We start from the raw sequence: 55461 nt of genomic DNA, 5'->3' as shown, positions 1-55461 counted from the left end.
GTAAGGACAACCCCGGCATCGACGTGAAGGACTCCACCCTCCAGTGGGGCAGCCCCTTCTACACCAAGCTCGCCATGGCCGCGGCGGGCAGCAGGGCGCCGGACCTCGGCGTCATGCACCTGGGCCGTGTCCCCGGCTTCTCGCCGGGCCGTCTCCTGGACCCCTGGGACGTCGGCCTGCTCGCCGAGTACGGCGTGAGGGAAGCGGACTTCAACCCCGAGCTGTGGAAGCGCGCCGTCGTCGACGGCAGGCTCTACGCCCTCCCCCTCGACATCCACGTCCAGCTCTGCTTCTACCGCAAGGACGTGCTGAAGAAGGCGGGCCTGCTCGACGCCGGCGGGCGGATGGTGACGCCGACGTCGACCGACGAGTGGTTCGCCGTGCTGAAGGAGGCCAAGCAGGCCACCGGGAAAGGGCTGCAGACCATCGGCCTGTGGCACAGCGACCAGAACTTCCAGTGGTGGTTCTTCGTCGCCTTCTACACCCAGCTCGGCGGCACCTGGTTCGACGACACCAACACCGAGGTCACCTTCGACACCGACAAGGCCACCCAGGTCCTGGAGTTCCTGCGCCGGCACATCCCCGCCCACACGCCGACCCTGTCCTCGGCCGCGTACCGGAAGCTGAACCCGCAGAGCGAGTACGTCTCGGCCATGGACCACCAGGCCACCGAGCCGAAGGTGTGGTTCGCCGGCTCCACCGGCATCCTCGCCCAGCGCGTCGGCCCCGTCGTGGTCTCCTCCACGACGGGCTCCGTCGAGCCGGACGCCGCGGCCCGCCGGATGAGGAGCACGCTCGCCCGACTCCTCGCCGCCAAGAACCCCATGGACGGCAGGACCGCCGCGCAGGGAGGTGCGGCCGCATGACGGCGACCAGCGCAGAGACCGTCCTCGGCCCGGCCCGCACGAGGGCCGCCGCCCGGAGAGCCACCGTCCGCCGCAAGCAGGGCTTCCAGCACGGCGCCTGGTTCATCGCCCCGTTCCTCGTGCTGTTCGCGCTGTTCGTGATCTGGCCGCTGCTGCGCGGCCTCCGGCTCAGCTTCACGGACGCCAACATCTCCGGCGACGGCGCGAACTTCGTCGGCCTCGACAACTACCGCGAGGCCCTGGACGACCCGCTGGTGTGGGAATCGCTCGGCCACAGCGCGTACTTCACGCTGCTGGTCGTGCCGTGCATCACGGTCCTCGCCTTCCTCCTCGCGATGCTCGCCCACCACATGGAGCGCGGCACCTGGCTGTGGCGGCTGTGCTTCTTCGCCCCGTTCCTGCTGCCGTCCACCGTCGCCGCCAACCTGTGGCAGTGGCTGTTCAACCCCGGCACCGGAATGGTCAACCACGTCTTCGGCATCGACACGGCGTGGCTGACCGACAAGTCCTACGCGATGCTCGCCGTCGTCATCTGCACGCTGTGGTGGACGGTCGGCTTCAGCTTCCTGCTCTACCTCGCCGCCCTCCAGGGCATCCCCGCGCACCTCTACGAGGCCGCCAGGCTGGACGGCGCGAACGCGTGGCACCGCACGGTCCACATCACCCTGCCGATGATGCGGCACATCACCGGCCTCGTCATCGCCCTCCAGATCCTCGCCTCGCTGCAGGTCTTCGACCAGGCCGTGGTGATGATGGACTTCCTGCCCGGCCCCGAGGGCTCCACCAGGACGTTCGTGCAGTACACCCTCGAAGAGGGCTTCACCGGCTACCGCGTCGGCTACGCCTCCGCCATCTCCATCATCTTCTTCGTGATGATCGCGGCCGTCGCCCTCGCGCGGATGTGGCTGCTGCGCAACCGTGAGGAGGGCGGCCGATGAGCACCGCCGCACAGATACGCGTCAGGCCCCGCAAGCCCTGGACGCCCGGCCAGATCGTGCTCACCCTCCTCGGCGCGGCCGTCTCGGCGGTGTTCCTCGCGCCGCTCGCCTGGGCGCTGTCCACCTCGCTCAAGTCGGAGACCGAGGCCGTCGAGGTGCCGCCGCACTGGCTGCCCGAGGAGTGGACCGGCCAGGCCTGGTCGGCGGTCTTCGAATCCGGCGACATCACCGACTGGCTCGTGAACTCGCTGGTGGTCTCGGTGTGCGTGACGGCCGTGGTGCTGAGCGTGAGCGCGCTCGCCGGATACGGCTTCGCCCGCACGGAGTTCCGCGGCAAGAACGCCCTGCTGGGCCTGGTCATGGCCGGTCTGATGGTCTCGCCCGCCGTCCTCGGCGTACCGCTGTTCACCACCGTCCAGCAGATGGGCATGGTCGACACGTACTGGGGCATGATCCTGCCGCAGTGCGCGCCCGCCGCGATGGTCTACATCCTCTACACGTTCTTCCGGGGCGTCCCGCGCGAACTGGAGGAGGCCGCCTTCATCGACGGGGCCGGCCGCTGGCGCGTCTTCTTCACGATCATCCTGCCGCTGTCGCGCCCCTCGCTCGCGGCGGTCGGCATCTTCACCTTCATCAGCTCGTGGAACAACTTCCTGTGGCCGTACACGGTGACCAACAACCCCGACCTGATGACCATGCCGAACGGCATCGCGACCGTCATGAACTCCTACGGCATCCAGTGGGCCCAGCTGATGGCCGGCGGCCTTCTGGCGGGCCTGCCGCTGATCGTCGTCTTCGTCTTCTTCCAGCGCCAGATCGTGGCGGGCATCGCCCACACGGGCCTGGCCGGCCAGTGACGCCCGCCGCCGCACCGGCACCCCTACCGGCCTCGTGGACACCCGCGAACCCCTGAAAGGACCACATGCGTACCGCCCGCTTCACCCTCGACCCCGCCTTCACCGTCGGCCCGGTCGACCCCCGTCTCTTCGGCTCCTTCGTCGAACACCTCGGCCGCTGTGTCTACACCGGCATCCACGAACCCGGCCACCCCACCGCCGACGCCGACGGCCTGCGCACCGACGTCCTGGACCTGGTCCGGGAACTCGGCGTCACCGCGATCCGCTATCCCGGCGGCAACTTCGTCTCCGGCTACAGGTGGGAGGACTCCGTCGGCCCCGCCGAGGACCGCCCGCGCCGCCTCGACCTGGCCTGGCACTCCACCGAGACCAACCGCTTCGGCCTGTCCGAGTACATCTCCTTCCTGCGGAAGATCGGCCCGCAGGCCGAGCCCATGATGGCCGTCAACCTCGGCACCCGCGGCGTCACCGAGGCGCTCGAACTCCAGGAGTACGCCAACCACCCCGCCGGCACCGCCCTGTCCGACCTGCGCGTCGCGCACGGCGACAAGGACCCCTTCGGCATCCGCCTGTGGTGCCTCGGCAACGAGATGGACGGCCCCTGGCAGACCGGCCACAAGACCGCCGAGGAGTACGGCCGTCTCGCCGCCGAGACCGCCCGCGCGATGCGCCAGCAGGACCCCGGCGTCGAACTGGTCGCCTGCGGCTCCTCGAGCCAGGCCATGCCCACCTTCGCCGCCTGGGAGTCGACGGTCCTCACCGAGACGTACGACCTGGTCGACCACATCTCCCTGCACGCCTACTACGAGCCGCACGACGGCGACCTCGACTCCTTCCTCGCCTCCGCCGTCGACATGGAGTCCTTCATCGAGAACGTCGTCGCCACCTGCGACCACGTCGGCGCGAAGCTCAAGTCCACGAAGAGGATCAACCTCTCCTTCGACGAGTGGAACGTCTGGTACATGTCCCGCTGGCAGGAGCAGGCGACGACCTTCGCGCAGGACGACTGGCCCGAGGCGCCGCGCCTCCTCGAGGACAACTACAGCGTCACCGACGCCGTCGTGTTCGGCTCGCTCCTCATCGCACTGCTCCGGCACGCCGACCGGGTCAAGGTCGCCTGCCTCGCCCAGCTCGTCAACGTCATCGCCCCGATCCTGACCGAGCCGGGCGGCCCCGCCTGGCGGCAGACGACCTTCTTCCCGTTCGCGCAGGCCTCCCGGCACGGGCGCGGCGAGGTCCTCGACGTCCGCGTGGACTCACCGACGTACGAGACCGCCAAGTACGGCACGACCGACCTGCTGCACGCCACCGCCGTACGCGCCGACGACGGCACGGTCACCGTCTTCGCCGTCAACCGGAGCCGCACCGAGGCGCTGCCGCTGGAGATCGCCCTCGGCGGCCTCGGCCTCACCTCGGTCGTCGGGCACACCGCCCTCGCGGACGCCGACCCCGACGCCCGCAACACCCTCGCCGAACCGGAGCGGGTCACCCCGCACCCGGTCGAGGGCACGACCCTGGCCGACGGCGGGCTCGGCGCCGTACTGGAACCGCTGTCGTGGAACGTGATCCGGCTGGCGTGAGCGGCCGGGCGCGGAAAGGGCCGGGGAGGCGGTGGAGTCAGGGTCCGGGTGACTCCACCGCCTCCACCGGCACCCCGCCGCGCGCCGCGCCCACCAGGGTCAGCCGCGCCTGGCCCGGCCCCGAGGGTGTGGTCCCGTCGGACAGTACGGCCAGGGCCAGTGTGTTGGCCCCCCGTGTGCGGAGAATCCCGTTCGGCAGCATGAAGGTGTGCTGCGGGCCCACGTCGTTGATGTACTGGCCCATGTTCCAGCCGTTGAGGAAGATCTGGACGCGGTAGGCGCGCTCCGGGTCGTCCTCGAGAACGAGCCCGACCGACGCGTCCACATCCGGGTCGACATCCAGCCGGAACTCCGTCCGGTACCAGGTGACCCCCTGCCGCCGCCGGTCCTCGCGCGGCCGGTCCACGGCCTCCCAGGCGTCCCGGTCCCCCTCCTCGCCGTACCCCGGCAGATGCCAGCCCTCGCGCTCCCCGTACAGCCCGCCGTTGTTCAGCGCCCCGCGCACCCGGTCCGGTGCCCCGGCCCCCTGGATCCGCCACCTCACCTTCGGGGAAGCTCCCCCGAAGCCGACCCCGGTCAGCCCGCGGGCCGGCCTGCGCGTGCCGCGCGAGCCCGGCCCCGGCGCCCCCGCGCCTGCCGTGCCGTCCCCCTCCTGCTGCATCCGCCGTACGAGCACGGACAGGACGTGCTCACCGCGCCCGCGCAGCTTCCCGGGCACGGGGAAGGCCGCGGTCGCGGTCCAGGTGCCCCGGCCCGCCGTGTCCTCGTCCGGCACCGGCATCCGGTGCGTACCCAGCGGCCGTCCGTCCAGCCAGGCCATCAACAGCCCCTGCGTACCGGTGCTGTAGGACAGGGACACCGACTCGGCGTCGCGCGCGTCCTCGAAGCGCCCCCGGTACCAGACGTCGCCGTAGTGGAAGCCGTAGTCGTCCGCGAACAGCACGGGCTGCCCCTCGGGCACGGGCGTGGTGCCGGCGGAGGCGGTGCGGTCGGCGGCGGTCCACCCCGCGTCGTCGAAGTCCGGCTCGGACTCCGGGTTCTCCGTCCGCCGCCGCCAGCCGGTGAGGGCGGGCAGGGACGGCGCGGGTGTGGCCGGCATCAGCCCTTCCATCGTCAGGGCCCCGGCCCTGCCGACCGTGGTGCGCACCGGCTGCCCGTTCCAGGTCACGGCGGTGATCCCGCGCGGCGCCCACACCTCCAGGCCGGTCTCGCCCGTGATGTCGCCGGTGAGATGGACGGTGGAGCCGCGCAGCGTGGCCGACCGCAGCAGCGGCGGACCGTAGACCAGCAGCGGGCCGGACGGGGTCTCGTAGGGCCACAGCCGCTGGGCGGTCGCGTCGTCGGCGAACAGCAGCAGCATCGGCGTCTCGGAGTCGCCGCCCTCGATCAGGACCCGGCTCAGTCCGCCCACGCCGAGCGGCGTGACCACGTTCAGCCTGCCCCGGTCGTAGGACCAGGCGGGCTCGACGTCCAGCCGGTTGGTGAGCGGCTGGACGTCGCAGTCGAGGGCGACGTGCGCCGTCTCACCGGTCCGGCCCACGAACGCGGCGATGTCCTGCCGCCCGACGGTCACACCGAACAGGGGCTGCGCGGTGGAGAACGCCAGCTTCCGCCGCCCCAGTCCGAGCCCGGTGGCGAGCAGCTTGGCGTCCCGCGCGCCGACCGTGACCGGCACGTCGACGTCGGTGCCCGGCAGCGCCGACCTGACCTCCTCGGCGGAGTCGTTGCGCAGGACGTACACCTGGGCGTCGGTGTCGGGGTTGGCCAGGTGGTAGACCTTCAGCCGGTCGTCCTGCGGCCGCACCGCGGACGCCGGTTCGAGGCGGGCGAGGTCCGGCACGGTCCGCAGCAGATGCCCGAGCTGGTGGAGCGGGCCCAGCTTGACGGTGGGCCGGCGGGCCTGGTCGATCGGGGCCCCGTAGTCGTACGAGGTGTAGACGTCCGGCGAGGCCAGCCACCCCCACGAGGTCCCGCCCACCGCCATGCGCGCGTTGTGCAGGGTGATCCCGTTGGCGAGACTGGTGAGGAGACTGCTCCGTTCGTGCGCCGGGCCCCATGCCGCGCGCACCTCTGTGTACCCCTTGCCGCCGGAGGTGACCCCGCCCCAGGGATCGGACGCGCCGACGACGGCCCCGGCGACGAACCCGGGCGTGCGCGCGCTCGCCCCGGCCCCCGCCCCGCGCCTGCCGAAGTACCCGAGATCGGCCGGCACCTCACCGGGCACGGGCGAGAACTCGAACCCGTACAGCCAGTTCGCCTCGCCCTTCTTCGTGCCGGTGGGGAAGGGCCCGGGCGCCCACGGCCCGTCCGCGCCGCCGTCGTTGTGGAACAGCGGTACGTCGATCCCGTCGGCGCGCACCTTCTTGTAGAGGTGGGACATGTAGGCGCCCGCGTCGTCGCGCTGTCCCTCGTACCGGTCCTCGAGCTGGTACAGGAGCACGGTGCCGCCGCCCCCGGTGAACAGATGCCGGACGGCGATGGCGTTCACGGCCCCCAGCCAGGCGTCCACATGCCGCAGACAGGCGGGGTCGGCGGCCCGGGCCGCGCCCTCGGCGACCGTCAGCCATCCGGGGAAGCCCCCGGCGTCGAGATCGGCGGTCCCGAGGTACGGCCCCGGGCGCAGGACGACGTACAGCCGCTCCTCGGCGGCCATGGTGAGGAACAGGTCGAGGTCGCGGACGCCGGTGAAGTCGTGCGTGCCGGGCGCGGGGGAGTGGAGGTTCCAGGGGACGGGGACACCGACCGCGTTGTGGCCGTGGGCGCGCAGCTTCTGCAGCACGTCCCGCCACAGGGACGGGCTCGGCAGCCGGAAGGGGTGCATCTCGCCCGACCAGAGCACCAGCCGCCGGCCGTCGACGAGGAGCGAGTACCGGTCGAAGCCGACCTCGTGCCGTTCGCCGTCCGCGCGCGGCGGGGCGGGCGGCGGCCCCGTCGGCACGGCACGCGTCCCGTTCGAGCCGGTTGCCGCTCTGCTGCCGGCCAGCGCGAGGCCGAGCGCCGCCGTGCCGGCCAGCGCGGTGAAGGTACGCCTGCTGAGCTCCAAGGGAGCCGCCTCCTGTTGTGCCGCTGGTGCGGCCGCATAGGGCCGCGGGTGGTGCCGTCGAGTGGTCCTGGCCCCCCGGGGGGACGGGTGGTCCTGGTGGGCCATTGTCTATGCCGGGGCACCACTGTGTTCACGCCAGGTTCCCGGTACGTCCGTTTCACCCGGTACGAGTGACGCGCGCGAGGGCTGTTCCCCTCGCCCGTTCCCTGTGAACGCCCGGGCGGCGCGGTGGGGCCGAATGGCCGGAGTTCCTCCTGTCCGCCCTCCGTCGCGCCGCCTACGATGCGAGCGCTCCCGGTCTTCACGTCATCTCCCCGCCTCCTTCACGGAGGCCGGGAGTCCACTCGCAATTTGTCAGGTGCATGACTTTCTCGTCATCGCGTCCCATTCACCCCCCACTGAACGAAGAGGGAGAACCATGGCTGGTGGCCTGCTTCTCAGCACCGCGGTGGCCGCGCTGCTCACCGCCGCGATCCCCGCGCACGACCCGTCGACCGGGTTCGTGGACCCGCCCCCGGACAAGATCGTCATCAAGGTCGCCACGGTGAACGGCTCCGGCTGTCCCCAGGGCACCACCGCGGTCGCCGTCTCCGAGGACAACACCGCGTTCACAGTGACGTACAGCGACTACCTCGCCCAGGCGGGCGGCACCTCCGACCCCACGGCCTTCCGCAAGAACTGCCAGCTCAGCCTCATCGTCCACGTCCCCCAGGGCTTCACCTACGCCGTCGCCGGCGCCGACTACCGCGGCTTCGCCGCCCTCCAGCCCGGCGCGAGCGGCACACAGCGAGCCTCGTACTACTTCCAGGGCTCCCCGAACACGGAGTACCGCAGCCACCCGTTCGCCGGCCCCTACGACGACAACTGGCAGGCCACGGACACCACCGACTGGGCCCAGCTCGTCTACGCCCCCTGCGGCGTCCAGCGCAACTTCAACATCAACACCGAGCTGCGCGTCAGCGCCGGCACCTCGTCCCCCGACAAGGTCAGCTTCATGACGATGGACTCCACCGACGGAGACATCAGCACGACCTACCACATGGCCTGGAAGGAGTGCCCCGGCTCCTGACGGGGTGACAGGCACGCGGCCCGTGCGTCCGGCCCCCGGCCGCACGGGCCGCACACCGGTCTGCGCCGTCGGCATTCCCCGGAGGAGACGTCCCGTCGCGCCACCGCACGGTGCGTGGGCGGGCCGGCCCGGGCCGCGGGGGAGAGGGCCGGCTGCGGGGAGTCACTCCTGGCTGTCGAGGCCGCGCAGGTGGAGGGCGCGCAGGGCCGCTTCGAGGGCGAAGCGGTGGTCGGGGTCGCTGAGGTTGTCACCCAGGTAGCCGTCCAGGCTCCGAAGACGGTAGCGGACGGTCTGGGCGTGGACGCCCAGTATCTCGCCCACCTGCTCGGCGGGTGCCCGGGTGGAGACGTGGACCCGGAGGGTCTCGACGAGCCGTTCGCGCCGGCTGGGGGACAGTCCGCCGAGGGGGGCCAGTTCGCGGGCCGCGAGGTGGTCGACGAGGGCGGGATCGGACAACAGCCACAGGGTCGTCAGATGGTCCGCGCAGTGGATCAGCGGAGTGTCGGGCACGACACCGTCGTCGACGAGCTGGAGCACACGGCGGGCCCAGCGGACGGAGTCGGCGCTCTGCGCGAGAGGTACGGTCAGGCCCACCGCGGCGCGGGCGCCGGCCAGGGCCGTGCCGAGCATGGTGAGGCGCCCCGGGGTAAGGCCTCCGGGGACGAGCAGGCACGGCTGCGGGATGTCGAGGTCGGCGAGGACGTCGTCGTCGAGACCCGCCTGGATGTGGTGGGGCACCGGAGGACGGAGGGCGACGAGGGTGCACTCCCGGGGCAGTTCCCAGGCGGCGGCCTCGCACAGTTCGGAGACGGTCGTCCGGGGCAGCGGCGGCGCGGCCAGCAGCAGGTGCAACAGCTGTCTTCGTAACGCCGACACCTCGGACGCGGTCCGCTCCCGCACCTCCACGTACCCCTCGCGGGTGATCGCCTCCAGCTCCTCGACGTACGCGAAGAGGGCGTCCGCGAAGGTGAGGACGAGAGCGGGGGAGAGGTTGTACTGGCGCCCCATCGTCTTGGCCCGGCGCAGCGCGATGCGGGCGCCGAGCCGGTAGGCGCTCTGCAGGGTCTCCAGGTCGCGGCCCTCGTAGGCCTCCACCCGGCCGAACCGGCGCAGCAGTTCGTCCCGTGGTCCCGAGCTCTGGCCGGGGTCGGCCACCCGGTCCACGAAGGCGGTCAGCGTATGCTCCACGCCCTGGCGGATCGCGTCCCCGTCGGGGCCGTTGAACAGCCGGCCGTACACCGGGTAGGCGCGGGCGACCTCCATCCGTATCTCGTTCAGCAGTCCCGGCAGTTCCGGCCGGATGAAGGCCGCGAACTGCCTGGGGAGGGGGCCGAGCGGTTCCCCGGCCTCCGGTGACCGTGTGATCGCGGGCATGAGTCACCCTTTGCTCTCAGAGGTGTCCGGCGGGGTGGCCGGCCGGACGCCGCTCCGCCGGAGGGCGGATGACGTCCGGCCGGGTCCTTGGGGTCACGCCGTTCTGGCACGCTGAAGCTAAATCAACTCGGTTGCCTTGTACACGCTTTGAGCAGAAGTGACGTACGGGTGCACCGGCCGGCCAGCGGGACGGCCGGGAACCACCGCTCCGTGGCTGTTACTTGACGGCGGAGTGCCAGTTCTCCGCGAGTACCCTGCCGGCGTCGGGGGCGACGGTGCCGGGCGCGTTGAGTCCGGTGAGGTGCGTCTGGGTGTTGTCGAGGGTGACGCTGTTGTTCCCGGCGGCGGAGGGCAGCCCGGTCTTCGCGTTGACCGCGGCGTTGATCAGGCCGATGTTCAGACCGCAGCCGGTGGCCGCGGGCACCGCGAAGGTGCTGTCGTTCTGGGTGGCACCGGTGAGGTTGATCCGGCTCATCTCACCGGCCTCGTCGGGGGCGCCGTCGCCCTTGAAGAAGCTCATCCCGAACTCGGGGTAGTCGAGGTTCCTAGGGCGCAGCACGATGGGGTTCGAGGCCGTTCCGATGTAGCACTTGCTGCCCAGGAGAGGGTTCTCCAGGTGGACGCGGACCGGGAGGGCGACGATCGGCATGTCCGTGAGGATGCCCGCGGTCTGGTCGAAGGCGTAGGGCGCGCCGACGGACTCCATGGTGGCGGTGATCCTGTTGAGGCTGGAGTCGTCGAGCGTCCTGCAGATGGCCGTGATCACCGGAACATCGCTCGGGCACATCAGGCCGAGCAGGCCGCCGGGGACGGTGGCGGGGTCGGCGACGAGCGCGCCGGAGGGCGGGGCGACGACGCTGCTCGTGCCGTCCGCGTTCTGCACGACGCCGATCTGGAGGTTGGTCCTCCCCGAGACCACGGTGGTCTTGCCCAGCTTGATGGAGCCGCCGGCGGAGGTGGAGACCACGCACTGCGGGGTCTTCTCGAGGCCGTCGGCGGCCAGCATCGCCCCCGCGTCGACGGGGCAGCGGGTGAAGGGCGCCCACTCGCCGTTCAGCGCGGGGTCGGCGGCGGTGGCGGTGCCCATGGAGGCGAAGGCGCCGAGCGCGGTCAGCGCGGAGACGGTCGCGAGCCTGGTGCGGGTGGAGAGCAGGGGCATGGTGATGACCTTCCGTGGGAGGGAGCGCGGACGGTACGGATCAGCGCTCGGGGACGGGGATCTTGAGGGGTTGCAGGTCCTCGGTGCACTCGAGGGGGTTGAACACCTGTACCGCGCACGTCTGGCCCTGGATCTGCTTGACGTAGTTGCCGGGGCCGGAGACGGAGGCGGTGAGGAGGCGGTCGAGGTTCTCGCCGCCGGTGCCGCAGCCGGTGAAGGCCGGGATGGTCACCTCGCCGGTCAGCGGGCCGCCGGAACTGAGCAGGTAGCCGGTGGGCTGGTCGGGAGGCTGGTGGGTGCTGCTCCCGGACAGCACCAGATGGTCGCCGGGATACGCCGAGGGGTCGGGCTCGGGGGAGCGGAGGGGCCTTTCCGTCCTGCAGTCGGGCCCGACCTCCAGGGGGGTCCCGTTGACCTCGAGAGCGGTCACCCGCAGGACCAGCGGGACCCGCACACGGGTTTCCAGGCTGGTGAACAGAGTGATGAACGAGGTCTCGCCGCTGGCGTCCATGGTCATGGGGCCCGTCTGTTCCAGCACCATGGTGGCCTTTGTCGGAGTGAAGCCGAAGGTCAGGAAGGTGGCCTGGAACGGTGGAGTCCGCGGGCGTCCCCGGTGGCGGAGCGTTCCCTCCGAGTGCTGGGTCAGGTGGCCCCCGCTGAAGTCCGGGAAGAACTCGATGTCCGTGGGGCCCTGCTCGATCAGCACGCAGGACAGGGGGATGAGCGAGGCCCCTCTCAGCTTTTCCACGTTCGTGTAGCCGGTGACATAGGCGTTCAGCGACGCCGACGTGGACGGGTGCCCGTCGTCGTAGAGGCACGGGGGTGCGCCGGGGCCCGCGGCGGTACCGCCGGGCGTGCCCTCTGCCACCTCCGGCGCGCGGTCCCCCTGCCGGTCCTGCCGGTCCTCCGGTGCGTCCTGCGGCCCGAAGGACGCACCGGAGGATCCGGGAGAGGGACCCGACGGGGTCGGCGTGCCGTCCGGATCCGCCGTCCGCGGTCCGACCGGCACGGTGGTCAGCAGCCCCTCTTCCGGCGCGTCCCCGGCGAGGGAGCAGTCGACGGTCAGCGAACCGGGTTCGGTGGCGGTGCCGTCCGCGGCACCGAGCGCCAGGTCGACGGCGAGGCCGCCGGCCCGGAACGTCAGGTCGCCGTCGCTCCGGCCGGTCACCGAGGGGACGTCGCCCGTCGTGGTCAGTGTCAGCGGCCCGGACTCGGGGAGGGGGACCGGCTCCGCCGTCCCGCGCCAGGTCGCCTCCGCCGCCGCTTCGCCCTGGGTGACGCCGACACCGAGGCGGGTCGCGGCCCGCGCGGTGGCGGCCTTGGACGCGGTGAGGTCCGCGACCGCCTCGGCGGGCAGTTCCACGGTGGTGGTGACGTCGGTGGGTGAGAACGCCTCGCCCGCCTTCGCCCGGCCCGGGAAGTGTGCCGAGATCCGTACCGTCGCGGGCCGCTCTCCCGAGGGGAGCGCGCAGACGTAGGGGAGTTCGACGCCGACCTCCTGGGTGCCCGCGGCGGTGGCCGCGGCCGGGACCAGGGCGGCGAGCACGACGAACGCGGCGATCGACGCACTCCTGGCGCGGACACGGTGCGGCCGTGGAACGGCGGCTCGGTGGCCTCTCATACAACTCCGCTCGGGTAGGGGGCCGGTGTCGGTGGAACGCGGCACGGAGCCCGCGAACGCCCGGCCGGGAACACCGGCCGGGCGGACGCGAGCGGGTGGCTCCTTACGGGTTGGAGCCGACGATCTTCGGGATGGAGCCGTTCGACGCCTTGATGACGTAGTTGCCCTTGAAGATGGGCCTGGTGGCGGTCGTGACCACGGAGCCGCAGTTGACGGGGGCGGGGCTGGAGCTGACGGCCAGGTCACCGGCGACGCTGCTGACGGCCAGGACACCGGTGGAGTTGGTGTAGGTGGCCGAGGCCTTGCCCGTCACCGTGAACTTGCAGGCACCGGCGGTCACGTTGGCCTTGACGTTGCCGACGTAGCCCTTGGTGACGCCGGTCGCGGCGGTGTAGTCCTGCGCGACGACGGTCCAGGGGGTGACCGCCACGGTGGTGACGTTGCCCAGGACGCTGGTGCACGGCGAGGCGGCGGTGCCGAAGTTGATGGCGTTGATGGTGGCGACCGTCGCCGGGTTGCCCGTCGCGCTCGCCATGCTGCCCGACGCACTCGAGGTCGTGCACGTCATCGGGATGGTGGCGGTCAGCACGATGTTGCCGCTGTTCGTCGCCGTGTAACTGCCCGCCGGGGTGACGGTCCACACCGTGGAGGGCACCGCCGAGGCGGGCGCGACGGTGAGGCCGAAGGCGGCCGCGGCCGCACCCGCCACGACTGCGAACCTTCTCGTGTTCTTCTTCATGACGTCAGGACTCCTTGTGGATTGGCCGGCAGAGATGGGCCGTGGCCGGGCGATCGAGGGAAGGCCGTGCGGCCCGCGGCTCGGTGTTCCCCGTCCGCGGGAAATGACGTTACTTGCGGGAAACTTAGCCGAACAGTGCCACTGTTCATGATTCTTTTGAAAGTAGAACTATCTGTTTCCGGGGTGAGTGGTCCACGGGTCGTCTTAGTCATCGAGTGTCAATGTCGACGTTTCGTCCGGTGGTGCGGGATCTCGCCGTCCACCGGTCGCCGCTGAGTCGATCTGCTCACCCGGTGACAATTTCCGAGACGTGTTTTATCTGCGCCCTGACAGGTTTCGGATGGCTGAAGCAGGCATCCCGGAAAACTCGGATCACGGTATTGCCCGCCGAGGTTACTCGACCGTAACGTGCCGGTGTGGTGCACGGCTCCAGGTCGGTGGCCCCCGTCGGCCGGGGCCACGACGGATGCTTTCCGGCCTCGCCCTCCCACCGGCCCGGACGTCCGTGGGCAGGGCCTCGCGGATTCGCGCCCCCGGAGCCGCGAGACCCTGCCCTTGTCTCCCCGGAGACAAGGGCGGCCGGCGGGTTGTCTGTGCGGTGACAAGTTCCGGAAAGGGAACGGGAGCCCGGCGCCGCGCCCGTTGTCAGTACGCTCCGCACCGACTTAATGTGCGCCCGCAGTGCACATCCGACCTGCGTCCGCTGGAGGTGATATGGGAATCGAAGTGGTGGTCGAGGGCCTGACCAAGTCCTTCGGTAAGCAGAGCATCTGGCGGGACGTGACACTCACCCTCCCTGCCGGGGAGGTGAGCGTGATGCTGGGGCCGTCCGGCACCGGGAAGACCGTTTTCCTGAAGTCGCTCATAGGGCTGCTCAAGCCCGAGGAGGGCCGTGTCCTCATCAACGGGGTGGACATGGTGAACAGTCCCGAAAGGGATATCTACGAGACCCGGAAACTTTTCGGTCTCATGTTTCAGGACGGAGCCCTCTTCGGGTCGATGTCCCTCTTCGACAACATTGCCTTTCCGCTGCGCGAGCACACCCGCAAGAAGGAGTCCGAGATCCGCCGCATCGTCATGGAGCGGATCGAGATCGTCGGGCTGCTGGGCGCGGAGGGCAAGCTTCCGGGAGAGATCAGCGGCGGCATGCGCAAGAGGGCCGGCCTGGCCCGCGCGCTCGTGCTGGACCCGCAGATCGTCCTCTGCGACGAACCGGACTCCGGGCTCGACCCGGTCCGCACCGCCTACCTCTCCCAACTGCTGATCGACCTGAACGCGCAGATCGACGCGACGATGCTGATCGTCACCCACAACCTCGACATCGCCGCCACCGTGCCCGACAACATGGGGATGCTCTTCAGACGCGAGCTGGTCACCTTCGGCCCGCGCGAGGTGCTGCTCACCAGCGAGGAGCCGGTCGTGGCCCAGTTCCTCGGCGGCCGGCGCGAGGGCCCCATCGGGATGTCCGAGGAGAAGGACGCGGCCACCCTCGCCGCCGAGGCGGGCACCGCCGTCGCCGACGCGGCCCGGCCCCGGCGGATCGTCCCGCAGCTGGAGCCGTCGCCCGGTCTCCCGCCGCGCCGGGCCGTCGCCCGGCGGCGCGAACGAGTCATGGGCATGCTCGACCGGTTGCCGCCCGCCGCACGGTCCGCCATCCGGGAGACCTACGCCCGAAGCGCCCAGGCACCCACCCTGCCGATGCCCGCCACCGGGAGCGGCGCATGATCACCGGCGCGCTGCGGCAGACCGGCCGGCTCTTCGCGCTCGCCGTCGAAGTGAGCCGTGCCATCTTCCGGAGACCCTTCCAGTTCCGCGAGTTCGTCGAGCAGTTCTGGTTCGTCGCGGGCGTCACCATCCTGCCCGCCGCTCTCGTCTCGATCCCCTTCGGCGCCGTCATCGCCCTCCAGGTCGGCTCCCTGACCCAGCAGCTGGGAGCCCAGTCGTTCACCGGAGGCGCCAGCGTCCTCGCCGTCGTCCAGCAGGCGAGCCCGCTCATCGTCGCCCTGCTCATCGCCGGCGCCGGCGGTTCCGCCATCTGCGCCGATCTCGGCTCCCGCAGGATCCGCGAGGAACTCGACGCCATGGAGGTCATGGGCGTCTCGCCCGTGCAACGCCTGGTCGTACCCCGGGTGCTGGCCACCATGGGCGTGGCGGTCCTGCTCAACGGCCTGGTCTCCGTCGTCGGCACCCTCGGCGGCTTCTTCTTCAACGTCGTCCTGCAAAGCGGTACCCCCGGCGCCTACCTGTCCAGCTTCTCCGCCCTCGCCCAGCTGTCCGACCTGTACATCAGCGAACTCAAGGCGCTGGTCTTCGGGTTCATCGCCGGCATCGTCGCCGCCTACCGGGGCCTCAACCCGCGCGGTGGCCCCAAGGGCGTCGGCGACGCCGTCAACCAGTCCGTCGTCATCACCTTCCTGCTGCTCTTCTTCGTCAACATGGTGATGACGGCCGTCTACCTCCAGATCGTCCCGCCGAAGGGAGGCTGAGCGCGATGGCCTCCCCGCTCGCCCTGCTCGACCGCACCGGCGACCAACTGCTCTTCTACACCCGGTCCCTGCTGTGGATCCCGCGGACCCTGCACCGCTACCTCAGGGAGGTGCAGCGCCTCCTCGCCGAGGTGGCCTTCGGCACCGGGGGCCTCGGCGTCATCGGCGGCACCGTCGGCGTGATGATCGCGATGACGCTCTTCACCGGAACCGTCGTCGGGCTCCAGGGCTACGCGGCCCTCGACCAGATCGGCACGGCCGCGTTCACCGGATTCGTCTCCGCCTACTTCAACACCCGCGAGATCGCCCCGCTCGTCGCCGGACTCGCCCTCTCCGCGACCGTCGGCGCCGGCTTCACCGCCCAGCTCGGCGCCATGCGCATCAACGAGGAGGTCGACGCGCTCGAGGGCATGGGCATCCGCTCCATGCCCTACCTGGTCACCACGCGCATCATCGCCGGCGTCGTCGCCATCGTCCCGCTCTACGCGATCGGACTGCTCTCCTCCTACGTGGCGTCCCGCTACGTGACGGTCCTGTTCAACGGCCAGTCCCGAGGCACCTACGACCACTACTTCAACCTCTTCCTCTCCCCGACGGACGTCCTGCTCTCCGTCCTGAAGGTGCTGATCTTCAGCGTGATGGTGATCCTCGCCCACTGCTACCACGGCTTCCACGCCTCGGGCGGCCCCGCCGGTGTCGGCGTCGCCGTCGGCCGGTCCGTGCGCAACGCCATCGTGCTGATCAGCGTCACCGACTTCTTCCTGTCGCTCGCCCTGTGGGGCGCGACCACGACCGTGAAGGTGGCGGGGTGACATGAGCCGGCCACGACGCCCACGAGGTGGAACACTGCGCCGCCGGAGCGCCGGGGTGGTGTTCCTGCTGGTGCCCGCCCTGCTGATCTGGCTGGCCGTCGCCGTCTACGACAAGCAGTTCACCGACTCCGACCCGGTCGTCGTCGAGACCGGCAGCGTCGGCAACGAGATGCACCCCGGCGCCGAGGTCAAACTGCGCGGGGTCGTCGTCGGCGAGGTCCGCGCCATCGACGCCACCGGCGACGGCGCCCGGCTCACCCTTGCGATGAAACCCGGCGCCCTGGACGACGTACCGGCCGACGTACGCGCGCAGATGCTGCCGACCACCCTGTTCGGGGAACGCTTCGTCGCCCTCGTACCGCCCGAGAACCCTTCGGACGGCCGGACGCTGGCCGCCGGAGCGGTCATCCCCCAGGACCGCTCCGCGAACGCCGTCGAACTCCAGCAGGTCCTCGACAACGTCCTGCCGATGCTCACCGCGGTCCGGCCGCAGAAGCTCTCCGCCACCCTGTCGGCCGTCTCGCAGGCCCTGGAGGGGCGCGGCGACCGGCTCGGCGACACCCTCGGTGTACTCGACGACCACCTGCGGGAGTTCAACCCCCACCTGCCCACGCTCAACCGCGACCTCAAGGAGCTCGTGAAGGTCAGCCATGTCTACGCGGACGCCGCGCCCGACATCATCACGGCGCTCACCGACTTCACCACCACCAGCGGCACCCTCGCCGAGCAGGAGGCCGAACTCGCCGGCACCCTCGGCGCCACCACCCGGACCGCCGAGGACATGACGGCCTTCCTGCGCAAGAACGAGAACAACATCATCCGGCTCGCCGCGAGCGGCAGACCCACCCTGGAACTGCTCGCCGAGTACTCCCCCTCCTTCCCGTGCACGCTGCGCACCCTCGCCGAGTTCGTGCCCGCCATGGACAAGGCGCTCGGCAAGGGCACCGACCGGCCCGGCATCCACGTCGACGTCACCACCGTCGCCTCGCGCGGCGCCTATGTCCCCGGCCGCGACACCCCGTCGTACGACTCCGGTGGCGGCCCCCGCTGTCACCAGGTGCCCTACCCCGGCGCGTCCGCCCGGCCGGCCGTACAGGCACCGGCGGGGACGGGCGCCGGGCCGGACGTGGGGACGCGAGCCGGGACGGGCGCCGGGGCGGACGGCGACCTGGGGCCCGCCAACTCCCCGCAGGAGAACGCCCTCGTCAACGAACTCCTCGCCCCCGCCGCGGGCAAGAGCCCCGCGGACCTGCCCGACTGGAGCAGCCTGCTCGTCGGTCCCGTCTACCGCGGCACGGAGGTGACCCTCGGATGACCACCCCGACGACCCCGGCCGGCCCGGACCACGCGCACACCCGGCGCCGTCCGCTGACCGGGCCGCTGCTCAAGTCCCTCGTCTTCGTCCTGGTCACCGTCCTCGCCACGGCCGTGCTCGGCCTGAGCGTCGCCAACACCGGCGTGGGCTCCGGCACCCGCACCTACAAGGCCCTGTTCACCGACGTCACCGGGCTCCTCGACGGCGACAGCGTGCGGATCTCCGGGGTGAAGGTCGGCGAGGTGACCGACGTCCGCGTCATCCAACGACGCACCGCGCAGGTCACGTTCACCGTGCGCGACGACCGCCGGCTGCCCCGGTCGGCCACCGCCGCCGTGAAGTACCTCAACATGGTCGGCCAGCGCTACGTCGCTCTCGACCGGGGCAGCGGCGACCTCACCGGCACCCTCGAACCGGGCTCCACCATCCCGCTCGACCGCACCACCCCCGCCCTCGACCTGACCCTGCTCTTCAACGGGTTCAAGCCGCTGTTCGAAGGACTGTCCCCGAAGGACGTCAACGAACTCGCCGGATCGATCGTGCAGGTCCTCCAGGGCGAGGGGGCCACCGTCGACAGCCTGATCCGGCACATCGGCTCGCTCAGCACCACCGTCGCCGCCAAGGACGAGGTGATCGGGCAGGTCGTCGGCAACCTCACCACCGTCCTGGACACCCTCAACGACCGGGAGGCCGACTTCGACGACCTCGTCGTCACCCTGCAGGAACTCGTCACCGGCTTCAACGAGGACCGTGAACCACTCGGCAAGGCCGTCGAGGCCATGGGCGACCTGACCACCGTCACCGCCGACCTCCTCGAGGACGGGCGCGAGCCCCTGAAGCGGGACATCCGCGAACTGGGCCGGCTCTCGACGGGCCTGGGCGAACACACCCCGCGGATCGAGGACTTCCTCGACCGGACCCCCGCCAAGATGACCGCCCTGGCCCGCCTGTCCTCCTACGGATCGTGGTTCAACCTCTACCTCTGCGAGGCGCGCGTGAGCGGAGTCACCACCTCCGACGGCTCCGAACCACCGACCGGGATCGCGATCACCGAATCGAGGTGCCGGGGATGAGGCCCTTCGCGCGAGGTGAGGGGAGGGGCGGGTCCGGTGGGCCAGGCGTGACCGGCCCGGCCGACAGGACCGGTCCGGCGGCCGTCAGGTCCCGGCGGCCACGCATCAAGCCGGTCAGGGAACGCGACCCCGTCGCCGTGGCCGTCGCCGGGCTGCTCGGACTCGCCCTGCTCGCGGCCCTCGTCCTCAACGTGGAGCGGCTGCCGCTCGGCGGCGGCACCTCCTACAGCGCCGACTTCTCCGAGGCGGCCGGCCTCGGCACGGGCGACGAGGTGCGCATCGCCGGCGTCAAGGCCGGCCGGGTCACCGGCGTCGGGCTCGACGGCGACCGGGTGAAGGTCACCTTCGAGGTCGAGGACGCCTGGATCGGTGACCGGACGACCGCCGCCATCGCCATCAAGACCCTCCTCGGCGACAAGTATCTGGCACTCGACCCGCTCGGCTCCGCCCGCCAGGACCCTGGCAGCCGCATCCCGCTGTCCCGCACCACCTCCCCCTACGACGTGACGCAGGCCTTCCAGGACCTCAGCGGCACCGTCGACGCCATCGACACGGAGAAGCTCGCGGAGAGCTTCGAGACCATCTCCGACACCTTCAAGGACTCCCCGCCGCATGTGCGCAACGCCGCCGGCGGCCTGTCCGCACTGTCGAAGTCCGTCTCCAAGCGCGACGCGGAACTCGCCGAACTCCTCAAGGGCAGTGCCACGTTCACCGAGACCCTGCAGGACAAGCAGTCCAGCTTCGAGACCCTCATCGAGGACGGCGGCTCCCTGCTCGGCGAACTCGAGGACCGCCGCGCCGCGATACGCGCCCTCCTCAAGGGCAGCAGGAAGCTCAGTACCGAACTCAGCGGCCTCGTCGACGACAACGGGAAGCAGCTCGGCCCCACCCTCAAGGCCCTGGGCCGGGTCACCGGCGTCCTGGAGAAGAACAACGACCAGCTCGGCAAGACCCTCGCGCTGGTCGGGCCGTACTACCGCCTCGTCGGCAACACCCTGGGCAACGGCCGCTGGTTCGACAGCTACCTGTGCGGTGTCGTCCCCCGCTCCTACCTGCCCGAGACGTCCCTGCCCGCGACCGGATGCCGGCCGCCGAAACAGCGGGCGGCGGCAGCCCGGGGGAACGGTGAGTGAACGATGAGCAGACGCAGAAAACTCCTCACCGGCGTGCTCGCCCTCGCGGTGCTCGTCGCCGGCGGCCTGGTCACCGCCCGCGTCCTCGACTCCGGCGGCACCCGCATCACCGCCTGCTTCGACCGCGCCGTCGGCATCTACCCCGGGTCCGACCTGCGCATCCTCGGCGTACGGGTCGGCGAGGTGGAGTCGGTGAGCCCGCAGGGCACCACGGTACGGGTCGGTCTCCGCATCGACGAGGGGGTGAAGGTCCCCGAGGGCGCGCGGGCCGTCGTCGTCGCACCGAGCGTGGTCGCCGACCGCTACGTGCAGCTCACCCCCGCCCACAGCACCGGTCCCGCCCTCGCCGACGGCGCCGTGCTGCCCGCCTCCCGCAACCTCACCCCCGTCGAGATCGACCAGCTCTACGACTCGATCACCGACCTGGCCGAGGCACTCGGCCCGGACGGCGCCAACTCCTCCGGCGCCCTGTCCGAGCTGCTGACGACCGGCGCCGCCAACCTCGACGGCAACGGCGAGGCCATCGGCACCGGCATCGAGGAGTTCGGCAAAGCGGCCAAGACCCTCGACGGCAGCAGCGGCGACCTGTTCCGCACGCTCAGCCGGCTCCAGACGTTCACCACCATGCTCAAGAACAAGGACACCGACGTGCGCACCGCGCAGGAACGCCTGGACGTCGTCGTCGGTTTCTTCGCCGACAACAAGGACGACCTCACCGGCGCGCTCGAGGAACTCGGTACCGCACTCGGCCAGGTCAAGACCTTCGTCGAGGACAACCGGGGCGAGCTGAGGAAGAACGTCGACCGGCTCGTCCCCCTCACCCGAACCCTCGTCGAGCAGCGGGCCTCGCTGGCCGAGGCACTGGACGTGGCACCTCTGGCCGCGGGCAACCTCGTGGGCGCCTACAACCCGGACACCCGCACCCTCGACGGCCGCGCCAACCTCAACGAGATCAGCATGGGCGGCCCGCTGCTGCCCCTGCCCGAGACGGGCGGCTCGTCCGCGAGCGGCGACGGGGCCGCGGGCTCCGGGAAGGGGGAGTGATGGGGGGAGCGATGAGACGCGGAGTGCGCACCGCGGGCGGCGCCGCCGGTCTGACCCTGGGCGCACTGATCGCCCTCGGCCTGGGCTTCGCCCTGGCCCTCGGCGCGGTCACCACCGGCATCCCGCGCTTCGACGGCATCGAGGACCTGCCGCTGCCCGGCGGCGCCGACCTCGGCGACCACCCGTACACCGTCACCGCGGAACTCCACGACGTACTCAGCCTGGTCCCGCAGTCCGCGGTGAAGGTCAACGACGTCGCCGTCGGCCGGGTCACCGCCGTCGACCTCGGCCACGACGACTGGTCGGCCCGCGTCACCCTGCGGATCAACGGCGATGTGCGGCTGCCCGCCGACTCCACCGCCCGGCTCGAACAGTCCAGCCTGCTGGGCGAGAAGTACGTCCAACTCGTCGCGCCCGCCCGGAGGTCCGGAGCCGGGACGGACAACGATCCCGCGACCGGGGCCGCCCCGGGAGCCGGTGCCGAGACCTCGGTCGGGGCCGGCGCCGAGCACCCGACCGCGACCGGGAACGGAAACGGAACGCTGGAGGACGGAGCCGTCATCCCGCTCTCCCGCACCAGCCGCGACACCGAGGTCGAGGAGGTGTTCGGCGCACTGTCCCTGCTCCTCAACGGCGGCGGCGTCAACCAGCTCAAGACCATCACCCGGGAACTCAACGCGGCGCTCGGCGGCCGCGAACCCGAGGTCCGCTCGGTACTGAAGCGGGTCGACACCCTGGTGACCGACCTCGACACCAACCGGGGCGACATCACCGACGCCCTCGACGCCGTCAACCGCCTCTCCACGACCCTCGCCACCCGCAAGGACGACGTCGGCACCGTCCTCACCGACCTCTCGCCGGGACTGAAGACGCTCGAGAAGCAACGCGGCTCCCTGCTGACCATGCTGCGCTCCCTCGACACCCTCTCCGGCGTCGCCGTCTCCACCGTCGACGCGAGCAAGGACGACATGATCGCCGACCTCAAGGCCCTCGCGCCGACCCTGAAGGCCCTCGCGGACGCGGGCACGGACCTGCCCGACTCGCTCGAGGTGCTGCTGACGTACCCGTTCACCGACGAGGTGATGCGAGGCGTGAAGGGCGACTACCTCAACGTGTACCTGGACATGGCCGCCGTGCCGGGCACCCGGGTGATCCCGCCCCTGGTGCCCCAGGACCCGGACTCCCCGGCAGCGGCGGGGGAGAGGCGCTCCTCCGGGGGGACCGCCGACAAACAGGACCCCGGCGAGGGCCGGAAGTCCGCCCCGCCGGAAGGCGGTCCGGCGGGCAGTCCACCGGGAACCGGGTCGAAAACGTCGTCGGGAACCCCGTCGGACAGGCCCGCCCCGGAGAACTCGTCCCCCCTGCCCCTGCCCTCCGTCCCCGGCACGGCTTCCCCCTCCGCCTCCGGGACGACGGCGGACCCGGCGGCCACACCGGGAGGTGACCTCGGTTGATCACCCTCGCCGTACGGCTGAAGAACCTCGCCTTCCTCGTCGTCGCCGTCCTCGCCCTCTCCTACCTCGGCATCCGCTACGCCGACCTCGGCCGGTACGCGGGCGTCGCCGACCACTACACCGTCGACGTGCGACTCCCGCACACCGGCGGCCTGTTCACCCACTCCGATGTCACCTACCGAGGTGTGTCCGTGGGACGCGTCGGCCCGATCGGACTCACCGCCGACGGTGTCGTCGCCGAGCTCCGCATCAAGAAGTCCGCCCCGAGGATCCCCGCCGACACCCGGGCCGTGGTCGCCGGACTCTCCGCCGTGGGTGAGCAGTACATCGACCTGCGCCCCGAGAGCGACGGCGGCCCCTACCTCACCGAGGGCACCCGCATCGAACAGACCGACACCCAGGTGCCCGCCCCCGTCACCGACGTCCTCAGCAGTGTGAACGACCTCGCCGGGTCCGTACCGATCGAGGAACTGCGCACGGTCGTGGACGAGTTCGGCAAGGCCTTCGAGGGACACGGCGACGACCTCGAGGTCCTGCTGGACAGCGGCAGCGACTTCGTGGCGGCCGCCGACCGCAACCTGCCGGCCACCACCCGGCTCATCACCGACGGCGAGACGGTCCTGCGCACCCAGGCCGAGGAGGGACAGGCCATCCGCGACTTCGCCACCGGGGCGACGGAACTGGCCCGCGCCCTCAAGGGCTCCGACGCCGACCTGCGCCGCCTCCTCGCCGTCACCCCCGAGGCCGCCACCCAGATCAGCGGCGTCCTGCGGGACCTCGACCCGAGCCTCGGCGTCGTCCTCGCCAACCTGCTCACCACCTCCGAGATCGCCGTCACCCGGCAGCGCGGCACGGAGGAGTTCCTGGTGAAGGTCCCGGCGGCCGTCGCCGCCGGCGCCACCGCAGTCGAGGGAGGAAAGCTGAACCTCGGCCTGGCCGTCACCTTCTTCGACCCCCTGCCCTGCACCGACGGATACGGCGCCACCCGCTACCGCAACGGCCTCGACCTCGGCACCACGCCCGCCCTCAACACCGGGGCGGCTTGCACGGCCTCCGCGGCGGACGGGGTCAACGTACGAGGCTCGGCGAACGCCCCGAAGGGCGGCCCGGTGCCCGACCCGGCCAAGCCCGGCACCCTGCCCTCCGGCAGCGGCGGTGAGGGTACTGACGGGGCGAAGGCGGGCGGACCGGCCGCGCTCCCCGGCGCCCTCGCCCTGCCCGGCCAGGACGGAGAGGCGCCGAAGGGCCTGACGGGCCTGACAGGCCTCCTCACTCCGGCCACCGGGAGCACCCGATGAAGACGACCAGGTCCCGCGTCCTCACCGGCGCGGGGCTTGCCCTGGCGCTCGGCTTCTGCGGCACAGGCGCGTGGACGTACACGCAGGCCCGCACCGACGACGCGCTCGCCCACAGCGAGGAACGCGACCGGGTGCTCGCCGACGGACGCAAGGGCATCGCCGTCCTCACCACGCTCGACGCCTCCACCCGGCAGCGGGCCGAACAGGGCATCCGGGCCTGGATCGCCGCCTCCACCGGGCCCCTGCGCGACGAGCTGGGCCGCACCGGGGCCAAGACGGGAGCCTCGGCGCGCGGCACGGTCACCGAGGCCGCCCTCACCACGCTGGACACCCGCACCGGCACGGCCAAGCTCATCACCACGGTCCGCGTCGAGGTCACCCCCGCCGGCGCGAAGCAGCCGACCGTCGACCGCAAACGCCTGGAGGCGGTCCTGGCCCGCACGGACGAGGGGGAGTGGAAGGTGCGGGCCCTGAGCGCGGTCCCGGTCACGGCGGAGAAGGCGGCGACGGCGGAGAAGAAGGAGGAAGGCGGCCGATGACACCGACACCGACACCGACACCGGCACCGACACCGACACCGGCACCGACACCGGCAGCGACACCGGCAGCGACGCCGGCGCGGCTGCTGCGCAGGACCAGACCCGGCCCCCCGGAGCCCGACCCGGGTACGGGCGAGGAGACCACGGAACCGGAAACCGCGACGGAGCCGGACGACGCCCCGGACCCGGACGCCGCGCCCCCGGACGACGCCCGCCCTCTCCCCACCGAACACCGCCGACGAACCGTCCTCGCCGTGTCCGTCACCCTGCTCCTCCTTACCGGCGGGGGCTTCTTCCACGGCGCCCACCAGCTGCGTTCGGCCCCGCACGCCCAGAACCAGGCGCTCACCGACACCGAGGCCACCGACCGCGTGGCCGGCGAGGTCGGCAATGCCCTGGCCCGCGCCTTCTCCTACACACCGGACGGCACCGAGGCCGTCGAACGCTCCGCCCGCACCGTTCTCAGCGGCCGCGCCGCCCGTCAGTACCAGGCGCTCCTCGACCAGGTCCGCGACGACCTCACCGAACAGCGCGTCACCCTGAGCACCCGGGTCGCCCGCACCGGAGTGATCGAACTCGACGGAGACACGGCCCGCCTGCTGGTCTTCCTCGACCAGACCTCCCACCGCGGCAGGGACACGGCGGACGCGGACACGGTCACCACCGCGGCGGCCCAACTCACCGTCACGGCGCGGCTCGAGAACGACCAGTGGCGGATCACCGACATCAAGGCCCGCTGACCATGCGCGGGAGACTGGAGCACCCCATGAAACGCGCGGTCCGCGCCGCCCTCGCCGGAACCCGTACCCGGCCGCTGCCGGCCGTGCTCCTCGCCCTCGCCCTCCTGGCCGGCGGCTTCGCGGCACGGGCGGGCCAGGACTGGTACGACGCGGCCCACGACGACCGGGCCGCGTACGCCGTGCAGCGGGACGAGGCACTCGCCGCCGGGGAGCAGGCCGTGCAGAACCTCAACACGCTCGACCACCGGAACGTGGACCGGGGCCTCGCCCTGTGGGAGTCGTCGACCACCGGAGAACTGCACGAACAACTGGCCTCCGGCCGAACGGAATTCGCCGAGCAGGTGAAGGCGGCGGAGACGGTCACCACGGCCCGGGTGCTGTCGGGCGCCGTCACCGAACTCGACGACCGGGCCGGCCGCGCCCGCGTACTGGTCGCCCTGCGCGTCTCCGTCAAGGCGGCCGACGGCGCGAAGACCGACAAGGACAGCCGCATGCTCGGCGAACTCACCCGGACCGAGGGCCGCTGGAAGCTGAGCGCGCTGGGCCAGGCACCCGTGGGCGGCGCGGCGGCCGGCTGACCCGGCCCCGTACCGCGCAAGCCACCGAGCCACCGAGCCGCAGCGCCGCCGCACCGCCGCACCGAGGAGGACAACCGCACGATGTCGACGACCCGTCACCACATCAACCGCCAGCGCCGCCGCCAGGCCCGCGAAACCCGCACCGGGCCGCGCACGGGCGGCACGGCCCTCCTCCCGCCGCCGGCCGCCGACCCCACCACGGACGGGCCGACACCCCGTCAGGAGGCCGGAACCGCAACCGACGAGAGCACCAGGAGCACCAGGAGCACTTCCCGATCCCCCGTCCCCGGCTCCCGCCCCCGTGCCCGCCGCCGCCCCACCCTCCCCCTCGCGCTGCTCTGCGCCCTGACCCTCCTCCTCGGCGGCTTCGCCGGCTGGGCCCACGCGAGGGCCGAGGCACTCCGGGACGACCCCGCGCGCGGCAACACGGCCCTGACCGACCTCACCCGCACCAGTGAGATCAAGGGACAGACGTCCAAAGCCGTCGAGGCGCTCTTCTCCTACGACCACACGGATTCCGGCGCCCTGGAGAAGGCCGCGAAGGACCTCCTCACGGAGAAGGCCGTCGACCAGCACAACACGCTGCTCACCGACGTCCGCAAGCGGGCCGACGAGCAGAAGGCGGTGATCACCACGACGGTCACCGAGAGCGCGGTCGAACGCATCGACGGCGACCGCGCCCGGGTCCTCGTCTACGCAGATCAGAGCAGCGTGGCCACCGCGGGAACCAAGCCGGCCACGGACGAGGACGGACAGGCCACAAAGAGGGAGCAGGACGAGGGCGTGTACGCCGGCGCCATGCTCGCCGTCGACATGGTCCACCGCGACGGCCGCTGGCGCGTCTCGGCCCTGGACACCTTCGGCCGCTGAGACCACACCCCGTACGCCCGCACCCGAGCCCCGCACCCGAACCCCGTACCCCGTACCCGACAGGAGTGACCGCCATGTCCGTACGCCGTGCACGCACACGCCACCGGCGTTCCGGCGGGGCCCGCAGGAGACTGCGGACGACCGCCCTCGCCGTGGCGGCCGTGGCGGCCCTCACCGCCTCCCAGGCGCCCGGCCTCACCCCGGACGTGAAGGACGCCCGCGCCACCCCCTCCACCGACGACGACCGCGCATCGACGGCGGGGAGCGGGCCGTACGCCGAACCGGCCCCTCCGGGCGACGGCTCCTACCACACCGAACTCCCGCCCCTGAAGGACCCGGACATCGCGTCGGCCGCCCCGGTGATCTCCCGGGACCTGCGTTCCCAGTCCGGCATCCCGGCCACCGTGCTGCGCGCCTACCGCGCCGCCGGGACCTCCGTCGGCAGGACGGACCCCGGCTGCCGGCTGCCCTGGGAACTGCTCGCGGCCATCGGCAAGGTCGAGTCGGGCCAGGCGCGCGGCGGAGCGGTCGACCGGAACGGCACCACACTGGGCCGTATCACCGGGCCGCCGCTCGACGGCCGGGGCTTCGCCCTGATCCGGGACTCGGACAGGGGCGCCCACGACGGTGACACGGTCTACGACCGCGCGGTGGGCCCGATGCAGTTCCTGCCGTCCACCTGGGCCCGCTGGGGCGTGGACGGCAACGGCGACGGCCGCGCCGACCCGAACAACATCTTCGACGCGGCCCTGGCCGCCGGCCACTACCTGTGCGCGGGTGGCCGGAACCTGGCACGGGCCGCGGACCTGGACCGGGCGATCCTCAGCTACAACCACTCACGCGCCTACCTGAACCTGGTCAGGCACTGGCTGGAGTTCTACAGCAGGGGAGTCCACACCGTCCCCGACGGCAAGGGCGTCATCCCGAAGAGCCCCGGAGCCGGCGGCGAGACCCCGGCCACGGAACCCGCCGACCGGGAGAACGCAACCGGCGGCGACGGCGGCGAGGACGACGGCATCATCATCGGTCCGGACCCGACCACCCCGTCCACCCCCACCCGGCCCCCGTCCACATCCCCCACCACGTCCCCGTCACCGGACCCCTCCACCCCGACGGACCCCCCGACGAGCGAGACCCCCGATCCCCCCGACGAGTCCCCGACGGACACTCCGACCCCGGACCCCACCGACCCGGGTCCTTCCCCCACCGACCCGGGTCCTTCCCCCACCGACCCGGACGACTGCACCCCGGCCCCTGAATCCCCGTCCCCCGACCCCGCTTCTCCCACTACCACCCCCTGCCCCACAGCCCCGACCACCCCCACCACCACCCCCACCACCGACGCGACGGGCGCGGAGTATCGAACGGCTGAGCCGGGCGTGTGAGTCCTTTCCGTACCGCGGGTGCCGGAGGGCTTCAAGCTCCGTCCACGGAGAGGTCCTCCGGGGGTACTGCGGAGCCTGCCGCACGTCACGAAGGCTGCCGTGTCATTGGACGCGGGACGACGAGGAAGAGCCCCCCGTGTCCTCGTCCTCCTCGTCGGATCCCGGGACATGGACGTCGAGCACCCTGATGTTGATCTCGACGACCTCCAGTCCGGTCATCGTCTCGACCGCGTCCGTGACATGGGCACGGAGGTCCTTCGCGGTGTCCAGGATCCGGGCTCCGTACTCCACCACGACGTCGACGTCGATGGCGGTCTGCTTCTCGCCCACCTCCACCTTCACACCGCGCCCCGGATCACTGGAGCGGGACACCTTTTCCCTGACCGCTCCCAGGGCTCGCGAGGCGCCACCGCCGACGGAATGGATTCCGTCGGTCTCGCGCACGGCGATGCCCGCGATCGTCGAGACCACGGTGTCCGCGATGGTGGTTGTTCCACGGGTCCCGCCCGCGGCATCGTTCGTGCCCAGTGCGCTACCGCTCCGACTGCCGGTCGTCGTCGTCATGAGTTACCTCGCACAGCGTCGTTCGGTGAGAGGGCGGTCCGGAGCCTGCGGATGTCTTCCGCCGCTTTGCGCCCTCGATTCCACTGTGCTCCGGAAGCCGTTCGTCCGCCATTCGGGTGGGTGACCGGCGGAGTCGTCGGCTCCGTCCGCATCGCCGCCCCGTCAGGCCCGGGGCAGCAGGGTGCCGAGCGGCCCCAGGTCGAGGTTGAGATCCTCCGGACGGACGCCGTGCTGCTCGCAGAGCTCCGTCATGCGCTGGTCGAGCAGCATGAGTGTGGTGCCGATCTCGTCGGTCTGGTCGTCGGTGAGGTCGCCCTGGTCGATGCGCCGCAGGGCCTGCCGTTCCATCAGCTGGCGGAGGAGCTCGACCACGGTGAGGACCAGGGTGACGAGATCGCGTCCCACCTGCTCGGAGTCCAGGTCCACCCGCGAGGCCGTCACAGCGGCCCACTGTCGGCCCACGGGGCCGGCACGCGTTCGCTGACCGACGACAGCAGGGCGTGCAACGAGACCCGTACGAGCGGGACATCGGCGATCGCGATGACCAGGTCCCCGCTGACGACGACCCCGGTCGCCAGGACCCGGTCCAGGAGATCGACCAGCGGCACCCCGATGGGACCGCTCAAGGGACCCGGAGTGTCCCAGGGAACCGCTTCGTGCGTCATCCCTCACACCTCGCCCACGAAGGAGTAGGGCACCCACGGGCCCGAGAGCTCGATCCGCGCGCCGGTACGTTCCCGCAAGTCCCTTGCCAGCACGTCCAGTTCGGCCGACCTGTGCTCGGCGACCAGGTAGGTGGCGTTGAGGACCTGGACCCCGTGGTCGCCGCCCGCCGTTCCGGGACCGTGCGGCCGGAGCCGACGGGACGCTGTGGCGATGCGGGACACCTGCGCGTCCACCGTCTCGGCGACACGCAGGGAGTCCTCCCTGTGCTGCTCGCGCCGCGCCCGCAGGTTCCGTCTGCGCTCCAGATACGCCCGCCCCGCTCCCGGAGCCGGACGGCTGCCCCGATCGCCCGGCGGGCCCGGCCGCTGCGCCGCCCTCTCGCCGTCGTCGTCCGACGCGTCCTCGCCCGAAGTGACGGCCGCGTAGACCTTCACGCCCCATTCGGCATGGTGCGCGATGCGTTTCAGGGCGGTGTGGAAGCGCGCCGACTCGTTGCCCAGCACGCGTCTGGCCCTGTCCTCGCCGTTGTACAGCGTCGCCAGCGGCAAGGGGACCGTGGGAGCCTGGGCGGCGACCGCCGACACGACCTCGTGGTGGGCGCGCGCGTACCGTTCGAGCTCGGGCTCGTCCGCCAGACGCTCCTGCCAGGCCTCGTCCGTGAACTCGGCCGCCCGGACGGTCTGCACGATCGCGGTGAGGGAACCGAAGGACAGCGAACGCAGCGGTTCGTCCCGGGCGACCCCGGACACCCCGTCGAGGACCGGACCTCCGTCGGCGCGGCAGACCGCGTACACGTAGAGGGCACTCGTTTCCGATGTTTCCGAAGCCTTGGGACCGCGCTCCGTCATGCCTCTGTTTCTCCCCGGCTCAATGATGCGGATGCGGATGCGGATGCGGATGCGGATGCGGAGGTGGATTCGAGTGTCTCCAGGCGGGCGCGCAGTTCGCGGTTCTCGGCCTGCAGAGCGCTTCGTGCCGCCCGGGAGCTGAGCGCCGGGTCGGTCTCCCACCAGTCGATGCCGGCCTTCTTCGCGGTGTCCACGGACGCCACGAAGAGACGCAGCCGGATGGTCAGCAACTCGATGTCGAGAAGGTCGATCTTGATGTCGCCGGCGATCACGATGCCCTTGTCGAGGACGCGCTCGAGGAGGTCGGCGAGGTTGGTGTTCTGCGGCCCGGGGACGGGGCAGGCAGGGTCGTGCCTGAAATCGAGGTCGGTCACCGGGCCCTCCGGGAGCTCCGCTTGGCGGGGGCCGCACGCTTCCTGGGCGGTTTCTCCTCCTCTTCCTCTTCTTCCTCTTCTTCCTCGCCCTCTTCCGGTTCCTCCTCTTCTTCCTCCTCGTCCTCTTCGTCCTCGCCCGTCAGTTGCTCGTCCTCGGCCTCGCCGTCCTCCTCCTCTTCCTCTCCTCCTTCTCCCTCTTCCTCGTCCTCCCAGCCGTCCTCGTCTGCTTCCTCGCCCTCGGAAGCCTCCGCCTCCTCGCCCTCCTCGCCTTCCTCGCCTTCCTCGCCCTCTTGTTCTTCCTCCTCCATGGCCTCCTCGTGGGACTTGACGACTTCTCCGTCACGGATCTCGCCGCGCCAGCTCTCGGGCTCCTCGCTGGTGAGCGTGACGTACCGCTGGAAGTTCTTGAAGTCCAGGCGCACGCGGCGCCCTTGGACACGCCAGAGGTTGCCCGTCTTCTCGAAGAACCCGGCCGGGTAGTACTCGAGGACCAGGACGATACGGGTGAGGGACGGGGCGAGTTCGTGGAAGCTCACGGCACCACGCGTGGTGCCCTTGGCGCCTTCCGACGTCCACACGATGCGCTCGTCGGGCACCTGCTCCTGGACCGTCGCCTTGAAGCTGCGCGAGGACGGTCCGATCTTGACCTTCCAGTTGCTGCCCGTCTCGTCTTCCATCGAGACGTCCTGAACGCCCTTGGCGAAACCGCTGAATTTGTCGTACTGGGTCCAGTGGTCGTAAGCGGTCCGCAGAGGCAAGCCCACATCGAGTACCTCGATGATGTTCATGAGCTTGCCGCCGCCCGACTTGCGCTTGCCCTTCCCCCCGCCGCCGAAGGTCTCCTTGACCTTGCCCACGACACTGTCCTTGACCCCCTTGACCTTTTCCGAGGCGAACGCCTTCACCGGCGATTCACCCTTGAGGACGCGTGAGCCGATCGCGGGCAGGGACCCGCCGTTCTCCGCGACGTCGGTCAGCCGGCCTGTGACGTCGGTCAGCTTGTCCTTCGCCTTCCCGGCAAGTTTCTCCGTCTGTGCACCGAAGAAGCCGGACACCTCCTGCCGGAGCCTGCCCAGTCCGGACTCCTCCGCCTCGGGCTCTTCGTTCTTCGTCTTGGCCATGACTCGCTACCTCCGACGCTTCGTGCGCTTGGATGCGGTCCCCTTCGCCGCCGACGATGTGCTTGCCGCCGTCTTCTTCGCAGGAGAGGTCTTCTTGGCCGCGGTCTTCTTGGACGCCGACTTCTTGGCCGGGGCGGACTTCTTGGCGGTCGCCTTCTTCGCGGGAGCCGTCTTCTTGGCCGCGGTCTTCCTGGCCGGAGCGGACTTCTTTGCCGGAGGCTTCCCGGGGGCACGCTTCCCCGACGGTCGTTCCTCCGGCTTCCGCTCAGGGCTCTCCTCTTCCCCCTCGCCTCCTTCTTCTCCTTCTTCCTCTTCCTCCTCCTCGTCCTCCGCGCTGGGCTCCTCCTCGTCCTCCGCGCTGGGCTCCTCTTCTTCCTCCTCCTCCGCGCTGGGTTCTTCCTCCTCGTCCTCCTCGTCCTCCTCGTACTCTTCGTCCTCGTACTCCGCGCCTTCGTCCTCCGGCGCCTCTTCGCCCTCGTACTCGTCCTCGCGTTCCTCGTCGACGTCCTTGTCCTTGTCCTTGTCCTGCGGAGTTTCGATGAGACGGGCCGTGCGGGCGCTGACCGCGTCGGCCAGCGAGCTCATGCGGCGGTTGGCGGCGGCGGTCGCGGCCTTGCGGCTCGCGTCGAGGACCTCGCCCTTGAACTGGTTCTGGAGTTCGGTGAACTGGGGAACCTCACCGAGCCGGCGCATCCCCTCCGCGGCGAGTTGGCGGGGTTCCAGGCCGAATCGCCTGCCGGCCAGGTACGTGGCGACGCTGAGGGCCACCCGTCCCTTCTTGGTCCGGCCCAGCACGTAGCCGCCGAGCAGCGCGGCCCCCACGACAACCTTGGACTGGTCTTCCATCAGCACGTCACCTTCGATCGCGATCGCTCTTCGCCGGGCCGACCCGCACGGCGTGCAGCCGGTCGAGCAGCCGTTCCTCTTCCCGTTCGAACTCCTCCAGAGTGATGTCGCCCGCCTCGAGCTCCTGGTTGAGCACCGCCAGCTGCGTACGCAGCACGGCGGGGTCGTGCAACTCGCGCTCGGCGGCGTCGTGGAGCTTCTCGGCCACCCAGATCACGCCGCGGACCGGTGCGATGGGCAGCGTGAGCAGGCCGGTGACCAGTCCCATGTCACGCCCCGCCCACGGGTACGGGGCGGGCCTCCGACGAGACGAAGCTGTAGCAGGGGAGCGGGCCGGCGAGCCGGACCTCCATGTGCTCCCGATGGGCGTCCGCGACGTTCCGGGCCCTGGTGAGGAAGGTGTCGCTGTCGCCGCGATCCACGAGGAAGGACACGTTGAGGGCACAGCCCGGGACGGCGGGACCTGCTGCCACGGCGTGGGCCATGGGCGTGAGGTCACGCAGCAGGCGCTGCCCCGCCGCCGCCGCTCTGCGGGTGAGCGCGGTGGTGACGGCCTCGCCCAGTCTGATGCTGGCCTCGTAGCCGGGGCGCCGCCGTGCGGCATCGCGAAGCCGCCGTACGTCCTTCTCCTCGGCGACGAGGGCCGCCAGCGCGTTCTGTGCCGGAAGCGCCTTGACGTTGATCTCGAAGCGGCCGGACAGCTGTTCCAGGGTGGCCGCATGGCGGGACTCGGAGGCGGCCAACTGCTGGAGGACCGTTTCCTCGTCCGGTGCGACCATGCCGAACCGCATGGGCAGCACCGGCCCTTCGTCCGCCAGGCGCATCAGGAGTTCCTGGTGTGCCAGCAGGTCGCGACGTCGCGCGCGCAGCTCGGGCGGCGCGTCGCTGATGACCGCGTCGAGCGGGCCCTGCCTGATCGTCCGGACCCGGGCGGGAGGGGAGCCCACACCGCCGAGCCCTTTCGGGAGCGCCGTTCCCGCCCGCAGGATCGCGTAGACGTACACACCGTCGGTCATCGCGGTCATGCCTCCACGCGGCGTCGGCTGCTCTTGCGCGCGGGGGCACGCTTCTTCGGGCGTTCCTGCTGCTCGTCCTCGTCCTCGTCCTCGTCGTCGGACGAGCCGCCGCCGACCGCCTTGCGCATGGTGTCGCCCACGGTGTCGGCCGCCTTGCGTACCTTGCGCTTGCCGACGGCCTTGGCCGCACCGCCGCCGAACAGTTCGGGGACCGTGGTGCTGCCGGAATCGCGCTCGAGGTCCAGCCGGTTGCACGCTTCGGCGAACCGCAGATAGGTGTCCACACTCGCGACGACGATGCGCGCGTCGATCTTGAGGATTTCGATCCCGACCAGCGAGACCCGTATGAACACATCGATGACCATGCCGCGGTCGAGAATCAGTTCCAGCACGTCGTACAACGTGCCGGAGCGAGGCGGGCAGGCCACTACTTCGTCGGAGTAGGTGGTCACGGGCATGGAAGATCCTTCCAGCAGAGGAAGCGAACACGGATCACTCGTCGGCCGCACCCCGGCGGTAGCGGCGGACCCTGCGGTACTCGAGGAGTTCGCCGGCCTGGTCGAGTTGCACCTCGTAGGAGGCCAGGAGGCTCGTGGTGTCGGGAATCCGCGGAACTTCCAGAACGTCCACCACCACACACCAGCCGTCGTCGGAACGCCGGACAGCGGACACGCCTTCCGCCGGGTGGTCGATCAGCCCTTCCAGGGTCTGGAGGGCGGTACGGGCCGCGTGATCGGGCCCTCGCGCGGATCCGGTACGGCGAGCGGACGCCGTTTTGGTACTCCCGGCGGGTGTGCGACGTGGTTCTGCCATATGGCCAGTTTCGCCATTCCCGTCGGCCTCGCATCTTGAGCGAAGCCATCGGTGCGAACGCGGGTCACGCCGCCGTACACGTGCGGGCGCGCTCCTTCCCCCTGCGGGGTGAAAGAAACATGAGGTTACGTGCGTGGTGCGAGAACTCCGGGGCATTCGCTCCATCGGAGGTTGATAATCATGGTTCCCCTGCTTCTTGTTCTTCTGCTGGCCCTCGTCCTTTTCGGTGCCGGATTCGCTCTGAAGGCTCTGTGGATCGTGGCGGTGATCGTGCTCGCCGTATGGCTGCTCGGTTTCGTCATGCGCTCCACAAGCGCAGGCGGCAACAAGGGCCGGTGGTACCGCTGGTAGACCAGCCGTACCGACATGCGTGCGGGGTGGTACCGGGTTCGTTCTCCGGTACCACCCCGCACGCATGCTCCGCCGGCTCCGCCACCCTGACGCCACTGCGTCCGCATCAGGAGATCGCTCTGACCGCCTGCCGTCCACCGGTGCCCACCACGACCGACGGACCGACCCGCCCGTCCCTGCGCACCCGCACCTGCACGTACGGCAAGCGGGGCGTCGGCGGCCCCAACGTGCTTGCGGAGAATACAAGTCCGTGGGACCGCAGGGAGAGCGGCTGAACACCTTCACCCACGACAAGGCCGGCAACACCACCGAGCGCCGGCACGCTGGCACCCCCCAGTGGTTACCGCCACGGACCCGGGGACGGGGAAGACCTCCGTCCAGACGGCCACGGCGACGATCCTCGGCAAGGGCACCAAGCAGTTGGTGAAGGTGACCCTCAAGATCCACGATGGTTCCAGACCGCATCCGGCACCTTGCCGAACCGGTCGAGACGACCTCCAAGTGAGTTTCAGGTGTTGTCCGGCCACGTCAGACGCCGGGCGAAGTGGGCCCACACAGCCACCACCATGAAGGTGGCGGTGATGCCGCCGAGTGTCATGACCGCGGACGGCGAGGTGCGGTCCAGGGCGAGACCGCCGGCCAGCGCACCCAGTGAGATTGTGGCCTGGAAGGAGGCGGTGAACAGGACCGAAGCTGCCTCGGGTGCGTGGGGGGTTGCCTTGGAGAACCATGTCTGGGAGGAGATGGGTACAGCACCGTATGCCACTCCCCAGACGATCAGCAGGGCTACGGCGCCGATCTGCCAGCGCCCCAGAACCGGGAGCAGCAGGGTGGCGGCCGCGATCATGCCGGCGATGACGCCGAAGGTGGCGCGCGGGTGGCGGGTGACCATCGCGCCGCCCAGGAAGTTCCCGATGATGCCTGCGGTGCCGTAGATCAGCAGGAAGACGGTGATGAGCTGGGAGCCGACGTCGGTGACCTGCTCAAGGAACGGGGTGACGTAGGTGTAGGTCCCGAAGTGCGCCAACACGATCAGGAAGGTCAGCAGCAGTGCGAACCGGGTATTGACGCTGCCGAGCATCCCGCGCAGCACACTCAGGCGGGTCGTCTGAACCGGCGGCAGAGGCGGCACGACCATCAGCAGCATGATGAGCACGCCGACCGTCAGGATGCCCATGGCGACGAAGGCGGTGCGCCAGCCGGCCAGATCCCCGATGAACGTGCCGACCGGCACGCCGAGCACGGAGCCCAGGGGTACCGCGGAGAAGATCACTGCTGTGGCGCGGCCCACCGACCGTGCCGGCACCAGGCGTTCGGCCAATCCGGCACCGATCGACCAGAAGCCGCCGATCACGATGCCGACCACCACCCGAGACACCAGGACCAGCCAGTAGTCCGGTGCCGCGGCGGCCAGGAAGTTCGCCCCGGCCAGCAGAACCATGAACACGCACAGCATCGGACGGCGGTCGATGCGCGCAGTCGCCACGGTGATCACCGGTGCGGAGAGCGCCGCGAGGAAGCCAGGCATGGTCATCATCAGCCCGGCCACCCCGTCGGAGATGGTGAAACTGGCACCGACCTTGGTGAGGAGACCGATCGGCAGGATCTCCGTCGTGACGATCGAGAAGATACCCAGCATCATCGAGACCACGGCCAGCCAACCGATCAGGGGAGATCGGGTCGGCGAACCGGCTCCACCGGGGTGGAGCGTGGTGGGGGTGGGTGTTGAAGCCATGAATTCCGTCCTGTGAGAGGCCTGTTGTTGCGTGATCAGTTCAACAGGAGTGCCACGGCGGAGGCTGGCAGATCTGCGACATCACCTTCACGGTGTCCGGGTGATGTCGCAGATCCGCCATATCGCTGCACTTTCATGAAGAGGGCTGTCCGGCAAGTGGTCAGCTCAGCAGAAAGCGCCTCTGGACAGAAAGGATGATGATTGTCGAGGTCCAAGTTCTATCTGTGCGGCGGTGGGGTGGACCGGCCGGTTTGGTACGCAAGTAGCGAAGGTGAAGCAGGGGTTATTGCCGAAGACGTCCCGGGAGCGCTGGGTCTTGTGGTCGGCCTGCCGTACCGGCGGGATTGTCTGAGGTGTTCAGGAAACGGCAACCTGGATTCCATGCAAGCAGCTGCTTCTTTCCTGCAGCGCGATATGATCGCAGCTGATTCAGGAAAAGTTCCCATGCAGGCGCGGGTGGCCAGTTCGCTCGGTCTGGCATTGGAGACCGTGCCCACCCTGGTGGGTCACCTCCATGCGGCCGTGCGGAGCGCAGATCCTGGTGATTCGTTTTTCGATGGGACCGGTGAGTACGACGGTTTGTTCGGCCCTTTTCCGCCGAGTCGTAACCTGCGTTGGCAATGAGCGGAACGTCTGCTGCGAGTCTTTCCTGCGAGGTACGAGTGCGTTCGTCGCTTCGGCCTGTCGACAGCATCCCAGAAGCAATCCCCGCCCGCTGGTGGACCAAGCACTTCCCTCCTCATGGGAGGCCCTTACAACTTCAGGAGGGAAAGGGCTCATTGGCTGCTCCGTGGGCCGGAGGGCTGGAGGAGCTGGTCGACGGGTGCGTAGTCGTCGGTGAGCGGTCGGGCGTCGCCGATCCAGGAGGTGAGGTCCTCGCCGGTGACGATCTTCCAGCCGGTCTGCCGGGCGTCCAGCGCTTCCTGGGCCGCGCGGAGGTCGACCGGCCGGTCGGAGGCGAGCACCACCAGATTGCCGCCCGCGGAGGTGGCGGTCGGGTCGAGGCCGATATCGGCGGGTTCACCGGCGAGGGCGACGTGCGCGAAGGTCTCGCCGAGGGTGGCTGCTTCGGCACGTGCGAAGGCCTGGCCACCGTGATCGATGAGGTTGGCGACGTACAGGCCGTCCTCGTCGAGCACCCGCCGTACGTCGCTCATCGCCTCCACCGTAGTGAGGTGCCACGGCACGCTGACGCCCCCGAAGGCGTCGCCGACGACGAGGTCACGGCTGCCGGCGGCCAGTCGCCGCAGGCCGAGCCTGCCGTCCTCGACGCGTACGTCGATACCGGCTTCCGGTCCCAGACCGAGTTCGTCGCGGTCGATGCGCACGACCCCGCCGTCGATCTCGGACACGAGGCTGCGCGTGCCGGGCCGGGTGGCCGCGAGGTAACGGGGGAAGGTGAGCCCGCCGCCGCCCAGGTGGTGGGCGGCGAGTGGCTCGTCCTCGGGGAAGGCGGCGTCGACCACCGACGCGATGGCGCGCACGTACGTGAACTCCAGGAAGGTCGGGTCGTCGAGATCGACGTAGGAGTGCCGCAGTCCGTCCAGGACGAGTGTGCGGCCGCTGTCCCGGTCGGGGTCCGCGACGACCCGTGCGCAGTGGTACCTGGTCTCCGCGTCGCAGGCGCCGGGCGCGACCGTGGTGGCGAGGCCGCCGGCCACGACCACGAGTGCGAGGGCGGGGGTGCCGCTCCACCGGCGCGTTCGCCACTCGACCAGCGCCGAGCCGACCACCAGCAGCGCTCCGAGGCCGATCAGGATGCCGCTGACCGGCAGCCGCGACACGAGGACGAAACCGGTCAGGACGGTGCCGACGATGGCGCCGACGGTGCCGACGCCGGACAGCCGGCCGACGACCGTTCCGGTCTCGGCGAGGCTGGTGAGACGCAGCTTGGTCACGATCGGCGTCACCGCGGAGAGCAGCGCGCCCGGCACGAGGATGGTCAGCGACGCGATCAGCAGGAGCAACGCCGGTGCCCACTCCGCGGTGGTGCGCAGCACGGCGGGGATGAGCGCCACGACCACTCCCGACACTCCGAGCGAGGGGCCGATGAGCCGGCGTGGATCGACCTGGTCGGCGACGCGCCCACCCAGCCACGAGCCGAGGGCGATCGCGGTGAGGGCGATGCCGATCACCGTGGTGCTGGTCTCGAGGGTGAGGCCGAGGTAGGGAGCCAGCAGCCGCAGAGCGACGATCTCGACCACCAGGACCGCGGCCGAGGACCCGAACACGAGCACGGCGGCGGCACGGGGACCCAGTCCGGAGTCGCGAGGCGTGCCCTCGGCGGCGGGCGAGGAAGACAATTCGGTCACGGGTGACATCCTCGCATGCGGCTCATCCGCAGACCGGAGTTGAGGGAAGCCGCCGGTCAGTTCGCGAGGTGCGTGAGGAAGCCGGTCCAAGCGGTGAGGGAGAGGGCCAGCTGCGGGCCCTGGTGGTTCTTGGAGTCGCGGACATGGATGCCGGCGGGGCAGGTAGCAACCTCTACGCAGTCGCCGTCGCCGCTACTGCTGTAGCTGGATGTGCGCCAGGGGAGGGCGACTTCTGCGCAGTCTCCGGAACCACTGCTGCTACAGGTCGACTTGGACCAGGTCGGCTCACCGGTACTCATGGGTCTCCTCGCATCCGCTGCAACAGGCTCACGGATTCTGTGAGGGACAGAGCCTGTGCACGCATCCTGGCATACCTCCTCTGGAGCACGCCGACCACCTTGCGGTCGTTGATCAACTGACCGCTTTGCTGTCCCTCGATGCAGGCGAACCATTGGTTCCCCGCGCTCTCGAGCAACTGCATGGGGCCGTGGGTCCTCGTGGAGGTGACCGGCACGCGTACCGGGCCGCCGTGTCCGCCTGATCCCGGTGGTGTGGGCGCCTCGCTGCCCCTCGACGAGCACGGTCGCGGGCTCCTGCTGGTCGAGGCGCTCGCCGAGCGGTGGGAGGCGGCGGACCGTGAGCCGCCGGCGAAGACCGTCCGCGCCGAGGTCCGCGTCGATGGGGACCGCGAGGGCCATTGACGCGCAAGAGGTTCGATTCTACGGTCCGGTCGTTCGAACTTGCGATCGTTGTTCGGGATTACGGACGCTCTCCGACCTCCACCCACATCAAGGAAGGTAGGACCCGCATGCGCCGCAGCTCCCCCCGTACCCGCACCGTCCTCCTCGCTCTCCCCGCCGCCGCCCTGCTCGCGCTCATGCCGACCACCGCGTCGGCGTACCCCCACCCCGGCCGGGTCACCGGCTCCGTCGTCACGCACGATCCGTCGATGATGCGGACGTCGTCGGGGCAGTACCTGCTGTACGCGACCGGCGGCGGCCTCAGCAACAAGACGTCGAACGACCGCACCGCCTTCAACGCCGGGGCGGACGCCTTCACCTCCCGGCCGGGCTGGTGGCGGAACTACTCCTCCGTGCCGGAGGCGTGGGCGCCCGACATCTCGTACCACGGCGGCAGGTACCTGATGTACTACTCCGTCTCGTCGTTCGGCTCCAACACCTCCGCCATCGGGCTCGCCACCTCCGGCACCGGGCAGCCGGGGAGCTGGACCGACCAGGGCACCGTCCACACGTCCGGCTCCTCCAGCGACCACAACGCCATCGACCCCAACCTCTTCGTCGACGACGACGGCAAGTGGTGGCTCTCCTTCGGCAGTTGGTGGACCGGGATCAAGATGATCCAGCTCAACCCGTCCAGCGGGAAGCCGCTCTCGGGCAACACCACCCGCTACTCCCTCGCGTCCCGGCCCACCGGGACCAAGGCCGTCGAGGCGCCCTTCGTCGTCAAACGGGGCGGGTACTACTACCTCTTCGCGTCCTACGACACCTGCTGCGCCGGCACCGGCTCCACCTACAAGGTCAAGGTCGGCCGCGCCACGAGTATCACCGGGCCGTACCGCGACAGGAACGGCGTCCCGATGATGAACAACGGCGGGACGCCCGTACTGGAGTCGCACGGGAACATCGTCGGGCCCGGCGGGCAGTCGATCATGAACGACGTCGACGGGGACCTGATCGTCTACCACTACTACGACGCAGGCGACAACGGCACCCCCAAACTCGGCATCAACCTCCTGAACTGGAGCAGCGGATGGCCCGTCGCCTACTGACCCTGCCGGCCGCGCTGCTGCTCGTCCTCTCGCTCGGGCAGTCCTCCGCGCAGGCGGCCTCGTTCGGCAATCCCGTCAAGGCCCAGAAGGGCGCCGACCCCTGGATCGTCCGCCACGACGGCAACTACCACCTCATCAGCACGTCCTGGACCGACGTCATCACCATCCGCAGGTCCGCCACCCTCGCCGGGCTCGCCACCGCCCCCAGCGTGCAGGTGTGGCAGGGCGACGCGGCCTCCCGGTGCTGCAACATCTGGGCGCCGGAACTGCACTTCATCAACGGGCGCTGGTACCTGTACTACGTCGCCGGGCAGAACGTCTCCGACTACAACCCGACCCAGCGCAGTCACGTCCTGGAGAGCGCCGGGTCCGATCCGCTGGGGCCGTACACCTACCGGGGGCAGCTCAACCCCTCCTGGATGCTGGACCCGACCGTCGCCACCATCAACGGGCAGCTCCACCTCTTCGGCAGCACGCACAACGGCACGCAGAACGTGGTCGCCGCCCGGATGTCCAACCCCTACACGGTGAGTTCCTCCTTCTCGACCGTGTCCACGCCCACCTACGACTGGGAGCGGCAGGGCGCGGCCGTCAACGAGGGGCCGGAGATCCTGCAACGGGGCGGGCGGACCTTCCTCATCTACTCCGCCAGCGGCTGCTGGACCCCCGACTACAAGCTCGGCCGGCTCTCCCTCACCGGCTCCGACCCCACCTCCGCGTCGTCCTGGACCAAGGAGTCCACGCCCGTCTTCCAGCGCAGCGACGGCAACGGCGTGTACGGGCCGGGACACAACGGGTTCTTCACCTCCCCGGACGGGAGCGAGAGCTGGATCGTCTACCACGCCAACGACTCCACCTCCGACGGCTGCGACAACGGGCGCACCGCGCGGGCGCAGAAGTTCACCTGGAACTCCGACGGTTCACCGAACCTCGGTACACCCGTGCGGCTCGGGGCGAGCCGGACCGGGCCCTCGGGAGAACCGTCGGCCGTCTCCACCACCTACACCCTCACCAATCGCAACAGCGACAAGTGCCTTGACGTCGCCGGTAGTTCATCCGCAGACGGAGCCGACGTGCAGCAGTACACCTGCAACGGCGGCGCCAACCAGCGCTGGCGGCTGGAGGATCTCGGCGACGACACGCACCGGCTGGTCAACGTCTCCACCGGCAAGGTGCTGGACACCGAGAACTGCTCCGCCGCCGACGGGGCCGGCCTGCGCCAGTGGTCGTGGCTGGACAACACCTGCCAGCGGTTCCGGTTCGTCGCCACCGACGGCGGCCACGTCCGGATCGTCAACCAGGCCACCGGCAAGGTCGCCGACGTCGCCGACTGCTCCACCGCCGACTCGGCCGACGTACGGCAGTGGACCTGGCTGAACAACCACTGCCAGCAGTGGCGGCTCGACCCGGCCTGATCGGCGGACCCCGGGCGTCAGACCACCTGGCCCACGCCCGCCGCCTCCGGCCAGCTCTGCGCCCCGGCCGGCCAGCCGGACGCCGGGGCCGGGGAGAGGCCGTCGGTGCCCCTGACCTGCGCCGCCGTCAGGCCCCCGCGGGCGGGGACACCGGGCGGGGTGGGTCCGGTGGGCATCGGCGACGGGGCGAAGGACGCCGCGGCGGGCACCGGGGCCGGCGCGGGTGCCGGGACCGGAGCCGCCATGGGCTGCTGCGGCATCTGCTGCGGCATCTGCTGGGGGACCGGCGGCTGAGGAATGTGCTGCGGCACCTGCTGCGGTACGGGCTGAGGCACCGGTTGCTGCGCGGGCTGCGACTGCACGGGCTGCGGCTGCGGGGGTGGTGACACCTGCCGGGAGACCTGCTGCGGCATCTGCTGCGGCCCCGACGAGGCTGCCGCCGGCATCGGCATCCCGCCGCCCCCGCCCCACCCGAACGGGGCAGGGGCGGCGGAGAGCGGCATGCCGATGCCGGCGGCCGGAGCGGCGGGGAGGCCCGGGACGCCCGCACCGGCCCCGAGGGCCTGCGCGGCGAGGCCCTGGGTGCCGGCGCCGTTGGTCTCGCCGACCAGACGGTCCACGGCCGCCGTGCCCGAGCTGTAGCCGGTCCCCGTGGCCTGCTCGGGCACGGCGGCTCCCCTCCTGGAGGTCCCGTAGAGCACCTGTTCCAGGCCGGACACCAGGCGGCGCACGTCCACCTGCGGACGTACCACGAGACGCAGGAAGCGGCTGGACGAGCCGATCTTGTTGCCGCACTCGCGCACCAGGAGCCGGTGCTCGGTGAGCATGCGGTCCCGGACCACGGTGCCTTCGGCGCCCACGGGGAGGCGCACGAAGAGGAAGTTGCCCTGGGACGGGTAGACCGTCAGGCCGGGCAGGGAGGAGAGCTGGCCGGACATGTCCATCCGGTCGCGGCGGACCTGGTGCAGGCTCTGCCGGTATTCGGTGCCGTGCTCCTTCAGCATGAACACCACGTGCTCGGCGAAGGAGTTGAGGTTCCACTTCGGCAGCATCGAGCGGACGCGGCCCGCGAGCGCGGGGTTGGCGACGAGGTAGCCGAAACGGATTCCGTGCAGCCCGAAGTTCTTGCCGAGGCTGCGCAGGACGATGACGTTGGGGCGCAGCATCGCCTCCTGCACCACCGACGGTTCCACCTCGGCGTCGGCGAACTCCAGGAACGACTCGTCGATCACCACCAGGTCGAGGTCGGCCATCGCGTCCATGAACTGCACGACCGCGTGCTTGTGCAGGAACCCGCCGTCGGGGTTGTTGGGGTTGCAGATCACCGCGACCCTGGTGCCCCGGGCCCGGATGAACTCGCCGTACTGGGCGAGGTCGAGGGCGAAGCCGCTGGACTCCTGGAGCGGGAACATGTCGACCCGCTTGCCGGTCTCCATGGGCTGGTCGGTCCAGCGGCCGAAGGTGGGGACGGGGACGGCGAGGGACTCGCGGACCAGCAGGTGGTCGATCCAGGTGATGAGTTCCGTCGAGCCGTTGCCCATCGCCACGCACTGCGGCGGGAGCCGGAGCAGGCTGCACAGCTCGGCCGTGATGGTGTCGGCGCTGCTCGGGTAGTACGTGATGATCTCGCGCAGCCGCGCCGCCATGTCCTCGAACATGGCCGGGGTGGGGAAGTACGGGTTGCACGGAATGCAGAAGTCCACCGGGCCGGCCCCGTCGCTCTCCCGTGCCAGCGCAGCCATCGAGGGGCTGTGTGCCGCGGTGCTGCGGAACAACGAGGTGACGTTGTCGGCCATGGAACCTCCGTGTACGGCGGGCCCGCCGGGGACGTACCGGGCCCGTCATGCGTGGGTGGCCCGCGCGGGGGAGCACGGGCCACCCGTACATACGGAGGGGGGTGTGGCGCTGTTCAACCGGTGTGAAAAAAGTGTGACGACGTGAACCCCCGGCGCGGTTTACGCGTCACGCGCCCCCGCGCGGGGCCCCACGGACGGCGTCCGTGGCTCAGGCGTCGAACGAGTGCACCGTCGTCGTCCGGTACGTCTCGCCCGGCCGCAGCACGGTAGACGGGAACGACGGCTGGTTCGGCGCGTCCGGGAAGTGCTGGGTCTCCAGGCACAGCCCGTCGCCCTGGCGGTAGACCCGCCCGCCGGTGCCGACGAGGGTGCCGTCGAGGAAGTTCCCGGAGTAGAACTGCAGTCCGGGTTCGTTGGTGGAGATCCGCAGGGTGCGGCCGGAGGACGGGTCACGCAGGGTCGCGGCGTGCCCGGGGCGCGCGGTGATGCCCTTGTCGAGCACCCAGTTGTGGTCGAACCCCTGCCCGTACAACACCTGTTGGTGTGCGACACGGAGGTCCCGGCCGATCGGCTTGGCGCTGCGGAAGTCGAACGGGGTGCCGCCGACCCGGGCCAGTTCGCCGGTGGGGATCAGCCCGGCGTCGACCGGTGTGTAGCGGTTGGCGGCGATGGCCAGCTCGTGGTCGTCGATCGAACCGCTGCTCTCGCCGGCGAGGTTCCAGTAGACGTGGCTGGTGAGGTTGACGACGGTGGCCCGGTCGGTGGTGGCCGCGTAGTCGACGCGCCAGTCGCCGTGCCGGGTGAGGGTGTACGTCACCTTCGTCCGCAGGGTGCCCGGGTAGCCCATCTCGCCGTCGGCGCTGACGTGGGACAGGCGCAGTCCGACGTCGGAGCCCTCGGCGAACGGCTCGACGTCCCAGACCCGCTTGTCGAAGCCCTGGGTGCCCCCGTGCAGGCTGTTGGCGCCGTCGTTGACGGAGAGCTGGTGGGCCGTGCCGTCGAGGGTGAAGCGGCCCTCGGCGATCCGGTTGCCGTAGCGGCCGATCAGAGCACCGAAGTACGGGCTGGACGCGACGTACTCCTCGATGGTGTCGAAGCCGAGCGAGACGTTGGCGTAGCGGCCCCGGCGGTCGGGGATCTCCAGGGACTGGACGATGCCGCCGTAGGACAGGACCTTCAGCCGTGTCCCGCCGTTGGCCAGTGACCAGCTGTGCACCTTCGTGCCGTCCGCGAGCGTGCCGAAGAGCGTCCGTACGGGCTTCCCGCCGCCCGCGCCCGAGCCCCGGCCGCCGCCCGAGGCGTGTGCCGTCCCACCGGCCGTGGTGGCGGTGGCGACTCCGGCGGCCGCGGCCGCCGCTCCTGCGATGACCGTGCGTCTGTTCAGTTCCACTATCAGGCTCCCTCAAGGAAAGGGCCCCGCCTTCCGGCGGGGCCCAGGCTGACTTACGAACCGACCTTGCGCTTGTTCCACACGTCGAAGCCGACCGCCGCCAGAAGCACCAGGCCCTTGATGACCTGCTGCCAGTCGGTGCCGACGCCGACGAGGTTCATACCGTTGTTCAGCACACCCAGGACCAGGCCGCCGATGATCGCGCCGAGCACGGTGCCGACACCGCCGCTCATCGACGCGCCGCCGATGAACGCGGCCGCGATCGCCTCGAGCTCGAAGTTGAGGCCGGCCTTGGGCGAGGCCGCGTTGAAGCGGGCGGCGAAGACCAGACCCGCCAGGGCCGCGAGCATGCCCATGTTCAGGAAGACCAGGAAGGTGACCTTCTTGTCCCGCACACCCGACAGCTTGGCCGCGGGCAGGTTGCCGCCGATGGCGTAGATGTGGCGGCCGATGACGGCGTTGCGCATCACGTAGCCGAAGCCGACGAGCAGCGCGCCGAGGATCAGCAGCACGATCGGGGCGCCCTTGTAGCTGGCCAGCAGCAGCGTGACGGTGAGGATGGCGGCGGTGAGCGCCACCAGCTTCAGCAGGAACAGCTTGGCCGGCAGGACGTCGAGGGCGAACTCCTGCTGGCGGCGCCGGTCGCGGATCTCCTGGAGCACCACGAGGGCTATCAGTCCGAGGCCGAGCAACAGGGTGAGGTTGTGGTAGTTCGTGTTCGGGCCGACCTCCGGCAGGAAGCCGTTGGCCGTGGTCTGCAGCCCCTTCGGGAACGGGCCGAGGGTCTGGCCGTCGAGGAAGATCTCGGTCAGACCGCGGAAGGTGAGCATGCCCGCCAGGGTCACGATGAACGACGGCAGCCCGCCGTACGCGATGAACCACCCCTGCACCGCGCCCGCGATCGCGCCCACGGCCAGGCACAGCAGCACCGCGACGGGCCAGGGCAGGTCGTTGCGGACCATGAACACGGCGGCCATCGAGCCGACGAACGCCGTCAGTGAGCCGACCGACAGGTCGATGTGGCCGGCGATGATGACCAGCATCATGCCGATCGCCAGAATCAGGATGTAGCTGTTCTGCAGCACCAGGTTGGACACGTTGCGCGGCAGCAGCAGGTCGCCGTTGGTCCACACCGCGAACAGCACCACGATCAGGCCCAGGGCGATCAGCATGCCGTACTGGCGCATGTTGCGGCGCATGCCGTCCAGCATCAGCTGGAGCAGGCCGTCACCGGTGCCCGCCCCGTTCTTGCCCGGCGGCGCGGCGGCCGGGGTCTTGTCGGTGACATCCGTGCTCATCGGGTTACCTCTTTGTCCTTCGTCATCTGACGCATCAGCGATTCCTGGGATGCCTCGGCCCGCGAGAACTCCCCGGTCAGCCGCCCGGCGGCCATCGTGTAGATGCGGTCGCACATGCCGAGCAGTTCGGGCAGCTCGGAGGAGATGAAGACGACCGCCTTGCCCTGGGCGGCCAGTTGGTCGATGACCGTGTAGATCTCGTACTTGGCGCCGACGTCGATACCGCGCGTCGGTTCGTCCAGGATCAGCACCTCGGGACCGGCGAAGATCCACTTGCTGAGGACGACCTTCTGCTGGTTGCCGCCGGACAGCTTGCCCACCGGCTCGAAGACCGTGGGCGCCTTGATGTTCATGGACTTCCTGAAGCCCTCGGCGACCTGGCGCTCCTCGTGCTCGTCGACGATGCCCCGCTTGGCGACCTTGCCCAGCGCGCTGAGCGAGATGTTGCGGTTGATGGTGTCGATGAGGTTCAGGCCGTAGTGCTTGCGGTCCTCGGTGACGTAGGCGATGCCGTGTCCCACCGCCTCGGGGACGGTCTTGGTACGGATCTCCCTGCCGTCCCGCAGGACGGTGCCGCCCGCGTACCGGCCGTAGGTGCGGCCGAACAGGCTCATCGCCAGCTCGGTGCGGCCGGCGCCCATCAGACCGGCGATGCCGACGATCTCGCCGCGCCGGGCCTCCAGCGACACGTCGTCGACGACCTTGCGCTGCTGGTCGATCGGGTGGTGCACGGTCCAGTTGCGGACCTCGAGGGCCGGGGCCGTGCCCTCCTCCGGGTGGTGCGGGGTCCGCGCCGGGAAACGGTGTTCGAGGTCGCGGCCGACCATGCCGCTGATGATCCGGTCCTCGGTGGTCTCCGCGGCCTTCACGTCGAGCGTCTCGATGGTCCGCCCGTCCCGCAGGATCGTCACCGAGTCGGCGACCCTGCGGATCTCGTTCAGCTTGTGGGAGATGATGATCGAGGTGATGCCCTGTTCCTTCAGCTGGAGGATCAGGTCGAGCAGCTTGCCGCTGTCCTCGTCGTTCAGCGCCGCGGTCGGCTCGTCGAGGATGAGCAGCTTCACCTTCTTCGACAGCGCCTTCGCGATCTCCACCAGCTGCTGCTTGCCCACGCCGATGTCGGCGACCCGGGTCTCCGGGTGGTCGTCGAGCCCCACCCGGCGCAGCAGTTCGGTGGCGTGCCGCAGCGTCTCGTGCCAGTCGATGAAACCGCCGCTGGTGTGCTCGTTGCCGAGGAAGATGTTCTCCGCGAGGGAGAGGTACGGCACCAGGGCGAGTTCCTGGTGGATGATGACGATGCCCTGCTGCTCGCTGGCCCTGATGTCCTTGAACCGGCAGAGGCCCTCCTCGAAGAGGACCTCCCCCTCGTAGGTGCCGTGCGGGTGGACGCCGGAGAGGACCTTCATGAGGGTCGACTTGCCGGCGCCGTTCTCGCCGCAGATGGCGTGGACCTCGCCCTGCTGGACGGTCAGGGTGACGTCCGACAGCGCCTTGACGCCGGGAAAGGTCTTGACGATCGAGCGCATTTCCAGGACGGGTCCCGCCATGGTCGTGCCTTCCAATCCGTAGGTGTACGGCGGTGGTTGGGTCGCCTGCGTGAGGCTGCCTACTTGAGGTCGCTCTCCTTGATGTAACCGGAGTCGACCACGGTCTCCTGGTAGTTGGCCTTGTCCACGGCGACCGGCTCCAGCAGGTAGGCCGGCACGACCTTCGACCCGTTGTCGTAGGTCTTGGTGTCGTTGACCTCGGGCTCCTTGTCGGTCAGGAGCGCGTCGACCATGTTCGTGGCGACCTTGGCGAGCTCGCGGGTGTCCTTGTAGACGGTCATGGCCTGCTGGTCGGCGATGATCGACTTCACCGAGGCGACCTCGGCGTCCTGGCCGGTGACGATCGGCAGCGGCTTGTTCTTGGAGCCGTAGTCGTCCGACTTCAGCGCCGACAGGATGCCGATGGAGATGCCGTCGTACGGGGAGAGGACCGCGTCGAGTGCCTCGCTCTTGTAGGACGAGGTCAGGATGTCGTCCATGCGCTTCTGGGCGGTGCCGCCGTCCCAGCGCAGGGTGGTGACCTGGTTCAGCTCGGTCTGGCCGGACCGGACGACGAGCTGCTTCTTGTCGATGTACGGCTGCAGGACGCTCATCGCGCCCTGGAAGAAGTAGCGGGTGTTGTTGTCGTCGTTGGAGCCGGCGAACAGCTCGATGTTGAAGGGGCCCTTCTCGCTGCCGTCCTTCAGGCCGAGCTTGTCGACGATGTAGTCGCCCTGGAGCTCGCCGACCTTCTCGTTGTCGAACGAGGCGTAGTAGTCGACGTTCTCCGTGCCGAGGATCAGGCGGTCGTAGGAGATCACCGGGATGTCGGCGTCCTTGGCCTGCTGCAGGACGTTGTTCAGCGACTTGTTGTCGATGGCCGCGACGATCAGCGCCTCGACGCCCTGCGTGATCAGGTTCTCGACCTGGGCGACCTGCTGGTCCGGGTCGTCCTCGCCGTAGACCAGCTTGGTCTTGTAGCCCTTGGACTGCAGGTTCTTCTCGACGTAGCTGCCGTCGGCTATCCAGCGCTCGGAGGACTTGGTCGGCATCGCGATGCCGACGGTCGCTCCCTCGGAGCCCGACTTGTCCTCCTCGCTGCCGCCCTCGCCGCTCTGGCCGCAGGCGGACAGGGTGAGGGCGAGGGAGGCGGCGGTGGCCACGGCGGCGAGGGCGGCTCTGCGATTACGCATGATCATCATCCTTGATGTGGGTGCGGTGACGGTCCGGAGGTGCGAACCCGCTTCCGGGCGAGTCGCTGGGCGGCGAAGGGGCGGCGAAGGAGTGGTGCGGGGTGGTGCGGGGTGGTGCGGGGTGGTGCGGTGCGGTGGGACGAAGGTGCCGGGGGGAACCGACAAGGGGTGTGTGGGATTGTGCGCGGCTGTGTCTGCTTCTGTGAAGCCGAGTTTCCGGAACGTTATGACGAGATGTCGAACCTGCGCAGCTCACCCGGAAGCCGTGAACCGATCGGGTCCATGTCGCGGTCCGCGCCGTGGCGGGCGAGCAGGTCCAGGGCGAGCCTGCCGCGCCGCACCCGCTCCTTGGCGCTCGTCAGCGTGACGTCCCGCATGTGGTGCCCGTACGGGTAGATCCCGGGTGCCTTGGAGAGGCCGAACTTCAGGTACAACGGCGCGCCGCGGCGGATCAGTTCGGCCACCTCGTACATCCGGACGTAACCGCCGAGGTCGTCGGGGGCCTCGATGTACATGTCCATCGGAGCGGCCGAAACCCGTCTGATCTCGGTGAGGTGATCGAGCGTCAGGTCGCTCGGCACGTTGATCGAGTCGGCGCCGAGCTGCTCGTAGACCGCGTACGAGGCCGGGTTGACCGGTCCGACAAGGGCCGAGAGCTTCAGGGTGGTGTCCTGCGGGATGATCCCGGCCACCCGCGCCCGGTGCAGCGTCCACAGCACCCCTTCGTCGGCGACGAGCAGACACTTGACGCCCAACTCCGTTGCCCGCACGGCGTCTTCGACGCAGCCGGCGACCGCGTCGTGGCCCCGGGCGCGCAGTCCGGCGCCGCGCGAGTCGGTGCGGGTGGAGCCGCCGATGTCCCAGGTGCCGCGCGGGCCGGTGAACAGGCAGAGCTCGATGTCCCGTTCGGCGGTGGCCTCGACCATCTCGGTGATCTCGGCGTCGGTCAGCATCCAGACGCCGCTGCCCTGGCTGATCCGGTGGATCGGCACGTCCAGCCGGGAGGCCTCCTTCAGGACCACCGCCAGTGCCTCGGGCCCCTCGCAGGAGGGAACCTCGGTGCGCCAGCGGCCGCCACCGGGGAAGGAGTGCGGCGAGGCGTCGGCGGGGTCGGGGGCGGGAGCGCCCAGGCCGAGCGCGGTGAGCGCCTGCTCACCGGGCCTGCGGGCTGCCTTGGCGGAAGCGTCGGTCACAAGATGTCCTTTTGTTCGTTATGTCGGACGAGGTTCGCGGCCCGGGGGAGGAGCCGGGCGGGGCGGGGAGCCGAGGAGGCGCCGTGGGCACCGGTACGGGGCCGGCGACGGCCCCCCGCCCGCGCGTGTACTGGCGGGGGCCCTACGGACGCAACAGGACCTTGCCCACCTTCGGGTCGCCGGACCCCACCAGTTCGATGGCCTCCGAGAACCCGGCCAGCGGCAGCTCGTGCGTGACCAGGGGCAGCGGATCGAGCAGCCCGGCGGCGAACACCCGCACCGTGTGCGCCCAGGCGTCCGGCGGCGCCCCGAAGACGGTGTGCACCTCCAGCTGCCGTACGACCAGGTCCGTCGGGTCGAGACCGTCCGCGCCCGGCGCCGGGATGCCCGTCAGGACGAGCCGCCCGCCGCGCCGGAGCAGCGCGGCGGCCGTGCGGGCCGCGTCGGCGGACCCGGCGGTCTCGATCACCACGTCGAAGCCGTCCGGGAGCGGCTGGTCCTTGGTGCGGAAGGCGGTGGCGCCGTACCGGCGGGACAGCTCCTCACGGTCGCCGCGGGTGCCGACGACCAGGAGTTCGGCCGGGGAGTTCGCGCGCAGGAACTGCACCGCGAACATGCCCAGGGTGCCCGTACCGACCACGGCGACCCGCTCACCGGGCACGGCGTTCGCCTTGAGCACGGCGGCGGCGATGCAGGCCGCCGGCTCCAGCAGCGCCGCCGCGGTGAGGTCGGCGTCGTCCGGCAGGACGTGCAGCAGACGGGCCGGGAGGGTCAGCGTGGCGGCCATCGCCCCCGGCCGGGTGAATCCGGTCTCCTCGTAGCCCGCCGAGCACAGCGTCGTCTCGCCGGCGTGACAGCGGTCGCACACCTGACAGTTCCGGAAGCCCTCGCCGACGACCTTGCGGCCGGTGAGCGACGCGGGCACGCCCGCGCCCACCCGCTCCACGGTCCCGGACCACTCGTGGCCCGGGGTGAGCGGGTAGCTCACATACCCCTCGGGACGGTTGCCCTGGTACACCTCGCGGTCACTGCCGCAGATGCCGGTCGCGTGCACCCGGACCAGCGCCTCGCCGGGGCCGGGATCGCGCGGCTCGTGGGCGACGAGACGGTGCGCGCCGGGGCCGTCGACGACGACGGCCACGGAGGGCGCGCCCGCGGCGCCGGCCGCGGGGCCGGTCACTTGGTGCCCTTGGGCTTGCGCTGCTCCCAGCCCTCGGCCCACAGGTCGAACCGGGCCTGCTGCTGCGGGAACTCGGCCGCCGCGTCGACGTCCAGCTCCACGCCGAGGCCGGGGGCGTCGGAGAGGTGGAAGCAGCCGTCCTCCGGGTTCACCTGCGGGGCGCCCTTGACGACCTTCTTGATCTCCGCGTCGGCGAAGTCGTTGAAGTGCTCCAGGATCTTGAAGTTCGGTGAGGTGAAGCCGACCTGGAGGGACGCGGCGGTGAGCACCGGGCCGCCGACGTTGTGCGGCGCGACCAGCATGTAATGGGTCTCGGCGGTCGCGGCGAGCTTGCGCGTCTCCCAGATGCCGCCGATGTGGCCGACGTCCGGCTGCAGGATGTCGACGGCCTGGCTCTCGAACAGCTCACGGAACTCGATGCGGTCGTGGATGCGCTCACCGGTGGCGAGAGGGATGTCGACCTTGGCGGCGACCTTCTCCAGCGCCTTGAGGTTCTCCGGCGGCACCGGCTCCTCCAGCCAGGCCGGCTTGAAGGGTGCGAGGTCCTTGGCCAGGCGGACGGCGGTGGCGGGGGAGAAACGGCCGTGCATCTCCAGCATCAGCTCGGCCTCGGGGCCGATGGCGTCGCGCACCGCCTCGATCAGGGAGACGGCGTACAGGCTCTCCTTGTGGTCGAGCTCGAAGTGCCCGGTGCCGAACGGGTCGATCTTCAGGGCCCGGTAGCCGCGCTCCACCACCGCCTGCGCGGCCTTGTGGTACGCCTCCGGGGTGCGCTCCGTGGTGTACCAGCCGTTGGCGTACGCCTTGACCTTGTCGGTCACCCTGCCGCCGAGCAGCTGCCACACGGGGACGCCGAGGGCCTTGCCCTTGATGTCCCAGCAGGCCATCTCGACGACGGCGATACCGGACATCACGATCTCGCCGGCGCGGCCGTAGTCGCCGTACTTCATCCGGCGGACCAGGTCCTCGACGGCGAACGGGTCCGAGCCGAGAACGTGGTTGGCCTCGGCCTCCTTCAGATAACCCAGAAGGGCGTCGGTGTGCCCCAGCATCCGGGTCTCGCCGACTCCCGTGATTCCCTCGTCGGTGTGCACCTGGACGTACGTCAGGTTGCGCCACGGCGTCCCGACCACGTGTGTGCTGATTCCGGTGATACGCACGGACGTTGCCCCTCGCTGCGTTGGTGGACCTGTGACCGGTCGGTCTTGCGGTGCGACGTGTTCGATATTTCGTCACACGTTCGAAATGCTGGCGTGACAGTAAGGACGGGGTGGCGGACGTGTCAATGGGTCGCGCGCATAACGGTTTCGACAGTTTCGAAACCATTGGGCATCGGCCCCTACCAAACCTTCACATCCTGCTCTAGGAACCGGACGTGAGCGGAACCTAGTCTTCCCGCGTCATGGATTACTGCCAGCCGTGCCGAAGGCACCTCAACGGAGCCCTCGCCTGCCCCGGGTGCGGCACCGCTGCCGGGATCCTCCCGGCCCACCCGGAGGCTTCCGGCACCCCCTGGACGCCGTACGGGAGCGACCCGCCGGAGCCCGAACCGGAGCCGGAACCCGAACGTCGGCCGGACCGCGCACACGAGCCGGATCCGGGGCCCGCCGGGGCGGGCGGGGCCACCGGGTCCCGGAGGCGGCAGGACGAGGACCCCGTCACCCCTCCGCCCGCGGACGACGCCACCCCGGTCACGGACGAGGGTCCGGGGGCGGGTGCGGGCCGCCGGGACCGCAAGGCCGCGGCGCACCGCAGGCGACGGCGTCGGTCGCTGCTGGCCGTGGCGGGATTCGTCCTGGCCGCGGGCGCGTTGAGCCTCGCGGAGCTGGGGCTGGACGTGCCCGGGACGAAGTCCGAGCCGGCGGCCGGGGACGAGACACCGGACGGCGGGGCGGCCGGGGTCGAGCCGTCGCCGCAGTCGAGCGGCGCGCCGGGCGCGGGCGGGGAGGCGTCCGTGACGTCCCCCTCCCCGGAGGAGTCCGGCTCGCCGTCGGCCTCGGGGTCGCCGACCGAGGAGGAATCCGCGGAGGCGGAGGAGAAGGAGAAGGACGCCGGCGGGGTGACGCAGTCGGCGCCCGCGGAAACCGCCCCGGCCGACCCGGCGACGGCCCGGCCGCAGGAGCCCCCGGCCCAGCCGGAGACCCCGGACGACCCGGCCCCGACCACCACGGAGCCCGCACCGGACCCGGAACCGGACCCGGACCCGGACCCGGAACCGGAACCCTCCCGGACCTGCGACCGCTTCCTGTGGTGGTGCACCTGACGGACACGCCCGGCCTCGCGCCCGGCCGCATGGGGTGTCGGGGCGCTCCGGCCCGGCGGAGGCCGCGCCGTGCCGGGAGGGGGACTGCTCCGAGCGGTGGAGGCGGGCCGGTGTCCTGTCCCGCTCGGCCGGCGCGGGACCACCCGCGGCCGAGCGCCCTCAGCCGCGGAGGTCGGCGTCCAGCATCGTCCGCAGGGTGTCGCGCAGCGAACGGCGTTGCTCGTCCGTGAGGGCCGCCAGCGGCTCGCGGGCGAAGCGCAGCGACTCACGCAGGCCGCGGGCCACTCCGCGGCCCTCCTCCGTCGCCGCCGCCACCTTCACGCGGCGGTCCGCCGGGTCCGGGCGGCGCTCGACCAGGCCGCGGGACTCCAGGCGGTCCACGATGCCGGTGACGTTCGACGGCTCGCACTTCAGGCGCTGGGCGAGCTTCCGCATGGGCAGGGGCTCCAGGCAGAGCAGGCTCAGGAGCCGGGCCTGCGCGCCGGTGAGCTCGTGTCCGGCCGCCGCCTCCTCGTACTCCTCGTGGTAGCGGGCCACCACCGAGCCGATGAGGCCGACGACCTCCAGCGTCAGGTCGTCGGGGCGATGGGGTGAACCGGGTGTGGCGGCCATGCCCTTCAGGGTACCCACATGCTTGACATCCTGAAATATTGAGCTGCATGGTTGTTTCAGGTAGTGAAACACTTCGAGGAGAGGCGTCACCCCATGTCCGACACCACCGCACTCCCCGCCACCGGCCGCGAATGGCACCTGGCGAGCCGGCCCGTCGGCTGGCCGAAGCCCGAGGACTTCGCCCTGGTCGAGGCAGAGGTCCCCGCCCCGGGGGAGGGCCAGGTGCTGGTGCGGAACACCTACCTCTCCGTCGACCCCTACATGCGCGGCAGGATGAGTGCCGCCAAGTCCTACGCGGCGCCGTACCCGGTGGGTGAGGTCATGCAGGGCGGTGCCGTCGGCGAGGTCGTCGCCTCCCGCGCGGAAGGGCTGGCCGTCGGCGACCACGTGCTGCACGGGCTCGGGTGGCGCGAGTACACGCTGGTGGACGCCAAGGGCGCCGTGAAGGTGGACGCGCAGGCCGCGCCGCTCTCCACGTACCTGGGCGTGCTGGGCATGACCGGGCTCACCGCCTACGCGGGACTGCTGCGCACCGCCGCCTTCAAGGAGGGCGACACCGTCTTCGTGTCCGGTGCCGCCGGTGCCGTCGGCAGCCAGGTGGGGCAGCTCGCGAAGCTCAAGGGGGCCGCGCGGGTGATCGGCTCCGCCGGATCCGACGAGAAGGTCGCCCTGCTCCTCGAGGAGTACGGATTCGACGCCGCGTTCAACTACAAGAGCGGCCCGGTGAGCCGGCAGCTGCGCGACGCCGCTCCGGACGGCATCGACGTCTACTTCGACAACGTGGGCGGGGAGCACCTGGAGGCCGCGATCGGCTCGCTGAACCTGGGCGGGCGGATCGCCGTGTGCGGGATGATCTCCGTCTACAACAACACGGAGCCGGCGCCGGGCCCGGGCAACCTCGCCCGTCTCATCCAGACCCGGGGCCGCATCGAGGGCTTCCTGGTGGGTGACCACTACGACCTTCAGCCGCAGTTCGTACGGGAGGTCGGGCCCTGGGTCGCCTCCGGCGAGCTCAAGTACCGGGAGACCGTCGTCGAGGGCATCGAGAACACCCTCGAGGCGTTCCTCGGCGTCCTGCGCGGCGACAACACCGGAAAGATGATCGTCAAGCTCTGACGCCGTCCGTGCGGCGGGGGGCGGCCGCAGGGCCCCCCGGCCGACCACCACCCCCACCACAGCCCCCACAA

Annotated in this window: 54 protein-coding genes and 1 pseudogene (1 of these 55 running past the window's edge); 26 read left to right on the top strand and 29 right to left on the bottom strand. The window is 70.7% G+C overall.

Annotated elements, in window-relative coordinates; genetic code table 11:
• The 4 genes from ACFWVE_RS00500 to ACFWVE_RS00485 form a co-directional block, all read left to right on the top strand.
• Positions 1–866, top strand: the 3' portion of a protein-coding gene (locus ACFWVE_RS00500; RefSeq protein ID WP_384006675.1) for an ABC transporter substrate-binding protein. Its footprint begins 196 nt before the window's first position; the window shows 866 of its 1062 coding nt (coding positions 197–1062); the start codon falls outside the window, past its left edge; the stop codon is at positions 864–866.
• On the top strand, positions 863–1804 hold the full coding sequence (locus ACFWVE_RS00495) for a carbohydrate ABC transporter permease (RefSeq protein ID WP_384006672.1): 942 nt from the start codon (positions 863–865) through the stop codon (positions 1802–1804). The genes ACFWVE_RS00500 and ACFWVE_RS00495 overlap by 4 nt, the downstream gene beginning before the upstream one ends.
• Positions 1801–2661 carry a carbohydrate ABC transporter permease gene (locus tag ACFWVE_RS00490; RefSeq protein ID WP_384006669.1) on the top strand — a complete coding sequence of 287 codons (861 nt, stop codon included), beginning with the start codon at positions 1801–1803 and terminating at the stop codon, positions 2659–2661. The genes ACFWVE_RS00495 and ACFWVE_RS00490 overlap by 4 nt, the downstream gene beginning before the upstream one ends.
• Before the next feature lie 65 nt (positions 2662–2726).
• Entirely contained in the window at positions 2727–4241 is a 1515-nt protein-coding gene (locus ACFWVE_RS00485) for an alpha-N-arabinofuranosidase (protein ID WP_384006666.1), read from the top strand.
• Between the two features lie 37 nt (positions 4242–4278).
• Here the strand turns inward: ACFWVE_RS00485 and ACFWVE_RS00480 are convergent, their stop codons facing one another.
• Complete coding sequence (locus ACFWVE_RS00480) at positions 4279–7284, bottom strand: beta-galactosidase (protein ID WP_384006663.1); 3006 nt, start codon at positions 7282–7284, stop codon at positions 4279–4281.
• A 418-nt stretch (positions 7285–7702) separates the two neighbouring features.
• Here ACFWVE_RS00480 and ACFWVE_RS00475 point away from each other — a divergent pair, with 418 nt between their 5' ends.
• Positions 7703–8353, top strand: coding sequence for a DUF4360 domain-containing protein (locus tag ACFWVE_RS00475; protein WP_384006660.1), 651 nt, complete (start codon positions 7703–7705; stop codon positions 8351–8353).
• Between the two features lie 162 nt (positions 8354–8515).
• Here the strand turns inward: ACFWVE_RS00475 and ACFWVE_RS00470 are convergent, their stop codons facing one another.
• The 4 genes from ACFWVE_RS00470 to ACFWVE_RS00455 form a co-directional block, all read right to left on the bottom strand.
• Positions 8516–9727, bottom strand: a complete 1212-nt coding sequence (locus ACFWVE_RS00470; protein WP_384006657.1) for a helix-turn-helix domain-containing protein — start codon at positions 9725–9727, stop codon at positions 8516–8518.
• A gap of 217 nt (positions 9728–9944) precedes the next feature.
• Entirely contained in the window at positions 9945–10886 is a 942-nt protein-coding gene (locus ACFWVE_RS00465) for a hypothetical protein (RefSeq protein WP_384006654.1), read from the bottom strand.
• A 40-nt stretch (positions 10887–10926) separates the two neighbouring features.
• The gene (locus ACFWVE_RS00460) at positions 10927–12507 is read right to left on the bottom strand and encodes a DUF6801 domain-containing protein (protein ID WP_384006651.1); all 1581 of its coding nucleotides are present in this window, start codon (positions 12505–12507) and stop codon (positions 10927–10929) included.
• A gap of 103 nt (positions 12508–12610) precedes the next feature.
• Complete coding sequence (locus ACFWVE_RS00455) at positions 12611–13246, bottom strand: hypothetical protein (protein ID WP_384006649.1); 636 nt, start codon at positions 13244–13246, stop codon at positions 12611–12613.
• Between the two features lie 714 nt (positions 13247–13960).
• Between ACFWVE_RS00455 and ACFWVE_RS00450 the strand changes: the two genes are divergently transcribed.
• The 14 genes from ACFWVE_RS00450 (at position 13961) to ACFWVE_RS00385 (ending at position 27973) form a co-directional block, all read left to right on the top strand.
• Positions 13961–14971 (top strand): ABC transporter ATP-binding protein, encoded by a 1011-nt coding sequence (locus ACFWVE_RS00450; RefSeq protein ID WP_384006646.1) that lies wholly within the window; start codon positions 13961–13963, stop codon positions 14969–14971.
• Positions 14968–15732, top strand: coding sequence for an MlaE family ABC transporter permease (locus ACFWVE_RS00445; RefSeq protein ID WP_384006643.1), 765 nt, complete (start codon positions 14968–14970; stop codon positions 15730–15732). Before ACFWVE_RS00450 ends, ACFWVE_RS00445 begins: the two co-directional genes overlap by 4 nt.
• A 5-nt stretch (positions 15733–15737) precedes the next feature.
• Positions 15738–16544 (top strand): MlaE family ABC transporter permease, encoded by an 807-nt coding sequence (locus ACFWVE_RS00440; protein ID WP_384006640.1) that lies wholly within the window; start codon positions 15738–15740, stop codon positions 16542–16544.
• 1 nt (position 16545) lies between these two features.
• Positions 16546–17859 carry an MCE family protein gene (locus ACFWVE_RS00435; RefSeq protein ID WP_384006637.1) on the top strand — a complete coding sequence of 438 codons (1314 nt, stop codon included), beginning with the start codon at positions 16546–16548 and terminating at the stop codon, positions 17857–17859.
• The gene (locus ACFWVE_RS00430; protein WP_384006634.1) at positions 17856–18932 is read left to right on the top strand and encodes an MCE family protein; all 1077 of its coding nucleotides are present in this window, start codon (positions 17856–17858) and stop codon (positions 18930–18932) included. The genes ACFWVE_RS00435 and ACFWVE_RS00430 overlap by 4 nt, the downstream gene beginning before the upstream one ends.
• Complete coding sequence (locus tag ACFWVE_RS00425; RefSeq protein WP_384006631.1) at positions 18929–20065, top strand: MCE family protein; 1137 nt, start codon at positions 18929–18931, stop codon at positions 20063–20065. The genes ACFWVE_RS00430 and ACFWVE_RS00425 overlap by 4 nt, the downstream gene beginning before the upstream one ends.
• A gap of 3 nt (positions 20066–20068) precedes the next feature.
• A complete protein-coding gene (locus ACFWVE_RS00420; protein WP_384006628.1) occupies positions 20069–21109 on the top strand; it encodes an MCE family protein in 1041 nt (346 codons plus the stop codon).
• An 11-nt stretch (positions 21110–21120) separates the two neighbouring features.
• Positions 21121–22563: an MlaD family protein gene (locus ACFWVE_RS00415; RefSeq protein ID WP_384006625.1), complete on the top strand. Its 1443-nt coding sequence runs from the start codon at positions 21121–21123 to the stop codon at positions 22561–22563.
• Entirely contained in the window at positions 22560–23861 is a 1302-nt protein-coding gene (locus ACFWVE_RS00410) for an MCE family protein (protein ID WP_384006622.1), read from the top strand. Before ACFWVE_RS00415 ends, ACFWVE_RS00410 begins: the two co-directional genes overlap by 4 nt.
• On the top strand, positions 23858–24400 hold the full coding sequence (locus tag ACFWVE_RS00405; RefSeq protein WP_384006619.1) for a hypothetical protein: 543 nt from the start codon (positions 23858–23860) through the stop codon (positions 24398–24400). The genes ACFWVE_RS00410 and ACFWVE_RS00405 overlap by 4 nt, the downstream gene beginning before the upstream one ends.
• The gene (locus ACFWVE_RS00400) at positions 24397–25140 is read left to right on the top strand and encodes a hypothetical protein (protein WP_384006616.1); all 744 of its coding nucleotides are present in this window, start codon (positions 24397–24399) and stop codon (positions 25138–25140) included. The genes ACFWVE_RS00405 and ACFWVE_RS00400 overlap by 4 nt, the downstream gene beginning before the upstream one ends.
• 26 nt (positions 25141–25166) lie before the next feature.
• Positions 25167–25718: a hypothetical protein gene (locus tag ACFWVE_RS00395; protein WP_384006615.1), complete on the top strand. Its 552-nt coding sequence runs from the start codon at positions 25167–25169 to the stop codon at positions 25716–25718.
• Positions 25719–25799: 81 nt separating this feature from the next.
• Positions 25800–26588, top strand: coding sequence for a hypothetical protein (locus ACFWVE_RS00390; protein WP_384006612.1), 789 nt, complete (start codon positions 25800–25802; stop codon positions 26586–26588).
• Between the two features lie 74 nt (positions 26589–26662).
• The gene (locus ACFWVE_RS00385; protein WP_384006609.1) at positions 26663–27973 is read left to right on the top strand and encodes a lytic murein transglycosylase; all 1311 of its coding nucleotides are present in this window, start codon (positions 26663–26665) and stop codon (positions 27971–27973) included.
• A gap of 102 nt (positions 27974–28075) precedes the next feature.
• On the opposite strand, the gene ACFWVE_RS00380 is transcribed toward ACFWVE_RS00385, so the two are convergent.
• The 11 genes from ACFWVE_RS00380 to ACFWVE_RS00330 form a co-directional block, all read right to left on the bottom strand.
• The gene (locus ACFWVE_RS00380) at positions 28076–28537 is read right to left on the bottom strand and encodes an Asp23/Gls24 family envelope stress response protein (RefSeq protein WP_384006606.1); all 462 of its coding nucleotides are present in this window, start codon (positions 28535–28537) and stop codon (positions 28076–28078) included.
• A gap of 162 nt (positions 28538–28699) precedes the next feature.
• The gene (locus ACFWVE_RS00375; protein WP_384006604.1) at positions 28700–28978 is read right to left on the bottom strand and encodes a gas vesicle protein K; all 279 of its coding nucleotides are present in this window, start codon (positions 28976–28978) and stop codon (positions 28700–28702) included.
• Positions 28975–29202 (bottom strand): gas vesicle protein, encoded by a 228-nt coding sequence (locus tag ACFWVE_RS00370; RefSeq protein WP_257849268.1) that lies wholly within the window; start codon positions 29200–29202, stop codon positions 28975–28977. Before ACFWVE_RS00370 ends, ACFWVE_RS00375 begins: the two co-directional genes overlap by 4 nt.
• Positions 29203–29205: 3 nt before the next feature.
• On the bottom strand, positions 29206–30051 hold the full coding sequence (locus tag ACFWVE_RS00365; protein WP_384006601.1) for a GvpL/GvpF family gas vesicle protein: 846 nt from the start codon (positions 30049–30051) through the stop codon (positions 29206–29208).
• Entirely contained in the window at positions 30048–30425 is a 378-nt protein-coding gene (locus ACFWVE_RS00360) for a gas vesicle protein (protein WP_384006598.1), read from the bottom strand. The genes ACFWVE_RS00365 and ACFWVE_RS00360 overlap by 4 nt, the downstream gene beginning before the upstream one ends.
• Positions 30422–31546, bottom strand: coding sequence for an SRPBCC family protein (locus ACFWVE_RS00355; RefSeq protein WP_384006595.1), 1125 nt, complete (start codon positions 31544–31546; stop codon positions 30422–30424). The genes ACFWVE_RS00360 and ACFWVE_RS00355 overlap by 4 nt, the downstream gene beginning before the upstream one ends.
• A gap of 6 nt (positions 31547–31552) precedes the next feature.
• Positions 31553–32392 (bottom strand): histone protein, encoded by an 840-nt coding sequence (locus ACFWVE_RS00350; RefSeq protein WP_384006592.1) that lies wholly within the window; start codon positions 32390–32392, stop codon positions 31553–31555.
• A gap of 7 nt (positions 32393–32399) precedes the next feature.
• On the bottom strand, positions 32400–32660 hold the full coding sequence (locus tag ACFWVE_RS00345; RefSeq protein ID WP_384006589.1) for a gas vesicle protein GvpG: 261 nt from the start codon (positions 32658–32660) through the stop codon (positions 32400–32402).
• Between the two features lies 1 nt (position 32661).
• Positions 32662–33417, bottom strand: coding sequence for a GvpL/GvpF family gas vesicle protein (locus ACFWVE_RS00340; protein ID WP_384006586.1), 756 nt, complete (start codon positions 33415–33417; stop codon positions 32662–32664).
• The gene (gene gvpJ / locus ACFWVE_RS00335; protein ID WP_384006583.1) at positions 33414–33866 is read right to left on the bottom strand and encodes a gas vesicle protein GvpJ; all 453 of its coding nucleotides are present in this window, start codon (positions 33864–33866) and stop codon (positions 33414–33416) included. Before gvpJ ends, ACFWVE_RS00340 begins: the two co-directional genes overlap by 4 nt.
• 34 nt (positions 33867–33900) lie before the next feature.
• The gene (locus ACFWVE_RS00330) at positions 33901–34221 is read right to left on the bottom strand and encodes a gas vesicle protein (protein WP_384006580.1); all 321 of its coding nucleotides are present in this window, start codon (positions 34219–34221) and stop codon (positions 33901–33903) included.
• A 180-nt stretch (positions 34222–34401) separates the two neighbouring features.
• On the opposite strand from ACFWVE_RS00330, the gene ACFWVE_RS00325 reads away from it, so the two are divergent.
• Entirely contained in the window at positions 34402–34572 is a 171-nt protein-coding gene (locus ACFWVE_RS00325; protein ID WP_384006577.1) for a hydrophobic protein, read from the top strand.
• A gap of 508 nt (positions 34573–35080) precedes the next feature.
• Here ACFWVE_RS00325 and ACFWVE_RS00320 read toward each other — a convergent pair.
• Positions 35081–36307 carry an MFS transporter gene (locus ACFWVE_RS00320; RefSeq protein ID WP_384006574.1) on the bottom strand — a complete coding sequence of 409 codons (1227 nt, stop codon included), beginning with the start codon at positions 36305–36307 and terminating at the stop codon, positions 35081–35083.
• Positions 36308–36508: 201 nt separating this feature from the next.
• Between ACFWVE_RS00320 and ACFWVE_RS00315 the strand changes: the two genes are divergently transcribed.
• Positions 36509–36931: a hypothetical protein gene (locus ACFWVE_RS00315; protein WP_384006571.1), complete on the top strand. Its 423-nt coding sequence runs from the start codon at positions 36509–36511 to the stop codon at positions 36929–36931.
• Positions 36932–37083: 152 nt separating this feature from the next.
• On the opposite strand, the gene ACFWVE_RS00310 is transcribed toward ACFWVE_RS00315, so the two are convergent.
• The 3 genes and pseudogenes from ACFWVE_RS00310 to ACFWVE_RS00300 all read right to left on the bottom strand — a co-directional run.
• Positions 37084–38628, bottom strand: coding sequence for a fused MFS/spermidine synthase (locus ACFWVE_RS00310; protein ID WP_384006568.1), 1545 nt, complete (start codon positions 38626–38628; stop codon positions 37084–37086).
• A gap of 47 nt (positions 38629–38675) precedes the next feature.
• A complete protein-coding gene (locus tag ACFWVE_RS00305) occupies positions 38676–38918 on the bottom strand; it encodes a DUF397 domain-containing protein (RefSeq protein WP_384006565.1) in 243 nt (80 codons plus the stop codon).
• Positions 38915–39106 (bottom strand): annotated as a pseudogene (locus tag ACFWVE_RS00300) (Scr1 family TA system antitoxin-like transcriptional regulator); the annotation flags it as partial. The gene ACFWVE_RS00305 and the pseudogene ACFWVE_RS00300, both read right to left, overlap by 4 nt.
• Between ACFWVE_RS00300 and ACFWVE_RS00295 the strand changes: the two are divergent.
• The 3 genes from ACFWVE_RS00295 to ACFWVE_RS00285 all read left to right on the top strand — a co-directional run bounded on the left by ACFWVE_RS00295 (position 39057) and on the right by ACFWVE_RS00285 (position 41823).
• Positions 39057–39320 (top strand): hypothetical protein, encoded by a 264-nt coding sequence (locus tag ACFWVE_RS00295; RefSeq protein WP_384007070.1) that lies wholly within the window; start codon positions 39057–39059, stop codon positions 39318–39320. The pseudogene ACFWVE_RS00300 and the gene ACFWVE_RS00295 overlap by 50 nt on opposite strands.
• Before the next feature lie 107 nt (positions 39321–39427).
• Positions 39428–40408 (top strand): arabinan endo-1,5-alpha-L-arabinosidase, encoded by a 981-nt coding sequence (locus ACFWVE_RS00290; RefSeq protein WP_384006562.1) that lies wholly within the window; start codon positions 39428–39430, stop codon positions 40406–40408.
• Positions 40390–41823 (top strand): family 43 glycosylhydrolase, encoded by a 1434-nt coding sequence (locus ACFWVE_RS00285; protein ID WP_384006559.1) that lies wholly within the window; start codon positions 40390–40392, stop codon positions 41821–41823. The genes ACFWVE_RS00290 and ACFWVE_RS00285 overlap by 19 nt, the downstream gene beginning before the upstream one ends.
• Positions 41824–41840: 17 nt before the next feature.
• Here ACFWVE_RS00285 and ACFWVE_RS00280 read toward each other — a convergent pair whose 3' ends face one another.
• The 8 genes from ACFWVE_RS00280 to ACFWVE_RS00245 all read right to left on the bottom strand — a co-directional run bounded on the left by ACFWVE_RS00280 (position 41841) and on the right by ACFWVE_RS00245 (position 52559).
• Positions 41841–43619, bottom strand: a complete 1779-nt coding sequence (locus ACFWVE_RS00280) for a pyridoxal phosphate-dependent aminotransferase (RefSeq protein ID WP_384006556.1) — start codon at positions 43617–43619, stop codon at positions 41841–41843.
• Between the two features lie 208 nt (positions 43620–43827).
• Positions 43828–45009, bottom strand: a complete 1182-nt coding sequence (locus tag ACFWVE_RS00275; RefSeq protein WP_384006553.1) for an aldose epimerase family protein — start codon at positions 45007–45009, stop codon at positions 43828–43830.
• Positions 45010–45062: 53 nt separating this feature from the next.
• Positions 45063–46307 (bottom strand): multiple monosaccharide ABC transporter permease, encoded by a 1245-nt coding sequence (gene mmsB / locus ACFWVE_RS00270; protein ID WP_384006550.1) that lies wholly within the window; start codon positions 46305–46307, stop codon positions 45063–45065.
• Positions 46304–47854, bottom strand: coding sequence for a multiple monosaccharide ABC transporter ATP-binding protein (gene mmsA / locus ACFWVE_RS00265; protein WP_384006548.1), 1551 nt, complete (start codon positions 47852–47854; stop codon positions 46304–46306). Before mmsA ends, mmsB begins: the two co-directional genes overlap by 4 nt.
• Positions 47855–47913: 59 nt before the next feature.
• Entirely contained in the window at positions 47914–49026 is a 1113-nt protein-coding gene (chvE, locus tag ACFWVE_RS00260) for a multiple monosaccharide ABC transporter substrate-binding protein (RefSeq protein ID WP_384006545.1), read from the bottom strand.
• A 224-nt stretch (positions 49027–49250) separates the two neighbouring features.
• Positions 49251–50219, bottom strand: a complete 969-nt coding sequence (locus ACFWVE_RS00255) for a hypothetical protein (protein WP_384006542.1) — start codon at positions 50217–50219, stop codon at positions 49251–49253.
• Positions 50220–50361: 142 nt separating this feature from the next.
• On the bottom strand, positions 50362–51399 hold the full coding sequence (locus tag ACFWVE_RS00250; RefSeq protein WP_384006539.1) for a zinc-binding dehydrogenase: 1038 nt from the start codon (positions 51397–51399) through the stop codon (positions 50362–50364).
• Positions 51396–52559: a mandelate racemase/muconate lactonizing enzyme family protein gene (locus ACFWVE_RS00245; protein WP_384006536.1), complete on the bottom strand. Its 1164-nt coding sequence runs from the start codon at positions 52557–52559 to the stop codon at positions 51396–51398. The genes ACFWVE_RS00250 and ACFWVE_RS00245 overlap by 4 nt, the downstream gene beginning before the upstream one ends.
• Before the next feature lie 242 nt (positions 52560–52801).
• On the opposite strand from ACFWVE_RS00245, the gene ACFWVE_RS00240 reads away from it, so the two are divergent.
• The gene (locus ACFWVE_RS00240) at positions 52802–53662 is read left to right on the top strand and encodes a hypothetical protein (protein WP_384006533.1); all 861 of its coding nucleotides are present in this window, start codon (positions 52802–52804) and stop codon (positions 53660–53662) included.
• A 159-nt stretch (positions 53663–53821) separates the two neighbouring features.
• Here ACFWVE_RS00240 and ACFWVE_RS00235 read toward each other — a convergent pair whose 3' ends face one another.
• Entirely contained in the window at positions 53822–54274 is a 453-nt protein-coding gene (locus tag ACFWVE_RS00235; RefSeq protein WP_384006530.1) for a MarR family winged helix-turn-helix transcriptional regulator, read from the bottom strand.
• A 93-nt stretch (positions 54275–54367) separates the two neighbouring features.
• Here ACFWVE_RS00235 and ACFWVE_RS00230 point away from each other — a divergent pair, with 93 nt between their 5' ends.
• Complete coding sequence (locus ACFWVE_RS00230; protein WP_384006527.1) at positions 54368–55390, top strand: NADP-dependent oxidoreductase; 1023 nt, start codon at positions 54368–54370, stop codon at positions 55388–55390.
• Positions 55391–55461: the final 71 nt, after the last annotated feature.

It is taken from the genome of Streptomyces sp. NPDC058632 (genome assembly GCF_042717095.1).
Taxonomy (GTDB): Bacteria; Actinomycetota; Actinomycetes; order Streptomycetales; family Streptomycetaceae; genus Streptomyces.
Note: the sequence above shows the minus strand (reverse complement) of the source record. Positions and strands in the feature narration are given on the sequence as shown.

Excerpts from the sequence above, each read along its gene's own strand:
- ACFWVE_RS00280 (WP_384006556.1), bottom strand. The coding sequence starts at position 43,619 with ATGGCCGACAACGTCACCTCGTTGTTCCGCAGCACCGCGGCACACAGC.
- ACFWVE_RS00235 (WP_384006530.1), bottom strand. The coding sequence starts at position 54,274 with ATGGCCGCCACACCCGGTTCACCCCATCGCCCCGACGACCTGACGCTG.
- ACFWVE_RS00455 (WP_384006649.1), bottom strand. The coding sequence starts at position 13,246 with ATGAAGAAGAACACGAGAAGGTTCGCAGTCGTGGCGGGTGCGGCCGCG.
- ACFWVE_RS00435 (WP_384006637.1), top strand. The coding sequence starts at position 16,546 with ATGAGCCGGCCACGACGCCCACGAGGTGGAACACTGCGCCGCCGGAGC.
- ACFWVE_RS00330 (WP_384006580.1), bottom strand. The coding sequence starts at position 34,221 with ATGGCAGAACCACGTCGCACACCCGCCGGGAGTACCAAAACGGCGTCC.
- ACFWVE_RS00385 (WP_384006609.1), top strand. The coding sequence starts at position 26,663 with ATGTCCGTACGCCGTGCACGCACACGCCACCGGCGTTCCGGCGGGGCC.
- ACFWVE_RS00295 (WP_384007070.1), top strand. The coding sequence starts at position 39,057 with ATGCAGGCGAACCATTGGTTCCCCGCGCTCTCGAGCAACTGCATGGGG.
- ACFWVE_RS00340 (WP_384006586.1), bottom strand. The coding sequence starts at position 33,417 with ATGACCGCGATGACCGACGGTGTGTACGTCTACGCGATCCTGCGGGCG.
- ACFWVE_RS00350 (WP_384006592.1), bottom strand. The coding sequence starts at position 32,392 with ATGGAAGACCAGTCCAAGGTTGTCGTGGGGGCCGCGCTGCTCGGCGGC.
- ACFWVE_RS00325 (WP_384006577.1), top strand. The coding sequence starts at position 34,402 with ATGGTTCCCCTGCTTCTTGTTCTTCTGCTGGCCCTCGTCCTTTTCGGT.
- ACFWVE_RS00370 (WP_257849268.1), bottom strand. The coding sequence starts at position 29,202 with ATGACGCACGAAGCGGTTCCCTGGGACACTCCGGGTCCCTTGAGCGGT.
- mmsA (WP_384006548.1), bottom strand. The coding sequence starts at position 47,854 with ATGGCGGGACCCGTCCTGGAAATGCGCTCGATCGTCAAGACCTTTCCC.
- ACFWVE_RS00310 (WP_384006568.1), bottom strand. The coding sequence starts at position 38,628 with ATGTCACCCGTGACCGAATTGTCTTCCTCGCCCGCCGCCGAGGGCACG.
- ACFWVE_RS00345 (WP_384006589.1), bottom strand. The coding sequence starts at position 32,660 with ATGGGACTGGTCACCGGCCTGCTCACGCTGCCCATCGCACCGGTCCGC.
- ACFWVE_RS00285 (WP_384006559.1), top strand. The coding sequence starts at position 40,390 with ATGGCCCGTCGCCTACTGACCCTGCCGGCCGCGCTGCTGCTCGTCCTC.
- ACFWVE_RS00365 (WP_384006601.1), bottom strand. The coding sequence starts at position 30,051 with ATGACGGAGCGCGGTCCCAAGGCTTCGGAAACATCGGAAACGAGTGCC.
- gvpJ (WP_384006583.1), bottom strand. The coding sequence starts at position 33,866 with ATGCCCGTGACCACCTACTCCGACGAAGTAGTGGCCTGCCCGCCTCGC.
- ACFWVE_RS00430 (WP_384006634.1), top strand. The coding sequence starts at position 17,856 with ATGACCACCCCGACGACCCCGGCCGGCCCGGACCACGCGCACACCCGG.
- ACFWVE_RS00440 (WP_384006640.1), top strand. The coding sequence starts at position 15,738 with ATGGCCTCCCCGCTCGCCCTGCTCGACCGCACCGGCGACCAACTGCTC.
- ACFWVE_RS00290 (WP_384006562.1), top strand. The coding sequence starts at position 39,428 with ATGCGCCGCAGCTCCCCCCGTACCCGCACCGTCCTCCTCGCTCTCCCC.
- ACFWVE_RS00390 (WP_384006612.1), top strand. The coding sequence starts at position 25,800 with ATGTCGACGACCCGTCACCACATCAACCGCCAGCGCCGCCGCCAGGCC.
- chvE (WP_384006545.1), bottom strand. The coding sequence starts at position 49,026 with ATGCGTAATCGCAGAGCCGCCCTCGCCGCCGTGGCCACCGCCGCCTCC.
- mmsB (WP_384006550.1), bottom strand. The coding sequence starts at position 46,307 with ATGAGCACGGATGTCACCGACAAGACCCCGGCCGCCGCGCCGCCGGGC.
- ACFWVE_RS00490 (WP_384006669.1), top strand. The coding sequence starts at position 1,801 with ATGAGCACCGCCGCACAGATACGCGTCAGGCCCCGCAAGCCCTGGACG.
- ACFWVE_RS00425 (WP_384006631.1), top strand. The coding sequence starts at position 18,929 with ATGAGGCCCTTCGCGCGAGGTGAGGGGAGGGGCGGGTCCGGTGGGCCA.
- ACFWVE_RS00395 (WP_384006615.1), top strand. The coding sequence starts at position 25,167 with ATGAAACGCGCGGTCCGCGCCGCCCTCGCCGGAACCCGTACCCGGCCG.
- ACFWVE_RS00450 (WP_384006646.1), top strand. The coding sequence starts at position 13,961 with ATGGGAATCGAAGTGGTGGTCGAGGGCCTGACCAAGTCCTTCGGTAAG.
- ACFWVE_RS00475 (WP_384006660.1), top strand. The coding sequence starts at position 7,703 with ATGGCTGGTGGCCTGCTTCTCAGCACCGCGGTGGCCGCGCTGCTCACC.
- ACFWVE_RS00460 (WP_384006651.1), bottom strand. The coding sequence starts at position 12,507 with ATGAGAGGCCACCGAGCCGCCGTTCCACGGCCGCACCGTGTCCGCGCC.
- ACFWVE_RS00320 (WP_384006574.1), bottom strand. The coding sequence starts at position 36,307 with ATGGCTTCAACACCCACCCCCACCACGCTCCACCCCGGTGGAGCCGGT.
- ACFWVE_RS00230 (WP_384006527.1), top strand. The coding sequence starts at position 54,368 with ATGTCCGACACCACCGCACTCCCCGCCACCGGCCGCGAATGGCACCTG.
- ACFWVE_RS00465 (WP_384006654.1), bottom strand. The coding sequence starts at position 10,886 with ATGCCCCTGCTCTCCACCCGCACCAGGCTCGCGACCGTCTCCGCGCTG.
- ACFWVE_RS00405 (WP_384006619.1), top strand. The coding sequence starts at position 23,858 with ATGAAGACGACCAGGTCCCGCGTCCTCACCGGCGCGGGGCTTGCCCTG.
- ACFWVE_RS00445 (WP_384006643.1), top strand. The coding sequence starts at position 14,968 with ATGATCACCGGCGCGCTGCGGCAGACCGGCCGGCTCTTCGCGCTCGCC.
- ACFWVE_RS00400 (WP_384006616.1), top strand. The coding sequence starts at position 24,397 with ATGACACCGACACCGACACCGACACCGGCACCGACACCGACACCGGCA.
- ACFWVE_RS00485 (WP_384006666.1), top strand. The coding sequence starts at position 2,727 with ATGCGTACCGCCCGCTTCACCCTCGACCCCGCCTTCACCGTCGGCCCG.
- ACFWVE_RS00305 (WP_384006565.1), bottom strand. The coding sequence starts at position 38,918 with ATGAGTACCGGTGAGCCGACCTGGTCCAAGTCGACCTGTAGCAGCAGT.
- ACFWVE_RS00420 (WP_384006628.1), top strand. The coding sequence starts at position 20,069 with ATGAGCAGACGCAGAAAACTCCTCACCGGCGTGCTCGCCCTCGCGGTG.
- ACFWVE_RS00380 (WP_384006606.1), bottom strand. The coding sequence starts at position 28,537 with ATGACGACGACGACCGGCAGTCGGAGCGGTAGCGCACTGGGCACGAAC.
- ACFWVE_RS00415 (WP_384006625.1), top strand. The coding sequence starts at position 21,121 with ATGAGACGCGGAGTGCGCACCGCGGGCGGCGCCGCCGGTCTGACCCTG.
- ACFWVE_RS00470 (WP_384006657.1), bottom strand. The coding sequence starts at position 9,727 with ATGCCCGCGATCACACGGTCACCGGAGGCCGGGGAACCGCTCGGCCCC.
- ACFWVE_RS00240 (WP_384006533.1), top strand. The coding sequence starts at position 52,802 with ATGGATTACTGCCAGCCGTGCCGAAGGCACCTCAACGGAGCCCTCGCC.
- ACFWVE_RS00355 (WP_384006595.1), bottom strand. The coding sequence starts at position 31,546 with ATGGCCAAGACGAAGAACGAAGAGCCCGAGGCGGAGGAGTCCGGACTG.
- ACFWVE_RS00495 (WP_384006672.1), top strand. The coding sequence starts at position 863 with ATGACGGCGACCAGCGCAGAGACCGTCCTCGGCCCGGCCCGCACGAGG.